Annotated in this window: 54 protein-coding genes, 1 tRNA gene and 1 pseudogene (1 of these 56 only partly in view); 26 read left to right on the top strand and 30 right to left on the bottom strand. The window is 65.9% G+C overall.

Annotated elements, in window-relative coordinates; all coding sequences use genetic code 11:
* Positions 1-52 carry the start of an aminotransferase gene (locus tag HNQ73_RS07045; protein ID WP_183333650.1) on the bottom strand. Its footprint begins 1091 nt before the window's first position, so only the first 52 of its 1143 coding nucleotides appear in the window; the start codon lies at positions 50-52; the stop codon falls past the left edge of the window.
* A 313-nt stretch (positions 53-365) separates the two neighbouring features.
* On the opposite strand from HNQ73_RS07045, the gene HNQ73_RS07040 reads away from it, so the two are divergent.
* Both HNQ73_RS07040 and HNQ73_RS07035 read left to right on the top strand, forming a co-directional pair.
* Positions 366-1490 (top strand): efflux RND transporter periplasmic adaptor subunit, encoded by a 1125-nt coding sequence (locus HNQ73_RS07040; RefSeq protein WP_244649990.1) that lies wholly within the window; start codon positions 366-368, stop codon positions 1488-1490.
* Between the two features lie 56 nt (positions 1491-1546).
* Entirely contained in the window at positions 1547-4699 is a 3153-nt protein-coding gene (locus HNQ73_RS07035) for an efflux RND transporter permease subunit (protein ID WP_183333648.1), read from the top strand.
* Between the two features lie 25 nt (positions 4700-4724).
* On the opposite strand, the gene HNQ73_RS07030 is transcribed toward HNQ73_RS07035, so the two are convergent.
* Positions 4725-5849: an anhydro-N-acetylmuramic acid kinase gene (locus HNQ73_RS07030; RefSeq protein ID WP_183333646.1), complete on the bottom strand. Its 1125-nt coding sequence runs from the start codon at positions 5847-5849 to the stop codon at positions 4725-4727.
* Between the two features lie 129 nt (positions 5850-5978).
* Positions 5979-7073 carry an ATP-dependent DNA helicase gene (locus HNQ73_RS07025; RefSeq protein WP_183333644.1) on the bottom strand — a complete coding sequence of 365 codons (1095 nt, stop codon included), beginning with the start codon at positions 7071-7073 and terminating at the stop codon, positions 5979-5981.
* A 112-nt stretch (positions 7074-7185) separates the two neighbouring features.
* Here HNQ73_RS07025 and mepA point away from each other — a divergent pair, with 112 nt between their 5' ends.
* Entirely contained in the window at positions 7186-8112 is a 927-nt protein-coding gene (mepA, locus tag HNQ73_RS07020; RefSeq protein WP_183333642.1) for a penicillin-insensitive murein endopeptidase, read from the top strand.
* Between the two features lie 3 nt (positions 8113-8115).
* On the opposite strand, the gene HNQ73_RS07015 is transcribed toward mepA, so the two are convergent.
* The 3 genes from HNQ73_RS07015 to HNQ73_RS07005 all read right to left on the bottom strand — a co-directional run bounded on the left by HNQ73_RS07015 (position 8116) and on the right by HNQ73_RS07005 (position 10047).
* The gene (locus HNQ73_RS07015) at positions 8116-8865 is read right to left on the bottom strand and encodes a sulfite exporter TauE/SafE family protein (RefSeq protein WP_183333640.1); all 750 of its coding nucleotides are present in this window, start codon (positions 8863-8865) and stop codon (positions 8116-8118) included.
* 114 nt (positions 8866-8979) lie between these two features.
* Positions 8980-9633, bottom strand: coding sequence for a peptide-methionine (S)-S-oxide reductase MsrA (gene msrA, locus HNQ73_RS07010; RefSeq protein ID WP_183333638.1), 654 nt, complete (start codon positions 9631-9633; stop codon positions 8980-8982).
* A 93-nt stretch (positions 9634-9726) separates the two neighbouring features.
* A complete protein-coding gene (locus tag HNQ73_RS07005) occupies positions 9727-10047 on the bottom strand; it encodes a hypothetical protein (RefSeq protein ID WP_183333636.1) in 321 nt (106 codons plus the stop codon).
* A gap of 254 nt (positions 10048-10301) precedes the next feature.
* Between HNQ73_RS07005 and HNQ73_RS07000 the strand changes: the two genes are divergently transcribed.
* Positions 10302-10391 (top strand) — tRNA-Ser (locus HNQ73_RS07000).
* A gap of 272 nt (positions 10392-10663) precedes the next feature.
* Here HNQ73_RS07000 and HNQ73_RS06995 read toward each other — a convergent pair.
* The 8 genes from HNQ73_RS06995 to HNQ73_RS06960 all read right to left on the bottom strand — a co-directional run bounded on the left by HNQ73_RS06995 (position 10664) and on the right by HNQ73_RS06960 (position 20237).
* On the bottom strand, positions 10664-13249 hold the full coding sequence (locus HNQ73_RS06995) for a DEAD/DEAH box helicase (RefSeq protein ID WP_183333634.1): 2586 nt from the start codon (positions 13247-13249) through the stop codon (positions 10664-10666).
* A gap of 3 nt (positions 13250-13252) precedes the next feature.
* Positions 13253-13591, bottom strand: a complete 339-nt coding sequence (locus HNQ73_RS06990; protein ID WP_183333632.1) for a hypothetical protein — start codon at positions 13589-13591, stop codon at positions 13253-13255.
* The gene (locus HNQ73_RS06985) at positions 13591-14001 is read right to left on the bottom strand and encodes a hypothetical protein (RefSeq protein WP_183333630.1); all 411 of its coding nucleotides are present in this window, start codon (positions 13999-14001) and stop codon (positions 13591-13593) included. Before HNQ73_RS06985 ends, HNQ73_RS06990 begins: the two co-directional genes overlap by 1 nt.
* A gap of 164 nt (positions 14002-14165) precedes the next feature.
* Entirely contained in the window at positions 14166-14669 is a 504-nt protein-coding gene (locus tag HNQ73_RS06980) for a DUF411 domain-containing protein (RefSeq protein WP_444542146.1), read from the bottom strand.
* A gap of 78 nt (positions 14670-14747) precedes the next feature.
* The gene (locus tag HNQ73_RS06975) at positions 14748-17135 is read right to left on the bottom strand and encodes a heavy metal translocating P-type ATPase (protein WP_183334279.1); all 2388 of its coding nucleotides are present in this window, start codon (positions 17133-17135) and stop codon (positions 14748-14750) included.
* Positions 17136-17241: 106 nt separating this feature from the next.
* On the bottom strand, positions 17242-18096 hold the full coding sequence (locus tag HNQ73_RS06970; RefSeq protein ID WP_338077622.1) for a cation diffusion facilitator family transporter: 855 nt from the start codon (positions 18094-18096) through the stop codon (positions 17242-17244).
* A gap of 176 nt (positions 18097-18272) precedes the next feature.
* Entirely contained in the window at positions 18273-19781 is a 1509-nt protein-coding gene (locus HNQ73_RS06965) for a multicopper oxidase family protein (RefSeq protein WP_183333628.1), read from the bottom strand.
* A 75-nt stretch (positions 19782-19856) separates the two neighbouring features.
* A complete protein-coding gene (locus HNQ73_RS06960; protein ID WP_210305027.1) occupies positions 19857-20237 on the bottom strand; it encodes a hypothetical protein in 381 nt (126 codons plus the stop codon).
* A 151-nt stretch (positions 20238-20388) separates the two neighbouring features.
* On the opposite strand from HNQ73_RS06960, the gene HNQ73_RS06955 reads away from it, so the two are divergent.
* A complete protein-coding gene (locus HNQ73_RS06955; protein ID WP_163464899.1) occupies positions 20389-20790 on the top strand; it encodes a c-type cytochrome in 402 nt (133 codons plus the stop codon).
* Positions 20791-21522: 732 nt separating this feature from the next.
* Entirely contained in the window at positions 21523-22302 is a 780-nt protein-coding gene (locus HNQ73_RS17925; RefSeq protein WP_244649994.1) for an ATP-grasp domain-containing protein, read from the top strand.
* A gap of 434 nt (positions 22303-22736) precedes the next feature.
* On the opposite strand, the gene HNQ73_RS06945 is transcribed toward HNQ73_RS17925, so the two are convergent.
* Entirely contained in the window at positions 22737-23204 is a 468-nt protein-coding gene (locus HNQ73_RS06945; RefSeq protein WP_173935117.1) for a very short patch repair endonuclease, read from the bottom strand.
* Between the two features lie 67 nt (positions 23205-23271).
* Here HNQ73_RS06945 and HNQ73_RS06940 point away from each other — a divergent pair, with 67 nt between their 5' ends.
* The gene (locus tag HNQ73_RS06940) at positions 23272-24912 is read left to right on the top strand and encodes a DNA cytosine methyltransferase (RefSeq protein WP_183333619.1); all 1641 of its coding nucleotides are present in this window, start codon (positions 23272-23274) and stop codon (positions 24910-24912) included.
* 293 nt (positions 24913-25205) lie between these two features.
* Here the strand turns inward: HNQ73_RS06940 and HNQ73_RS18270 are convergent.
* The 15 genes and pseudogenes from HNQ73_RS18270 to HNQ73_RS06865 all read right to left on the bottom strand — a co-directional run.
* Positions 25206-25910: pseudogene (locus tag HNQ73_RS18270) on the bottom strand (DUF6339 family protein); the annotation flags it as partial.
* Positions 25907-26815, bottom strand: coding sequence for a hypothetical protein (locus HNQ73_RS06930; RefSeq protein WP_183333617.1), 909 nt, complete (start codon positions 26813-26815; stop codon positions 25907-25909). The gene HNQ73_RS06930 and the pseudogene HNQ73_RS18270, both read right to left, overlap by 4 nt.
* The gene (locus tag HNQ73_RS06925) at positions 26812-28665 is read right to left on the bottom strand and encodes a hypothetical protein (RefSeq protein WP_183333615.1); all 1854 of its coding nucleotides are present in this window, start codon (positions 28663-28665) and stop codon (positions 26812-26814) included. Before HNQ73_RS06925 ends, HNQ73_RS06930 begins: the two co-directional genes overlap by 4 nt.
* Positions 28662-29675 (bottom strand): PD-(D/E)XK motif protein, encoded by a 1014-nt coding sequence (locus HNQ73_RS06920; RefSeq protein WP_183333613.1) that lies wholly within the window; start codon positions 29673-29675, stop codon positions 28662-28664. The genes HNQ73_RS06925 and HNQ73_RS06920 overlap by 4 nt, the downstream gene beginning before the upstream one ends.
* Positions 29668-32301, bottom strand: a complete 2634-nt coding sequence (locus HNQ73_RS18145; RefSeq protein ID WP_173935121.1) for a Z1 domain-containing protein — start codon at positions 32299-32301, stop codon at positions 29668-29670. The genes HNQ73_RS06920 and HNQ73_RS18145 overlap by 8 nt, the downstream gene beginning before the upstream one ends.
* A 113-nt stretch (positions 32302-32414) precedes the next feature.
* Positions 32415-32795, bottom strand: a complete 381-nt coding sequence (locus HNQ73_RS06910; protein ID WP_173935122.1) for a hypothetical protein — start codon at positions 32793-32795, stop codon at positions 32415-32417.
* The gene (locus HNQ73_RS06905; RefSeq protein ID WP_173935123.1) at positions 32792-34102 is read right to left on the bottom strand and encodes a recombinase family protein; all 1311 of its coding nucleotides are present in this window, start codon (positions 34100-34102) and stop codon (positions 32792-32794) included. Before HNQ73_RS06905 ends, HNQ73_RS06910 begins: the two co-directional genes overlap by 4 nt.
* The gene (locus HNQ73_RS06900; protein ID WP_183333611.1) at positions 34099-34554 is read right to left on the bottom strand and encodes a DUF2924 domain-containing protein; all 456 of its coding nucleotides are present in this window, start codon (positions 34552-34554) and stop codon (positions 34099-34101) included. Before HNQ73_RS06900 ends, HNQ73_RS06905 begins: the two co-directional genes overlap by 4 nt.
* 196 nt (positions 34555-34750) lie before the next feature.
* Positions 34751-36433 (bottom strand): DEAD/DEAH box helicase, encoded by a 1683-nt coding sequence (locus tag HNQ73_RS06895; protein WP_183333609.1) that lies wholly within the window; start codon positions 36431-36433, stop codon positions 34751-34753.
* A gap of 11 nt (positions 36434-36444) precedes the next feature.
* Positions 36445-37062, bottom strand: coding sequence for a hypothetical protein (locus HNQ73_RS06890; RefSeq protein ID WP_183333606.1), 618 nt, complete (start codon positions 37060-37062; stop codon positions 36445-36447).
* 3 nt (positions 37063-37065) lie between these two features.
* Positions 37066-37962: an ATP-binding protein gene (locus tag HNQ73_RS06885; protein WP_183333604.1), complete on the bottom strand. Its 897-nt coding sequence runs from the start codon at positions 37960-37962 to the stop codon at positions 37066-37068.
* Positions 37959-38249: a hypothetical protein gene (locus tag HNQ73_RS06880; protein WP_173935126.1), complete on the bottom strand. Its 291-nt coding sequence runs from the start codon at positions 38247-38249 to the stop codon at positions 37959-37961. The genes HNQ73_RS06885 and HNQ73_RS06880 overlap by 4 nt, the downstream gene beginning before the upstream one ends.
* A gap of 153 nt (positions 38250-38402) precedes the next feature.
* Positions 38403-39008: a helix-turn-helix domain-containing protein gene (locus HNQ73_RS06875; RefSeq protein ID WP_183333602.1), complete on the bottom strand. Its 606-nt coding sequence runs from the start codon at positions 39006-39008 to the stop codon at positions 38403-38405.
* A gap of 159 nt (positions 39009-39167) precedes the next feature.
* Positions 39168-40271 (bottom strand): hypothetical protein, encoded by a 1104-nt coding sequence (locus HNQ73_RS06870; protein ID WP_183333600.1) that lies wholly within the window; start codon positions 40269-40271, stop codon positions 39168-39170.
* Positions 40240-41499, bottom strand: coding sequence for a hypothetical protein (locus HNQ73_RS06865; RefSeq protein ID WP_183333598.1), 1260 nt, complete (start codon positions 41497-41499; stop codon positions 40240-40242). The genes HNQ73_RS06870 and HNQ73_RS06865 overlap by 32 nt, the downstream gene beginning before the upstream one ends.
* Before the next feature lie 173 nt (positions 41500-41672).
* Between HNQ73_RS06865 and HNQ73_RS06860 the strand changes: the two genes are divergently transcribed.
* The 19 genes from HNQ73_RS06860 (at position 41673) to HNQ73_RS06770 (ending at position 56112) form a co-directional block, all read left to right on the top strand.
* Complete coding sequence (locus HNQ73_RS06860; protein WP_173935132.1) at positions 41673-41879, top strand: DUF6511 domain-containing protein; 207 nt, start codon at positions 41673-41675, stop codon at positions 41877-41879.
* Positions 41879-42625 carry a PD-(D/E)XK nuclease family protein gene (locus HNQ73_RS06855; protein ID WP_173935133.1) on the top strand — a complete coding sequence of 249 codons (747 nt, stop codon included), beginning with the start codon at positions 41879-41881 and terminating at the stop codon, positions 42623-42625. Before HNQ73_RS06860 ends, HNQ73_RS06855 begins: the two co-directional genes overlap by 1 nt.
* 50 nt (positions 42626-42675) lie before the next feature.
* The gene (locus tag HNQ73_RS06850) at positions 42676-44994 is read left to right on the top strand and encodes a phage/plasmid primase, P4 family (protein WP_210305026.1); all 2319 of its coding nucleotides are present in this window, start codon (positions 42676-42678) and stop codon (positions 44992-44994) included.
* Between the two features lie 154 nt (positions 44995-45148).
* Positions 45149-45607 (top strand): hypothetical protein, encoded by a 459-nt coding sequence (locus HNQ73_RS06845; RefSeq protein ID WP_173935256.1) that lies wholly within the window; start codon positions 45149-45151, stop codon positions 45605-45607.
* Complete coding sequence (locus HNQ73_RS06840) at positions 45604-45804, top strand: hypothetical protein (RefSeq protein WP_173935134.1); 201 nt, start codon at positions 45604-45606, stop codon at positions 45802-45804. The genes HNQ73_RS06845 and HNQ73_RS06840 overlap by 4 nt, the downstream gene beginning before the upstream one ends.
* Entirely contained in the window at positions 45797-46177 is a 381-nt protein-coding gene (locus HNQ73_RS06835) for a DUF6362 family protein (protein WP_173935135.1), read from the top strand. Before HNQ73_RS06840 ends, HNQ73_RS06835 begins: the two co-directional genes overlap by 8 nt.
* Before the next feature lie 51 nt (positions 46178-46228).
* Positions 46229-46690 carry an HNH endonuclease gene (locus HNQ73_RS06830; RefSeq protein WP_244649996.1) on the top strand — a complete coding sequence of 154 codons (462 nt, stop codon included), beginning with the start codon at positions 46229-46231 and terminating at the stop codon, positions 46688-46690.
* Positions 46691-46827: 137 nt separating this feature from the next.
* Positions 46828-48219 (top strand): site-specific DNA-methyltransferase, encoded by a 1392-nt coding sequence (locus HNQ73_RS06825; protein ID WP_183333596.1) that lies wholly within the window; start codon positions 46828-46830, stop codon positions 48217-48219.
* Positions 48216-48446: a DUF7220 family protein gene (locus HNQ73_RS06820; protein ID WP_100651844.1), complete on the top strand. Its 231-nt coding sequence runs from the start codon at positions 48216-48218 to the stop codon at positions 48444-48446. The genes HNQ73_RS06825 and HNQ73_RS06820 overlap by 4 nt, the downstream gene beginning before the upstream one ends.
* 18 nt (positions 48447-48464) lie before the next feature.
* Positions 48465-48935, top strand: a complete 471-nt coding sequence (locus tag HNQ73_RS06815) for a phage terminase small subunit P27 family (protein ID WP_035029118.1) — start codon at positions 48465-48467, stop codon at positions 48933-48935.
* Positions 48919-50712, top strand: coding sequence for a terminase large subunit (locus HNQ73_RS06810; RefSeq protein WP_183333594.1), 1794 nt, complete (start codon positions 48919-48921; stop codon positions 50710-50712). The genes HNQ73_RS06815 and HNQ73_RS06810 overlap by 17 nt, the downstream gene beginning before the upstream one ends.
* Before the next feature lie 20 nt (positions 50713-50732).
* Positions 50733-52031, top strand: a complete 1299-nt coding sequence (locus HNQ73_RS06805) for a phage portal protein (RefSeq protein WP_244649997.1) — start codon at positions 50733-50735, stop codon at positions 52029-52031.
* Complete coding sequence (locus HNQ73_RS06800; protein WP_156953508.1) at positions 52028-52180, top strand: hypothetical protein; 153 nt, start codon at positions 52028-52030, stop codon at positions 52178-52180. The genes HNQ73_RS06805 and HNQ73_RS06800 overlap by 4 nt, the downstream gene beginning before the upstream one ends.
* The gene (locus tag HNQ73_RS06795; protein ID WP_183333593.1) at positions 52180-53049 is read left to right on the top strand and encodes a head maturation protease, ClpP-related; all 870 of its coding nucleotides are present in this window, start codon (positions 52180-52182) and stop codon (positions 53047-53049) included. Before HNQ73_RS06800 ends, HNQ73_RS06795 begins: the two co-directional genes overlap by 1 nt.
* Positions 53050-53059: 10 nt before the next feature.
* On the top strand, positions 53060-54334 hold the full coding sequence (locus tag HNQ73_RS06790; protein WP_183333591.1) for a phage major capsid protein: 1275 nt from the start codon (positions 53060-53062) through the stop codon (positions 54332-54334).
* A gap of 67 nt (positions 54335-54401) precedes the next feature.
* The gene (locus tag HNQ73_RS06785; RefSeq protein WP_035029109.1) at positions 54402-54788 is read left to right on the top strand and encodes a hypothetical protein; all 387 of its coding nucleotides are present in this window, start codon (positions 54402-54404) and stop codon (positions 54786-54788) included.
* 77 nt (positions 54789-54865) lie between these two features.
* Complete coding sequence (locus HNQ73_RS06780; protein WP_035029107.1) at positions 54866-55435, top strand: head-tail connector protein; 570 nt, start codon at positions 54866-54868, stop codon at positions 55433-55435.
* Positions 55435-55782, top strand: coding sequence for a phage head closure protein (locus tag HNQ73_RS06775; RefSeq protein WP_035029104.1), 348 nt, complete (start codon positions 55435-55437; stop codon positions 55780-55782). Before HNQ73_RS06780 ends, HNQ73_RS06775 begins: the two co-directional genes overlap by 1 nt.
* Positions 55783-55824: 42 nt before the next feature.
* Positions 55825-56112 carry a DUF6127 family protein gene (locus tag HNQ73_RS06770; protein WP_183333589.1) on the top strand — a complete coding sequence of 96 codons (288 nt, stop codon included), beginning with the start codon at positions 55825-55827 and terminating at the stop codon, positions 56110-56112.
* The last annotated feature ends 74 nt before the right edge of the window (positions 56113-56186 follow it).

Below are 56186 nucleotides of genomic sequence, written 5' to 3'. Positions count from 1 at the left end.
GCGACATCACCTCGAAGACCGTCGTCGGCAATCCTGCCAGCACTGAATTCATCGTTCGTCCTCGTGATAGGCGGCGGCACCCAGCCCGTTGTGCGCGCCGAGGTATGCCACAGCTCGCCGGGGCGCGTCATTGCCCGAAAGCAGAGCGTCCACCGCCGCTCCCCGGCGCCGCGGGACTCATGATGTGCGCTAGCGCACTTCGCGATCGGACGGTCTGTGTCGTGCACAGTGACGGAAATTGACATTCATCAGTCATCATCTACCGTGGCCTCTGCCAGTCCGGGGGCGTGGCACGTGGTCCGCTCTCGGTGCCCCCCGATCCACGGGTTCCGCCCCCGGCCGGCACCCCATGGAGCCCAGGACCGATGCAGCAGCCCTCGTTGGAGCCGGCCGCCGTCCGCCCCTTCCGCCCGTTGGCGCTCGTCGCCGCAGCCGCCTGCCTTGCCCTTGGCCTGGCGGGCTGCACAGACAGCGCGGCAGAGCAGGAGGCGAAGCCGGACCGGCCAGTGCTCGTCACCAAGGTGCATTTCGAGGACATCGTTCCCGAGCGGACATTCGTCGCGACCATCAGGCCGCGGGTCGAGAGCGACATCGGCTTCCGGGTCGGCGGCAAGGTCGCCCGCCGGCTGGTGCAGGTGGGCGACAAGGTCACGCCGGGCACGCCGCTCGCCGAACTCGACGCGACGGACCTGCGCCTGCAGGCCGAACAGGCCGAGGCCGAGCTCCACGCGGCCCGCACGGCGCTCGCCCAGGCCGAGGCCGAGGAAAAGCGCAGCACCGAGCTTCGCCGCCGCGGCTGGGCCTCCGAAGCCGCCTTCGACCGGCAGAAGGCCGCCGCTGCCGAGGCCCGCTCGCGCCTTGCCCGCGCTGAGCGTTCGGTGGAGCTGACCCGCAACAACCTCTCCTACGCCACCCTGACCGCCGACACGGACGGTGTCGTCACCGCCACCCTGGTCGAGCCCGGCCAGGTGGTCGCCGCAGGCCAGACCGCCATCCGCGTCGCTCGGCTCGGCGAGAAGGAGGCGATCGTCGCCGTGCCGGAGACGCTGCTGGCGCGCGTGCGCCAGGGCGAGGCGACCGTAACCCTCTGGTCCGACCCCGACCGGCGCTATGCGGCCCGCCTGCGCGAGCTCTCCCCGGCGGCGGACCCGACAACCCGCACCTATCTCGCCCGCTTCAGCATGCCCGACGCCGGCGACGAGGTGGCGTTCGGCATGAGCGCGACGCTCACCGTCAGGGGCGGCACCGGCGAGAAGGCTGCCCGCCTGCCGCTGTCGGCGCTGTTCAACCAGGGCTCTGGCCCCGCGCTGTGGGTGGTGGACCGCGAGACGGGTTCCGTCGCCCTCAAGCCGGTGACCGTCGCCCGCTACGACGCGCGCGAGGTGCTGGTCACGGGCGGCGTCGAGGAAGGCGACGAGGTCGTGGCGCTCGGCGTGCAGAAACTCGACCCGGCGCAGAAGGTCCGCGTCGTCGAGGCCCTCGCCTACTGAAACTGCCCGACAGCCGAAGATCCGATCCGGAGAGCTTTCCGCCAAAGGTCGCCACCATGCAGCGCTTCAACCTTTCGCACTGGGCGGTGACCCATCAGGCGCTGGTGCTCTTCTTCATCATCGTGCTCGCCGTCGGCGGCACGATCTCCTACCTGCGCCTCGGCCGTGCGGAGGACCCGTCCTTCACCATCAAGGTCGCCGTCGTCACCGCCATGTGGCCGGGCGCGACCGCCACCGAGATGCAGGCCCAGGTGGCCGACCGCATCGAGAAGAAGCTGCAGGAGCTGCCCTACTTCGACAAGGTGCAGACCTACACCAAGCCGTCGTTCACGGCGATGCAGGTGAGCTTCCGTGACAACACGCCGGCGCGCGAGGTGCCCGAGCTCTTCTACCAGCTGCGCAAGAAGCTGGGCGACCTGAGAAGCGAGCTGCCGGACGACCTCATCGGCCCCAACGTCAACGACGAGTACGGCGACGTCGATTCGGTGCTCTACATGATCACCGGCGACGGACTCGACTACGCGCAGATGAAACGCGTCGCCGAGGCGATGCGCCAGCACCTGCTCAAGGTGCCCAACGTCACCAAGGTCAATCTCTACGGCGTGCAGGACGAGAAGATCTTCGTCGAGTTCAGCCACGCCCGCCTCGCGACGCTCGGCCTGTCGCCGCAGGCGATCTTCGATTCGCTGCAGAAGCAGAACGCGGTGACGCCGGCCGGCACGGTCGAGACCAGCGCCCAGCGCATCCCCCTGCGCGTCACCGGCGCGCTCGACGGTGCCCGCGCCGTGGCCGAGACGCCGGTGGAGGCAAACGGCCGCACCTTCCGCCTCGGCGACATCGCCCAGGTGACGCGCGGCTTCGAAGACCCGTCCGACTATCTCGTGCGCCAGCGCGGCAAGCCGGCTCTCGGCGTCGGCGTCGTCATGGCCAAGGGCGGCAACATCCTCAAGCTCGGCGAGGACCTCGAGGAGGCGATGGCGCGCTTCACCGCCTCCCTGCCGCAGGGCATCGACATCGAGCGCATCGCCGACCAGCCGCATGTGGTCCAGGGCGCCGTCGGTGAGTTCATCAAGGTCTTCGCCGAAGCGCTCGGCATCGTGCTTCTCGTCAGCTTCATCTCGCTGGGCTGGCGGACGGGCATTGTCGTCGCGCTGTCAGTGCCGCTGGTGCTCGCCGTCGTCTTCATCGTGATGTACGCAATCGGGCTCGACCTGCACCGCATCACGCTCGGCGCCCTCATCATCGCCCTCGGCCTGCTCGTCGACGACGCGATCATCGCCATCGAGATGATGGTGGTGAAGATGGAGCAGGGCTGGGACCGCGTGAAGGCAGCCTCCTTCGCCTGGACCTCGACCGCCTTCCCCATGCTCACCGGCACGCTGGTGACGGCGGCCGGCTTCCTGCCGATCGGCTTCGCCAACTCGGCGGTCGGCGAATATGCGGGCGGCATCTTCTGGGTCGTCGCCATCGCGCTCGTGGCGTCGTGGTTTGTCGCCGTGATCTTCACGCCCTATCTCGGCCTGAAGCTGCTGCCGGACTTCGCAGCCAAGATGGCGCAGAAGCACGGTCACAGCATCCACGACGACCCCAACGCCATCTACCATACGCCGCTCTACGAACGGTTCCGGGCTGTCGTGCGCTTCTGCGTGCGCTGGCGGGGGCTCACCATCATCGCGACCGTCCTCATCTTCGTGGCCTCCATCATCGGCTTCGGGCGCGTGCAGCAGCAGTTCTTCCCGCTCTCAGAGCGGCCGGAACTCTTCTTCCAGATGCGCCTGCCCGAGGGCACGGCCATCGGCGTCACCGAAGCGACGGCGAAGGAGGCCGAAAAGCTGCTCGAGGGCGACGACGATGTGGCGACCTACACAACCTACATCGGCCAGGGCTCGCCGCGCTTCTGGCTCGGCCTCAACCCGCAGCTGCCGAACGAGGCCTTTGCCGAGATCGTCATCGTGGCCAAGGGCGTGGAGGCGCGCGAGCGCATCAAGGCTCGCATCGAGAAGGCCGTTGCGGAAGGCGCGCTGTCGCAGGCACGCGTGCGTGTGGACCGTTTCAACTTCGGCCCGCCCGTCGGCTTCCCAGTCCAGTTCCGCATCGTGGGGCCCGATCCGGACACCGTGCGCCGCATCGCCTACGAGGTGCGCGACGTGATGCGTGCCAACCCCAACGTTATCGATCCGCACCTCGACTGGAACGAGAAGACGCCCTCGATCTCGCTCTCCGTCGACCAAGAGCGCGCCCGCGCGCTTGGCCTCAACGTGGCCGACATCGCCCAGGCGCTGCAGACGCTCATCTCCGGCGTGCCGGTGACGGTCGTGCGCGACGGCACCGAGCGCGTCCAGGTGGTGGCCCGCGCCGTAGCCAGCGAGCGCCTGGACCTCGCCCGCCTGCCCGACCTCACCATCACCAGCCGCGGCGGCATCGCCGTGCCGCTCGCCCAGGTGGCGCGCATCGACTACGGCCACGAGGAACCCATCCTGTGGCGGCGCAACCGCGACATGGCGATCACCGCCCGGGCAGACATCGTCGACGGCGTGCAGGCGCCCGACGTGACCAACCAGATCTGGCCGGCCCTGAAGGAGATCCGCGACAGGCTCGAGCCCGGCTACCGCATCGAGATCGGCGGCGCCATCGAGGAATCGCAGAAGGGCAACGCCTCAATCTTCGCGCTCTTCCCGATCATGGTGATCGTCATGCTGACGATCCTCATGATCCAGCTGCAGAGCTTCTCGCGCCTCATTCTCGTCTTCCTGACGGCGCCACTTGGCATCATCGGCGCCTCGCTTGCCCTCAACGTCTTCGATCGGCCCTTCGGCTTCGTCGCGCTGCTCGGCCTCATCGCGCTTGCCGGCATGATCATGCGCAACACGGTCATTCTCGTGGACCAGATCGAGGCCGACGTCGCGAGCGGCCTGACGCGGCGCGAGGCCATCGTGGAAGCGACGGTGCGCCGGGCGCGGCCAGTGATCCTGACGGCGCTGGCGGCGATCCTCGCCATGATCCCGCTGTCGCGCTCCGCCTTCTGGGGGCCGATGGCCATCACCATCATGGGCGGGCTGTTCGTTGCCACCTTCCTCACCCTGCTCTTCCTGCCCGCGCTCTATGCCCTGTGGTTCCGCAAGCGCCTCGACGAGCGCGGCAGCAGCGAGGAGAAGCCACCGGCCGCGGAGGCACAAGGCACGCTGCCGCTGCCTGTCGCGGCGGAATAGCGGACGGGCGATCCGGGGAAGCGTCCTACGGCTCGGCCACCCGCCCGCCCGTCATCGGCTGCGGCACGCCCGTCGTCGTGGGGAAGCTGATCGGCAGGCCCCGCAGGCGCCGCACGGCCAGGAAGGCGAAACACTCCGCCTCCACGGCGTCGCCGCGCCATCCTGCCTCTTCCGCCATCACGGTCACGACGCGCGCCCGCTCCGTGATGGCCGCGACGAGAGCCGGGTTCCGCCGCCCGCCGCCGCAGAGCACGAGCCTGTCCGGTCGCCGCGGCAGCAGATCGAGCCCGCACCCGACGGCAGCGGCAGTGAAAGCGGTCAGCGTCGCCGCCCCGTCCTCCAGCGTCAGGCCGTCCGCCATCGCGGCCGTGAAATCGTAGCGGTCGAGCGACTTCGGATAGGGTGCAGCAAGATAGGGATGCGCGAGAAGCCGCGCGAGCCGCGTCTCGTCCACCCGGCCGCGCTGCGCCGCGGCGCCGTCCACGTCCATCTCGCCGGCGCCGTGCTGCTTCATCCAGTCGTTGAGCGGGCCGTTGGCCGGGCCGGTGTCGAAGGCGACAAGTGCGTCACCGCCGCCCCACCAGGTAACGTTCGCCACCCCGCCAAGGTTGAGCACGGCTGCCTCCGGGCCGAGCCCGCCGCGCCTGAGCAGGGCGGCGTGATAGCTCGCCGCCAGCGGCGCGCCCTGCCCGCCGGCACGCACATCGGCCGTGCGGAAGTCGAAGACCACGGGCACGCCGAGCATGCGCGCCATCAGCGCGCCGTCGCCGAGCTGGCGGGTGTCGCCCAGCCGTCCCGGCTGCGGCGCCCGGTGCAGCACGGTCTGGCCATGGAAGCCGACGGCCGCCACCTCCGCCGCAGAAAGGCCGTGGCGGGCCATGAAGGCCTTCACCGCCTCGGCCTGCGCGCGGGTGAGCGCCACCTCCGCCTCGGCCATGATCGCCGGCTCCGGGCCGGTGAAGTTCCATGCGCGCGCCGCTTCCACCGCCTGCGGCAGCAGGGCGCGCACCGCCTCGGGATAGGGCGCGAGCTCACAGGGGCCGAGCGCATCGATGCGCTCGCCATCGGTGCGCACCGCGGCGATGTCGATCTGCCCGTCGAGGGCGGTCCCCGTCATCAGGCCGATGGCCCAGACCGGCTTCGCGTCCATTCTCGCCCCTTCCCTGCTCGGCTTGCGTCGGCGGCCGTGCGCGGCCCGCCGGATCCTGCTTTTGCCCTGCCCGGCGCCGTCCTGTCCATGCCGCCGCCCTGCCGGCGCTGAGACCGGCGCCGCGAATGCTCACATCACCAGGGTCAGGCGTTTGGCCGCACGGGTGATGCCGGTGTAGAGCCAGCGGCTGCGATGTTCGCGGAAGGCGAAGGATTCGTCGAAGAGCACGACCTCTTCCCACTGGGAGCCCTGCGCCTTGTGGACGGTGAGCGCATAGCCGTAGGTGAACTCGTCGAACTCGCGCCGCATCTGCGGCGTCAGCTCCTCCTCCCGCCCGTCGAAGAACTCCTGCGGCACCGAGACCTTGACGACGTGGCGCGCGTCCTCCTCGGACTGCACGCGCATCGTCACCACCTTCTTTTTCGAACGCGAGGTGGCAAATTCCTTGACGAGCCAGGTGCCGCCGTTGAGCAGGCCCTTCTGCTTGTTGTTGCGCAGGCAGACCAGTTTCTCGCCAGCCGCCGGCATCGCGTCCCGGAACCCCATGAGGTTGCGGATGCGATTGTTGTAGGCCCGGCGCGTGCGGTTGAGGCCGACGAGTACCTGGTCGGCGCGCATGACGGTCTCGGCATCGATGTCGCGCTTGCCGATGATGCGGCTCTCGCCATAGGTGCCGTGCGGCAGACTCTCGCCCTCGCGCACGGCCATCGACATGCGGATGATGGGGTTGTCGCGCGCCTGCCGGTGCACCTCCGTCAGCATCACGTCGGGCTCTGCGTCGGTGAAGAAGCCCCCGCCCTTGACAGGCGGCAGCTGCGCCGGGTCCCCCAGCACCAGCACCGGCGTGCCGAAGGACAGAAGATCCCGGCCGAGTTCCTCGTCCACCATCGAGCACTCGTCGATGACGATGAGCGCGGCCTTCGCCGCGGGGCTTTCCCGGTTGAGGACGAAGGTCGGGCTTTCGCCCTCGCTCTCTCGTGCGCGGTAGATGAGACTGTGCAGGGTCGCGGCGCCGGGGCAGCCCTTGGCCCGCAGCACAGAGGCTGCCTTGCCCGTGAAGGCGCCGAAGATCACGTCCCCGTCCACGCCCTCGGCCAGGTGGCGGGCCAGCGTCGTCTTGCCCGTGCCGGCATAGCCGAACAGGCGGAAGACCTGGGTGTCCCTGCGGCGCAGCCAGGCGGCGACGGCGGCGAGCGCGTCGTCCTGTTGCGGCGACCAAGCCATGGCAGCATCCTTCCTTCCGTCGGCGTCAGCCCGGGCCGCGGCGCATGGCCGCCGCATTCCGGGCTTTTCTGGTCATACTGGATCGTGCTGATTCGCAACCGGGACGTGACCCATGCGCCCTGCCCGCCTGCCGTTGCTGCTTCTCCTTTCCGCCCTCGCGCTGGCAGCCGCGCCCCTTGCGTCCGCCCGGGCGCAGGAGAATGCCCGCGAGGAGGCGGCGCGCCGCGCAGCCGCCCTGAAGTCCCTGCCGCAGAACGCCGCCAAGCGCTTCTTCGGCACGCAGACGACCCCAGCCCCGTTGCCCGCCCGTGCCATCGGCTTCTATTCGCGCGGCTGCCTGGCCGGGGCTCGGGCGCTGCCCATCGACGGCGAGACCTGGCAGGTGATGCGCACCTCGCGCAACCGCAACTGGGGCCATCCGGCGCTCATTGCCTTCCTCGAGCATTTCGCGTCCCGCGTGCCGCAGATCAACGGCTGGCCGGGCCTGCTCGTCGGCGACATCTCGCAGCCGCGCGGCGGGCCGATGCTGACCGGGCACGCCTCCCACCAGATCGGCCTCGATGCCGACGTGTGGCTGACGCCGATGCCGTCGCGCCGCCTCTCCCTCGCCGAGAGGGAGGAGATCCCCGCCACCAATGTCGTCGCCCGCGACTGGAACGACATCGACCCCGCCGTCTGGACAAAGGCGCACACGGCGCTCATCCGCGCCGTGGCGAAGGAGCCGGCGGTGGAACGCGTCTTCGTCAACCCCGCCATCAAGAAGGCCCTCTGCCGGGAGGCGGGGCAGGACCGGGCCTGGCTCTCCCGTGTCAGGCCGACCTACGGCCACAACTACCACTTCCACATCCGCCTCGCCTGTCCGCGCGGCGAGAAGGACTGTCGCCCGCAGACGCCGCCGCCGAAGGGCGACGGCTGCGGCAAGGAGCTCGACTGGTGGTTCTCCGACGAGGCCCGCAACCCGAAGCCGACGCCTCCCGCCCCGCCGCTGACGCTGGACGACCTGCCGGCCGCCTGCCGCACGGTCCTGGTGGCGCGATGAGGCTCAGAAGATCGAAAAGGCAGCGGCCAGTTCCCGCAGCGCCAGCAGCGAGATGATGATCCCGACCGCGACCATCAGCGGCTCCGGCCGGACGCGCTTGACGAGATAGCCTGCCAGCGGCGCCGCCAGCACGCCGCCGGCGATGAGGCCGGCCACGCTCCAGAGGTGCGCGCCGCCGAGCTGGCCGAAGAACGTCGCCGAAACGGCCCCCGTGACGAAGAACTCCGAGGTGTTGACGGAGCCGATGACCTTGCGCGGCGCATGGCCGGAGCCGATCAGCGTCGAGGTGACCATCGGCCCCCATCCGCCGCCGCCGATGGCGTCAAGGAAGCCGCCGACCAGGCCAAGCGGCGCAGCACCCGCAGGCGACACGTCAGTGCCCCGCGCCGAGCGCGCGACGCGCAGCAGGATGAGCCCGCCCATGACGAGAAGATAGGCGGCGACGAAGGGCCGGATGGCGCTGCCATCCACGTTGGACAGGACGAAGGCGCCGAGGCTGCCACCCGCCGCCCCCGCGAGCGCAAGCCGTACGAGCAGGCGCCGGTCGACATTGCCGTGCGCCAGGTGCGACATGCCGGAGACGGCCGTGGTCGCCAGCTCCGCGGTATGTGCCGCCGCGCTCGCATGGGCCGGCGGCAGGCCCAGGGCCAGCAGCGCCGATGTCGAGATGAGACCGAAAGCCATGCCGAGCGCTCCGTCGACCAGCTGGGCGCAGAAGCCGACGAGCGCAAGAAGAACGAAATCCGAGACCATGTCCCCCCGCTGCTGCCCGGCGCGGCCGTCGCCCGCCGCGCCGGCAGCACCTTACCGCAGGCGCCCATGGGCTCAACAATCCGTTAAAATACGAATACTGCGTACGGTTCCGTCTTATGCGCCGACAGCAAGCCCCGTCGGGCAGGACACGCCGGTGCCACCCAGACCACAATAGCCGCCCGGATTCTTGGCGAGATACTGCTGGTGGTAATCCTCGGCGTAGTAGAAGGGCGGCGCGTCGAGGATCTCGGTGGTGATGGGGCCGTAGCCGCGGGCGGCAAGCGCCTTGCCATAGGCCTCGCGCGAGGCGAGCGCAGCCGCCTTCTGGGCCTCGCTCGTCACATAGATGCCGGAGCGATACTGCGTGCCGATGTCATTGCCCTGGCGCATGCCCTGGGTGGGGTCGTGGCTCTCCCAGAAGACCTTGAGCAGGCTCTCGAAGGAGATGGCGGCCGGGTCGTAGACGACGAGCACCACCTCGTTGTGGCCCGTCAGGCCGCTGCACACCTCCTCATAGGTCGGGTTCGGCGTCTCGCCGCCGGCATAACCGACTGCCGTCACGTACACGCCCGGCAGCGTCCAGAAGGCCCGCTCCGCGCCCCAGAAGCAGCCGAGACCGAACAGCACCTGCTCGGTGCCCGGCGGAAACGGGCCCTTCAGCGGCCGCCCGCTGACGAAATGGCGCTCGGCCGTCGGCAGCGGCGTCGCGCGCCCCGGCAGGGCCTCGCCCGGCGCCGGCATGGTCAGGCGCTTCGTGAAACCGAACATGCGGCATCTCCCTCGCGAAACAGGCACCGCATCATGTAGGAATGCGCCGGCACCGTCACGAGGCCGCAGGCCCTCAACCTTTCGTGACGGGCCTCAGCGGTCGGTCGCAAAGCCGATGGGCTCCGGCTTGCGCCGGCCGATCCACATGGCGAGGACGCCGATGACGAGCGCCACAACCCAGGTGGGTGCCGTGAAAAGCGTGAGCAGCACCGGATCCCACAGGAAGGGATGGATATGGCGCGCCACCGCCGGCTCGATGAGCGGGAAGCTCTGCGGCAACAGCGCGAAGAGCGTCGCCCCGAGCGGCGTGAAATCGAAATGCCCGTTGGCAATGCCGCGCGTGCTGTCGATGACGAATGACACGAAGCCGGCGACGATCACCAGAAAGCCGATAACCCGCAGGACAAACCGCATCTTCCACCCGTGAACACGTGAACAAGGCCGCCGCGGCGCGTCACCGCGCCTTGCGGGAGGCCGGCGACAGACCGGCCAGGCCGGTCGGGACCGCCCGCCTGCCTCCATCTATCCACGGGCGCGCCGCTGCGTGCAATCAAATCGAAGGGATCGGTGAATTGCCGCCGGAACGCCTTGCACTCGCCGCCCGACGGGCTATATAACCCGGCCGAACCGAACGTGTCCGCCCGCCCGCCGGCGGACACAGCGGGCCCGGAGAGGTGGCCGAGTGGTTGAAGGCGCACGCCTGGAACGCGTGTATACGGGAAACCGTATCGAGGGTTCGAATCCCTCTCTCTCCGCCACCTGCCCCCGCGAAATCGTTCTCCCGATCCGGCTGCGGCCGAATTTTTGCGTTGTTTTCGAGGGTTATGCGGGAGGGGCTGTTCACCGCCTTCGGGCGCGAGCATGCGAATTCGTTCTCTTGTGCCCCGTATTCTCCGGACCTGTTAACCGCGTCATTGCGGTTAACAGGCGTAATTGGTTGATTGCAAAAGGAACTTTTGGGGCAACTTCGCGACGCGTTTGCGGAATCCGTCCGCACGGGCGACCGGAACCCGCCTCGAATCTTCGCAGTTCACAAGTGATAGTCTTGGGCAAGGGTACTGTCATAAAGGTTCTTGATTGATATCGCCGACTCGATCGCGGCGCGGACAGAGGGTTCCTTGATATCCAAAACGCGATATTGCTCGCCGACCTTGGCGATCGCGTCGATCCGGCGGAAAACGTGACCGTGCTTTTCCGCGTAGGCCGCCAGTCCTCTCAGCTTGGGAATGGCATCGCCGAACTGCGTTCCGTGAGGATCGACAATGTCCGCCGCAATTGACCCGTCCGGCAGACGCGCAAAAATGATGAAGTCTGGCCGAACGATCTTGATTTCTCCGTCGTTCTCGTATGTGACGCCCAGTGAATCCTGACTGGCACGAGATGGGTTGCGGTACCACCCAACGACATCCGGTCGTTTCAGTTCTGCCTTGATCACGTCGGCTTCCCAGGAATTGAAGTCTTCCGGAAACAGCCCGTCAGTCGCGCACATCAGGTGGCGTTCGTATCGTGGTAGAGGTGTTTCGGTCCCGTCGGCCTCTCGAATGGTCGTGGGTTGCATCCAGGACTTCGGTTCGGCCAGATCGACGTCCAGCGGATGAGCGCTCATTTCCCTAAGCTGGCGATAGACTTCCTGTCGCTCATCGGAAAGTCCCCTGATTTCGACCCGGAATCTGGTCAGCCAGTCGTTGGCCAGTTTTTCGGCCTCGTCTTCGAGATAGGTCTTCACTCCCGGCACCATTCCGATGGCCGCGATGGTGACACGTGCCTCGATCAGTGCCGCTTCCAAGTCGGCCGGATCACCCTCGGATTTCGCCAGGGCCTCACAATATGTCGTCGCAAGATCCGGGCTGAGTACACGTCCTGCCCGACGGAATGCGTCATCAATGACGGCGAAGTCAGCGGCCTCGATGAAATCGTCGAAGGACATTTCGCCGGCATCAAGATCGACACCAACGGCGATGCCCTCGACCGTAAGCACGGCCTTGCGCGCTTTCGCGATCTCTTCCTTGTAGCGCTCCCTAGCGGCATTCAGCACCTTGTGCATCTCGGCGTGAGCCTTCTTGCCGGCGCCGGGCAAAAGCCCATCCGCTGCCAATTCGTGCGCCAGGGCGGTGAGGCGCTTGACCGGCTTGGCGTGTTTCTTCGGCAAGGCCTGCGAGGGAAGCGAGGTCAGCTTGTCCCAGACTTCCTTGGGGATGGCCGGATTCGGTTTCAACTCTTCGGGATTGACGAGCACGCGGCGGCCGGGCAGCTCCTCGCCCCCGTCGCCGCCCGACATGAGCGCCTTGGCGACTTCTGTCACCGACTTCTTGTCGAAGAGCGGCAACATGCAGTCGACGGCATTGAGCCTTTCGTTGCCCGCGATGCGCCGCGCAAGGGGTGTCCGGACCATCCGGCCGAGCAGCTGGGTAATATGCGTCCTGTCGCGCGCCGGGCGGAACGACACCATCACCTCTGCCCGTGGGCAATCCCAGCCCGTGCTGATCGCATCCTTGGCGATCAGCACCCGCACCCAGGTGGATTCCTGCACGCGTTCCGGCGAGATGTAGGGAATGGAATGGCGGCCAAAGGTCTGGGTGGTGTGGTCGCCGAACACATGCGCCACGGCATCGTCGGGCAGATCCGACCAGTGTTCGTAGATCGTATCGAGCGCGCGCCCGATCTCGTCGGGGTCGGGCGTATTCGGCACCTGGAGAACCATGAGCGGCACGACAGGATCGGCATCGCCCTGTTCCGCCGCATAGGCCTCCCAGGCAGCCGTGATCTCCTTCAACTTGTCAGTTCCGCGCCGCACCAGCACCGTGTCGAACTGGCCGACCTCGTTTGGCACGTCGAGGATGATCGTATCCTTCAACAGGCCCGATGCCTGCACCTTGGCCGAATCCACCACCACGTTGGGAAGGGTCGCGCGGTCGGTCATGTCGGCCATGGCCGCGTTGAACCGCTCGACCGTCGCCGAAATCCCCAGCACCACGGGGATGCCGGGCACCGAGCCCGAGCCGTTGATCAGGCGCCTGACGATGGTCGGTTTCTCGCCGCCATTCGCGCCGCGCATGCCTCGATGCGCCTCGTCAAGAACGAGGTAGAGCGTCAGATCAGGGTCTTCGATGGTGTTCTGGATCGTGTCCCAGATCGTGAAGGCCCGCGCATCCGGCATCAGGGGCACGCCGCCTTCGGTCTCTACCCCGGCATCGTCGGGGTCATGCCCGCGCACCAGAAGGCTCGTCTTGCTCAGCTTCTGGGTGTTGAGGAAATAGACCTTCCCCGGCTCCAGCTTCTCGCGCTGAAAGGTGTTCTGGACGATCACCAGGTCCGACAGGTTCAGCCGGTCGGAGGCCTCGCGCAGGCGGAAATGGGACTGCGCATTCAGCGAGGGGTCGTCGCTGAACCAGATCACCACGGCGCCGGGGTCGGCCTCGAAATCGAAATTGTCGTCGCCGTGAAACAGCGCCTCGAACACGGCCGCGGCCATCACGGTCTTGCCGGCGCCGGTGGTCGCGGTCAGCGAAAAGGCGGTCTTGCGCCCCCGTTCGCGCCAGAACATCGCCGCGTCCTTGAGGTTTTCCAGCACATCGCGGACAGCGTCTTCCTGGTAATCCTTGAGCGTGAACTTCATGCCTCAGCGCCCCATCGAAAAGCGGAAATTGGAAAGATAGGCCTCGTAGAGCCGGATCGGCTCGACTTCCGCCGGCAGGCGCCGCGCCACGGATTGAAAGCGCCGGTCGTCATCGGTGACGACATAGGCGATCTTCAACCCTTGCGTCCCCTCGACCGCGGCACAGAATTCGGCCGCGCGGTCGAGATCGGTGAGCAGGCCATAGGTATCGGCCACCGCCCAGCCCTGTTCGGGCAGCGTGTCGATGCGCCGGCCACGGGCGCCCGCGCGCAGCCACAGCAGGGGCGCGATGCGCCGGAGCGGCCGGAGACATCTCTCGTTCTCGCGGCGATCCCTGCGCATCACGCAGCGATGAGACGTGGCGGCTTCAGGATGCCTTCCGGTGATCGGTCGTGCGGATCGGGGCGCACAACCGTGAAAACCTCACCGCTCACGGGCGGGCCGACCGTCGGCGGCGCGACGAGAACCGCGGCGGCCAGACAGGTCTGGCAGCAATCCGCAAGATTTGGGCTGCCGTCCGCATTCGCGCAGCCTGCCGATTGATCGGCGCCATGGTCGTCCGCCATGTGATGATTGGCGCAGTGGCTTGCCGTGCCGGCGGCCTGTTGCTGGTGGATGGCGTGTCCGCCGGGGCCGGCATGTACCGGGACCTGCAGAACCAGGGCGCCGATGGCAAACAGCAGGATGTAGACCGCAAACTGGCGCAATCGACAGCATTTCGCCCCGAAGGCAGCTCGCGCCCGCCCGGTCATGCGCCACCTTCCTTCCCGGCGGCACGCCGGGTCCGTGCGATGTCACGTTCACGTCGCGCGCCACCCGACGCCGCGAGACAGCCCCGCTGACGGAGGCAAGCCGCCTCGGCGAAGTGCTGTTTCGGATCATTCGCAAGCCGGGCGGTCATGTCGTCAGCCCCGTGTCAGATTTCCCGCGGACCGAGGAATCGCCCGAAGCTCCGGGTGGTCGGGCCGAACAGGAACGCTTCATAGGGCTCGGGATCGACGCCTGGAAAATCCATGCCGGGCGAGCCGGCGGGCATTCCAGGAACGGCTAGCCCTGTCGCGTCAGGCCGCTCGGCCAGAAGGCGACGGATCGCCGCGGCAGGCACATGGCCCTCGACCACATAGCCGCCCACCTCGGCGGTGTGGCACGATGCCAGTTCGACCGGCACGCCGAGCCGCTGCTTGAGGCTGTCCATGTCGGTGGTTTCCACCACCCGCACCGGGAAGCCTGCGGCCTCGATATGCGCGACCCAGCTATCGCAGCAGCCGCAGGACGGATCCTTTGTGACGCTCACCAGAGGCAGCGCTTCAGCATGCCCCCGGCCGATTGTAGACAGCAGCAGGGGAAGTGCGCCGGCAGCGGCCAGAATGGCGCGCCGGCTGATGCGGTGATCGTTTCTCATCGTCAAACCTCGCTTCATGGATTCATTGTCTCCCCGTCACGGTCCATGTGCGGCGCACAATGAGGTGAGCAGCGAATCGAAGGCCTGGCACCGACATCACAGCTTCACCTTCCGCAAACGCGCGGCATTGGCGATGACACTGACCGAGGACAGCGCCATGGCGGCGGCGGCGATGATCGGCGACAGCAGGATGCCGAAGAACGGGTAGAGCACCCCGGCCGCGACAGGCACGCCGAGCGCGTTGTAGATGAAGGCGAAGAACAGGTTCTGGCGGATGTTGCCCATGACCGCTTCCGACAGCCGGCGGGCGCGGACGATGCCGGTGAGATCGCCCTTGAGCAGTGTGACGCCCGCGCTTTCCATCGCCACGTCGGTGCCGGTGCCCATCGCGATGCCAACGTCCGCAGCGGCCAGCGCCGGCGCGTCGTTCACCCCGTCGCCGGCCATCGCCACCACCTCGCCCGCAGCCTTGTGCCGCTGCACGACCGCGCTCTTCTGATCGGGCAGAACCTCGGCCTCGACCTCGTCGATGCCGAGCTGGCGCGCGACCGCCTTGGCCGTCGTCCAGTTGTCGCCGGTCAGCATGACCACGCGGATGCCTTGCTCCTTGAGGGCGGCCAGCGCCTCGGGCGTCGAGGGCTTGACCGGATCGGCGATAGCGAAGATGGCAGCGACGCGGCCATCCACCCCCATGAAGATCGCGGTTGCGCCGTCCTCGCGCAGCCGGTCGGCCTCATCGGCCAGCGGCGCGACATCGACGCCCTGCTCGGCGAGGAACTTGGCATTGCCAAGGGGAATGCGCATGCCTTCGACCACCCCCAGCGCGCCCTTTCCGGTCGGCGAGTCGAAATCCGCGACCGGCGCCATCGCGATCCCGCGTTCCTCGGCGGCGCGCACGATGGCGAGAGCCAGCGGATGCTCGCTCGCCCGCTCGACGCTGGCGGCAAGCCGCAGCGCCTCGTCCTCGGTGAAACCCGCGGCCGGAACAATGGCGGTGACGGCGGGCCGGCCCTCGGTCAGCGTGCCGGTCTTGTCGACGATGATGGTGTCGACTTTCTCCATGTGCTCCAGCGCCTCGGCGTTCTTGATCAGCACGCCGGCCTGCGCCCCACGCCCGACGCCGACCATGATCGACATCGGCGTCGCCAGCCCCAGCGCGCAGGGACAGGCGATGATGAGAACCGAAACCGCCGCGATGAGACCGAAAGAGAAGCGCGGCTCCGGACCCCAGATCGACCAGGCGATGAAGGCAAGCACCGCGACCACGATCACCGCCGGCACGAACCAGCCCGACACTTGGTCGGCGAGGCGCTGGATCGGCGCGCGGCTGCGCTGCGCCTCGGCGACAAGCTGGACGATCTGCGACAACATGGTGTCGCGGCCAACTTTCCGCGCCTCGATCACCAGCGCGCCGGACTGGTTCATGGTGCCGCCGATAGCCTTGGCACCAACCTCCTTGGTCACCGGCATCGACTCGCCCGTCACCATCGATTCATCGACGGCGCTGCGGCCCTCGATCACCTCGCCATCGACCGGCACCTTCTCGCCGGGCCGCACCCGTAGGCGGTCGCCGACATGGACGCTGTCGAGCTGTACCTCCTCCTCGGTCCCGTCGTCACGAATGATCCGCGCGGTCTTGGGCGCGAGGTCGAGCAGCGCGCGGATCGCGCCGCTGGTGCTCTCTCTCGCACGCAGTTCCAGAACCTGGCCGAGTAGGACAAGGACGGTGATGACCGCCGCCGCCTCGAAATAGACCGCCACCGACCCGTCATGCTGCCGGAACTGGTCAGGAAAGATGCCGGGCGCGAGCGTCGCCAACATGCTGTAGATCCAGGCAGCTCCGGTGCCCATCGCGATCAGCGTGAACATGTTGAGGCTGCGGTTGACGAGCGATTGCCAGCCACGCTGGAAGAATGGCCAACCGGCCCACAGCACCACAGGCGTCGCCAGCAGCATCTGGATCCAGTTCGAGGTCCGCTGGCTGATGAGGTGGTCCAGACCAAGAAGATGGCCGCCCATCTCCAGCACGAACACCGGCAGCGTCAGCACCAGGCCGATCCAGAACCGGCGCGTCATGTCGATCAGTTCCTCGTTCGGCCCGGCCTCCAGGCTGACCAGCACCGGCTCCAGCGCCATGCCGCAGATCGGGCAGGAGCCGGGGCCGACCTGCCGGATCTCGGGATGCATCGGGCAGGTGTAGATCGTCCCCTCGGGCACCGGCTCGGCCCGTTCCGTCGCGGCGGCAGGGTCGAGATAGCGTTCCAGGTCGGCCAGGAACTTCTCCCGGCACCCGGCCGAGCAGAAGTAATAGGGCCGACCCGCGTGCTCGGCCTTGTGCGCGGTCTTGTGGGGATCGACCATCATGCCGCAGACCGGGTCCTTGACCTTGTGGGCACTGTCCGCTGCGACAGCCGCGTGCCCCTGCTCATGGCCGTGGGCCGCATGATCGTGGTGCTGATGATCGTGTTCAGTATTGTTGGTCATTTTTACGCCTCCTCGGCGTCTCGCCCTCGGCCTTGCGTTCGCCGTTCTGCGCTTTCCAATCGCTAGACGGTCAAGAGGTGACTGGAAGCTGGAAAAGTATCGCCGTTTAGTGATTCCCATGGAAATTTCGAACGTTGGTCTGTTCTGGCGCGGCATGTGACCGCATGATGTCAATGTCGGCTGCAGTCTCCTCGCCATCGAGGCAGTATTCCTCCACCTGCAACGTCGAGAAGTAGATGTTGAATCGCTCGCGCAGGAGATGGTTCGCCTGCCGCAGCACCCGCTCGCCGTCTTTCCAGTTGCGAACGCAGATGTGGCTCGAGAAGACATTGCGCCCGGATGTCAGGCTCCAGGCATGGACGTGATGCACATCCGTCACCCCCTCCAATTGCCGGATGGCCGTGATTGCGGCCTCCAGATCCAGGTCTTCCGGCGTGCCCTGAAGCAGGATGTGCAATGCCTCACGCAGAATGCCCCAGGAAGCCCAGAGCAGGACGAGCCCGAAGGCCATGCCAAGCAGGGGATCAATGGCGAGGAAGCCCGTAAATCGGATCACCAGCGCCGAGATGATGATGAGGAAGCTTCCGACGAAGGTCTGGAGGATGTGCCAGTAGGCGCCGCGCATGTTCAGGTTGCCTTTCTGGCGTTCGTACAGCAGCCAGAGCGCGACAAGCTCGGTGGCGATCCCGCCGGCAGCGGCAAACAGCATCGGTGTCGTGGCCAGTTCGATCGGCTCCATGAGACGCATCGCGCCCATCCACAGCACGAAAAGAGCCATCGCGACGAGAAACAGGCCGTTGAAAAGGGCGCCGAGGATCTCAGCCCGGACATAACCGAAGGTACGTGCCGGGCTGGATTTCCGTTCAGTCAAGCGAAGCGCGACCAGTGCGATGAGCACGCCGCCCACGGCAGAGAAGGTGTGGAAGGCATCGGAGATGACAGCGACGGAGCCCGTCCAGATGCCGATTCCCAGCTCGACTACAAAGTAAAGGCCGGTGAGCCACAGCCCGAGATGACAAGCGCCTTGCGATCGCCGCCCGGGGGCATGTGACCGGCATGGCCGCCGTGAGACATCGACATGAGTCCGCCTCCTTGTTGCTGAGGGAGAACGCCGGCATCCGACGTCCTCTGCCTGGCCTATGCGCTGACCGCGAATTCGGTCATCATGCCGGTCTCAAGATGCGGCATGTGGTGGCAATGCAGCATCCAGCGCGCGGCCTCGCCGGCGTCGAGCGCGATATCGACCATCGACATCGGCGGCACATATACCGTGTCGCGCAGCGCGCCCCGGACTGCACGTCCGTTCAGTCCGACGACCTGGAACACATGCCCGTGCAAATGCATCGGGTGGCCCATCATCGACATGTTGTGGAAGGACAGCACGACCCGCTCGCCGCTGCGTGCGGCAAGCGCGCGATGCTGGCCCCAGACGGCACCGTTGATCGTCCACACATAGGGCTGCATCGAACCGCCCAGCATCACAATGTGGCTGCGGTCCACCGGCCGATCCGGCAAGGTGTCGACGGCGGTCAGTCGCGACTCCTGCGCAAGGTCGGTGTCGAAGGCGGGTGCTTCGCTTTCCGCCACGCCATCAATGCGCCGGATTTCGGCGCCCTGCGTGGCAAGAATCAGGCCGGTGCGCTCGCGCGCGCCCTCTCGCAGCGCGAGGATCGGCCAAGCGCCGCCCTCCTGCGGCAGGTCGATCTCGAGATCGAGTCGCTGGCCCATGGCCAAGCCGAACCGCGTGCCGGGGACGGGCTGAACGGCATGGCCATCGACCGCGACGAGCCGGGCCTGCGCTTCGCCAGTCTCGATCCAGAACACCGTTGCCGCGGCGGCGTTGATCACCCGCAGGCGGATGCGCCCGCCGCGCTCGACCTGCACCACCTCGGGATCCGAAAGCGTGCGGTCGTTGGCGAGATAGGCGTCCCAGTCGTAATCGTTGAGGTCCATCGCCATGCCGTCCATGGCGCCCATTCCCGTCATGCCACCCATGGCGCCGTGATCCATGCCACCCATCGGCATGTTCCCCATCGCGCCGTGGTCCATGGCCGCCATGCCGCCCATGACCGCGCCGTGGCCGCCTCCATGACCGCCGGCGGTCCCGTGGCCGCCAAGGATCTCGGCCATCACCTCCTCGGGTGCCTTGAACGAGAAATCATGCAGGAACAGCACCACCTCCTGCCGGTCGGCGGCGACATCCTCGGCGCTGCGCACGATCAGCGGTGCTGCCAGAAGCCGCATCTCGTGCAGCGGCACATGCGCATGCATCCAGTAGGTGCCGGGCAGCGGCGCAAAGTCATAAGCGCGCGTCTCGCCGGGTGCGAGCATAGGCAAGGGTATGTCGGGCACGCCATCCTGTGCGTTGGGCGGGATCTGGCCGTGCCAGTGGATCAGCGTTTCAACATCGAGATCGTTGCGCAGATCCACCCGGAACCGCGCGCCGGGGTCGAGCGTCAAGCCCTGTCCGGCCGGGCCGGCAAGGCCCCAAACGGTGGCGGCGCGACCGTCGATGTCCAGCACCCGGCTGGCGGCGTGCAAGGGCAGCGGGGCGATGCCCTGCGCTGACGCGATTCGGGGCAGATGCGCAGAGGCCAGCATGGCTGCGCCAGCGGCAAGAAAGCCGCGTCGTGAAAGGGTATTCATGGTCGTCTCCTCGGGACAGCTCGTCCCGTTCATCAAAACCGACAGGACGCCGCGGGCCTCGGCCCGGACGCGCGATCAGAGGAGACGGTGCTTGGGAGGTCGTTCGTTCAGTCCAGGTGCCCGACCGGCAAGCACTGCACCGGTGGGCAGGTCATGGCTGGCAGGCGCGTAATCGCTGCCAGAGCTGTCGCTCGGGGAGGTCAGGAAGACCGAAAGACCGGCGCAAAGCAGCTCACAGCTTCCGGTGTCGATCGATCCGCAGTGCTGTTCGCCATCACAGGAATGTTCGCTGCCGGCCGCAACCTGCATCATCTCGCCGACATGCACCGAGTGATCCGGCTCTGCGCTCAAGCGCGCCGCATGAGCGGAGGTCACCGTCGTCATGACGGCGATCGCGAGTACGGCAAGCATAGTGACGAGGCGCGAGAACATGCCGGAAAGATAGGCGCTGGTCACGGGAATGTCAATTACCTCCGGCGTCGCGCCTCTGGCAGAAATTCATCCTCGGCATGTAGCCAATAGAAATTCCTCGCCACCAATCATGCAACTCATGCGAAAAGAACTCCGTAATATCTTGTGGCCCGGGTTGCTCGTCGGAGGCCTGGTCATGGCGGTCTTCGCTGGTAGGCACTATGCCCAGACCGCATCCAACGCCGCGTCATCTGCAGAAGTCATCGAACAGGGCCGGCAGATCTATGCGGACCAATGTGCGTCCTGCCACGGTGCGCAGCTCGAGGGGCAGCCGGACTGGAAGACGCCCCTTCCGTCCGGGCGTCTCCCTGCGCCACCACACGATGCCGACGGCCACACGTGGCACCATCCCGATGACATCCTGTTCCGGATCGTCAAGGAGGGCACGGCCGCCATCGTCGGGGGCGGCTATAAGAGCGACATGCCGGGCTTTGCCGTCCTCAGCGACGCAGAGATCCAGGCTGCGCTCGCCTATATCAAGAGCACCTGGCCGGAGCGCGAGCGGACCTACCAGGAGAATGTGTCGCAAGCACGCTGAGCGCTGATGGCACCTTCGGCATGGAGCTTCGCTGCAGGCCGGAGCTGCCCGTGCGACCGGCTGCTCAGTTTTCCGAGGCCCACCCGGTGACAGTTGTGGCTGCCGGACAGAAGCGGCATATTTGGATCAACCCGATGGCGACACCTTTGGGAGCGATGTTCGTGGGATTATTCATGGATTACTTGGCCTTTGAAGCGCGCCCGATCATGGCGCAGCGTCGGGTTTCCCCTCAATGAACAATCCCGGCTCCAGTTCATCGAAGCGGGTTCAAGACCGCACGGAGCGGCTCAACAAGAACTGCTTCTGCGTTACACTGGACCTTCCATCGCTGCGCGAGGCGCTGGAGCAGGAGGCAGGTGAGCCGGCGTTCTTCGAGACGTTCATCGGCCCCAAGACCCACCTGTTCTCGCACGTGCCGGTGTTCCTTTCGGCCACCACCGTCAATGAGATGCGCGCGATCGCAGTGGCTGTGGAGACCACCGCCCAACTCGAGGCATACAAGACCGCGGTCCTCTCCTGGGCGCCGGAAATCGCGTGGGGGGATCACGGCCCGCTCGGGGCATTGATGGGCTACGACTTTCATCTCGGCGAAGACGGCCCCCGGTTGATCGAAATCAACACCAACGTCGGCGGCGCGTTTCTCAATGCCTTTCTTGCACGAGCGCAGCGCGCGTGCTGCGCCGAAATGGATATCCCCCGGCGCTGCCATCGTTCGAGGACGCGGCGTTTCGCATGTTCCAGAACGAATGGATTCGGCAGCGGGGAACGGGCACGCCGCAACGCATCGCCATCATCGATGACAATCCGCCGGAACAGTACCTTTATCCCGAGTTCGTGCTCGCGCGGCAAGTTTTGGCGGCACGAGGGGTAGACGCGGTCATCGCCGACGCCGATCACCTTAGCTACGACGATGGTCAGCTCAGCGTCGACGGAAAGACGATCGATCTCGTTTACAACCGGGTCACCGATTTCGCCTTTGATCAGCCCGAGCACAAGGCATTGCAGGAATCCTACCGTGATGGCGCGGTTGTCGTAACGCCGAATCCGCACAACCACGCGCTCCTTGCCGACAAGCGCAAGCGCAACCTTTCGCTTCTTTCGAATTCCGCGACACTTGAGGCATGGGGGGTCGACCCGGGGATTCGGGCCGGGCTTGCTGCCGTTCCACGCACCGTTTTGGTCAATCCCGACAACGCTGATGCACTTTGGAAATCCCGCAAGGACCTGTTCTTCAAGCCGACAGGAGGACATGGTGGCAAGGCGGTATATCGTGGCGACAAGCTGACGAGAGTCTGGGCGGAGATCGCGGGAGGCGGATACGTTGCCCAGACGCTGGTCCGCCCCAGCGAGCGCATGATCAAGATCGACGAAATACCCCAGGCGCGCAAAATGGACGTGCGACTGTATACCTACGACGGGCAGGTGCTTTTGGTCGCAGCGCGCCTCTATCAAGGCCAGACCACGAACTTCAGGACGCCAGGGGGTGGGTTCGCCCCGGTGTTCGTGATCTAGAGCCAGAGCTGTCGAAGAAGTTGGCGTCGTCGGCCCTGAAATTTGTTCCTTAAAGATCAAATGCTTACGGGTGGAGAAGGTTCGACGTCAGACCCATCCCCTCCGCCACTTGCCCCCGCGAAAGCGTTCTCCCCATCTGGCTCCGGCCGGATTTTCTCGTTGTTTTCGAGGGTTATGCGCGATGGGCTGAGCACTGGCCCCCGGTTCAGGAGGCCCGGAAGCGGTCTCTACGGGGCGATATTCTCCGGACCTGTTGACTGGACGTGCAAAGGTTCAGTTCATGCAAGATGTTGAAATATCATCGTTTCGGTCGATGCAAGGCTGTTGACTTCGACGACGGGGGCTGCCCGTCGAGATGGAACGGAGATCGAACCTTCGCCGATGAAGCGATGCGATCGGAGGATCAGGCAGGGTTGCTTTCAGCACTCCTCCAGTCATTCCGTGTCGCGAATGTCGCCTTCGCCGATCTCGATACTGGGCGCGCCAGTTGCCAGCCATGAGACCAGCGCAGCGCAGGTCGCCGTGACCTGGTTCGGCTTTCGCAACGCGCATTCCCATATCGTTGCCACGCGCCACCCATCTGCCACCAGCGCATCGCATGTCGCACGATCACGCCTGACATTCGCGGCGAACTTCTCTGCCCAGAACTCGGGGCGGGTCGCGGGCGTGGTCGCATAGCGGCAGCCTTCGTGACGGTGCCAGAAGCAGCCATGCACGAAGATGACGGCCCGGTGCTTCGCGAGGATCATATCCGGCCGACCGGGCACACCCTTTCCATGCAGCCGATACCGGAAGCCGCGCGCGTGCAAGGCGCGCCTCAGCACCATTTCCGGCTTCGTGTCCTTGCCCCGTATCCCGGACATCATCCGCGAGCGGGTCTGCCTGTCGACGATATCTGCCATTTGCCTCCTGGCCTCTGCGTCCGGACCTGGTATACAGCCTGAAACCCGAATTCGAGAGGCCCCTGATTTGCCAGCCACTTTCGGCATCGTCGATCTGTTTGCCGGCCCGGGCGGGCTGGGCGAGGGATTTGCGTCCTTCGATTTCGGCGGCCACGCGCCGTTCCGGATCGGCATCTCGGTCGAGAAGGAGGCCTCGGCGCATCGCACGCTGACCTTGCGCGCCTTCCTGCGGGCATATCAGGCGCGTCACGGGGTGTTGCCGCAGGCCTTCATCGACTTCCACGCCGGGCTGATCCCCGAGCCCGACTGGAGCGCGGTGGATGCGGCGGCCTGGCGGCATGCGACGGCGGAGGCGCAATGCCTCGAACTCGGGACGGAACCGGCTGCCGCCGCCATCGATCATGCCATCGGTATGCTGCGCCGGGAGTTCGACGACACCATCCTGATCGGCGGCCCTCCCTGCCAGGCCTATTCGCTTGTCGGGCGCGCGCGGGCAAAGGGGAAGGTCGGATACGTCCCCGAGGAGGACGAGCGGCATTACCTCTTCCGCGAGTACATCCGCGTGCTCGACCGCCTGCGCCCCGCCGCCTTCGTCATGGAGAACGTCAAGGGCATGCTGTCCTCGACGGTCGAGAGCCGCCTTGTCTTCGAGATGCTGATGGAGGACCTCGCCTCGCTCGGCACCGGGCGGCGGCATCACTACGAGATGCGGGCGATCCGGGTGGCGGACGGCAGCGCCAGCCTGCAGGAAGCCGCGCAGCCTTCGGATTTCATCGTCCGCGCCGAGGAATGGGGGGTGCCGCAGCGGCGTCACCGGGTGATCATCGTTGGCATCCGTTCAGATCTGGCGGACAGGGCTACCGGGACGAGTGTACCGGTTTCCGGGGTGACACGGACTGTCGATGACGCCATCGGCATGATGCCGGAACTGCGCAGCGGCCTGAGCCGCGGTCGCGATGACCCGGCGAGCTGGCAACGAGAGGTCGTCGAGGCCGCCCGGTTGCTGGCAGGCATCCACCGGGGCAAGGAAGACGGGCCGCTGCGCGACGTCTTCTCCGCCGTTGCAAGGGGCCTGCAGAACGGGCTGCCGGCACCCCGCCAGTCGGCACGTCTCCCAGAGGGCTACGGCACATCGAACGACGAACTCCTCGCCTGGCTGGAGCGCCCTGCGTTGCGTGGCATAGCCCAGCACGAGACACGCGGGCACATGCCCTCGGACCTCGGGCGCTATCTGTTCGCTGCCGTCTTCGGTGCGGTGCGCGGTTACAGCCCGAAGGCTTCCGATTTTCCGATGTTGCTCAGTCCCGACCACCGCAACTGGCACAGCGGCGTCTTCAACGACCGCTTCCGGGTCCAGCTCGCCGGCGAGCCATCGACCACGGTCACGAGCCACATCTCGAAGGACGGCCACTACTTCATCCACCCCGATCCCATGCAGTGCCGCAGCCTGACCGTGCGCGAGGCGGCGCGCCTGCAGACCTTCCCGGATGACTACCTGTTCCTCGGCAACCGGACGCAGCAGTATGTGCAGGTCGGGAACGCCGTGCCGCCCTACCTCGCCCGCCAGATCGCCCAGCTTCTCTTGCGCGGCCTTTCCGGGCCACCGTCTTGCGAACCGCCGGGGACCGAAGCCTCTGCCATGGCAGCTCGCAGGCAAGAGATTTCGTCGGCCAAGACGCCCGCGCCCGAGAGTTTGCCGAGGAGATAGTCGAGTGCGTTACGTTCGCCCCGGTCAAGATGAGCGTGGCCTTCCTGAAGGGTTTCGAGCGCGGATTGCGACTTCGGTGAAAGCCAACCGCGCTTCCCGGCTTCCTGCCTCACTTTCCGGGCAGCATCCGCCACGCTCGAACCTGGCATCGAGCGCTTGTCCTCGAGTGCCTCAACCTGCTTGTCGTCTTCTGATCGCCTGCTAGGTGCAGCGTCGGGGCCGTCCAGGACCCCCAATGTTCCGCCTCGAGTGGTGGCGGACTGATCGGGCACGCCGAAGACTCCGTCGAGAAAACTGGCGAGGTCGCCCGGCGGCAGGTCCGCAAGGGACCTGATCTCGTTGCGGACCCGGATGCGGAGGATCGCGCGACGCATGATGTCCTCCATGGCCCCCTTGCCATGATGGCGCGCAGCGCGGAGCCAGGCCTCTGCGACCGCAAGGGCAAGAACGTGATCGCCCCCGATGCTCGGTCGCTCGGTAATCTGCACGAGGGCATCTTCGGTCAGCGCATCGAGCAATCCCCAGCGCTCGGGATGCCCAGGCCCCCGGTCGAGTGCACGGCCACGCATCCAGAGCCTTTGGAAGGTATTGCGCACACCTCCGGCATAGCGCTCTGTCGAGTTGCCGAAGCGCCAGTAGGTGATGTCCGGGGCCATGACAGCGGCAACAAAAGCCCAGACATCATCCCGGAGGGCCTCGCCGGTAGTGAAGAGGTCGGATCGAGCAAGCCAGGCGGCGGCCTCGGCATCAAAGCCGGCATGGGACTGCCGGGCGCCCTGCTGTCCAAACCCATGTTTCCGGGCAATTGCGACGAGCTCTTGCCGCACGGATGCGAGGGATCCTGCAGGGACGGGTGCGCCGCCCGTCGCTGCAAAGCGTACCTGATCAGGAAGGTCATCGGAGCGAAAGCCGGCCCAAGCTGATGGTCCATGCTCGAGAAACCTGCGAACGATGACGTCGCAGGCAGGTCCGGGCAGTCTTGGAAGCAGAAACGTCATTCCGGAACTCCCGGCTCTGCGAGCGCAAGCATGGTTGAGCGGAAGACGCCCGGACGGCTTTCGAGTACGGAACGGATGAAGGAAGCGTCCTTGCCTGGCCACGCCTTGCGCAGCCACGTTGCGGCCTGAGCACCGAGCGACCCTGGCTCCGCCGCATCCATCATCGTCTCGGCTTCGGGGTCGGCAAGAAACCGCTCGCAGATCTGACACATGACATCGCCAAGAAGGAACTGGATCGTGACCGGGTCCTCGTCCTCGATCCGCTGAAGGGTCTCGGCGGACTTCGCGTTGAGGTAAAGACGAACCGCTCCGTGGAAATCGCGCGTCCACTCCCCCGGCGACCAATGCAGGTGCCACGGCGCAGCACCCGCTATTCCGCCAGCGAGCATCTGCGCGAGGTCCACCGTCTCGATCGGGAAGCGTGGCTCCTCGCCCTCGAGCCTGACCCGAATATTCTCCGACCAGAGCCGGTCACCGGGATGGACGGGCGACAGCGCCGAGGCCTCTGCGGGGGCATTCGCCAGAAGGAACTCCGTCTGCAGGTCGAGGACCATCGAAAGCCGGCGGCCCTCGATGGTCTGCTCGAACTCCCAGGAGGTGTCCCCCGAACGAAGTTCCCGACGCGTGCGGGAAAGGACCTGGCGGGGTAGCCTGCCCTGACCCGTCCCGATCCTCACCGAGGCCGCCGCGGCGAGATGATCGGCCGGGATGCCGAGGTCGGACGCTGCCAGTTCGAGATTCAGTCGCAGCGTCCTTCGAACTCGGAGGTCGCTGGCGCTGTCCCAGTGAGGAAGGAACTCGCCCGCGGCGGACCATTCGGCACCGTCCAGAGAAATCTCCCATGCGGAGGCTTCCACGGCCGAATCGGAAAGCGTGAGGAACGGAAACGCAACCCGACGCTTCATGTTCCGGCCTCCGGAATGACGTCAGCATCGGCCGTCACCGCGCAATCTTCCGGCACACGGACACGGATCTCGAACCGTCCTTCCCGGCCGCCAAGGTCGATGGTGTCGCCAACGGCTTCCGCATTTCCGTCCAGCCACCTTACCGACAGGACGTCAGGCCTGCCGACGGTGTCGTCGACTGATCCAAGCGTCGTGCCTTCCACTGCCACGGAGGCCGAAGCAATCAGCTTCGCACCACTTCGCAGCGCGTCCTGCGTCACCTCGGTGAGGAAGACGGCAATCCGTCCGGCATCGCCAGCCTCGAGGCGCTGAAACACGGGACGACTTGCCCGCGCCCTCGAGGGTCGCCCGCCTCCCGAACCTCCCGAACTGCGACGCCGCCCTGCGCCGTCGCCCCCGACGTTCTCGAGCACAGCCCCAAGGCGCCCGGCAAGGCGGGCAAGCGGTGGGCCGGATCCGTCCCCCGGCCTGCGCGAGATCGGCTCCATGCCCATTCCGGAAGCGATTTCCTTCAGGCGCTTCAGCGCGATGTTGACGTAACGCTTCTCGTTGCCTTTCGGCAGGTTGTCGGGAACCCAGTCGTCATGGGCCGGCGGCTCGGCATCCGCAAAGGCCTGCTCTACCTCATCCTCGTCGCTGGCGATGAACACGCCTGCCCATTCCAGCCGCGCGTCGGGGTGTGGGTTGCCCTCGAGATACTTCACGACGAGCTCGACAGGCCGCATCAGTGCGATGTGGTGCATCTGCTCCGGGACAAGCCGGACGTCCTCATCCGCAGTCAGGTAGCGTCTCGGCGACCGCGGGCCCTTCTCGATCGCGAGCGTGCCGAGGAACTTCTGTGGCCTCTGGGACTCGATCCGCCGAACATCGTTCCCCTTGCGGGCCCGCGCCGCGCTCATCGCCTTGCACAACAGATCGAACGGGGCGAAGTCTTCAGGCGTCGGAACGGGTATTTCCCGATCCTCCACCATCACCCTGCAAGCAAACCGGTGCATGGCGGGAGCGTTGCGCATGATCCGCGGCCAGAAGTTCCAGAGCAGTGTCTCGATGATCCGGTTTCCGGTTGCCGTCAGATCGCCCTCGTCGGTCTGGAACCCGAGGATCATGATCGTGGTCCCCGATCGGCCGGGGCCGCGTGCCGGCAGACCGATATGACCGGCAAGAGCCGAGGCGGCAGCACCCGTTGCCGGATCGGCGATCCCGTCCGCCGGATCCCTGACGCCCCACCAGTGACGGCCCGTGAAGCGCCTCCTCATCCCGTTTTCCGGCTTCTCGAATGAGCGGCCGACATGACATGCCATCAGGCGCCGCCCCTCCGGACCGGCTCCGTCGGGCAGCGTATCGACGATGATCGTGCTGCACGCGCTGGCGCGATACAGGGCGACCTTGCCGAAGCCGTAGGTACCGCCCCCCTGTTCGGTGTCCCGAGCTGTGCCGATATTGCGAAGGAAGTCGATGAAGTTGGTCTGTCGGGTTCCTACAGGGATCCGGTCCGATCGTGTCGGGCCGCCAAGGCCGACAGTGCCGAAGTCGCAGATCTCGAGAACGACAGCCCTCTCGGCCTCGAGGAAGGCTGAAATCGTTGCGGACGACCCGGGTTCCTCGGGTATCTCGGCAAGGATGAAGCTGCGAAGGCCGTCGCGCTGGGTGTCCGAGAGAGTCCGCAGCCTGATCAGGATCTCGGGCCCGACGCCCGGTCGCGCGGCGTCGGCAATATTCTGGACCGCTTCCCGGATGACCGTCTGCAACGGATCAAGGGTTGGCGCACCGAGCAGACGGCGAAAGTTCTCGCCGATGTTTCCGGTCGAACCGTAGGGCTCGGAATGGAGTTCGAGCGGGCGCAACGTCATCCAGACAGCTCCCTTAGGAGCGAGGCGAATTCCTCCGGCGGGCATTCTGCGTCAGAGGCATGACCGAGATCGATTCGGTAGGTCGCATCGACGATGCCTGCTGGGATCGCTCCCCCGACAAAGCTCGAAGGCGCTATCCGGGGAAAACCCGGGCCGACATGATAGAGGCGCTCTGCCTCCGCCCTGAACGCAAAACGGTTCCATGCGGCGTCATGTACGTCCGTGCATCCGACCGCCGCGAACATCGCCCGCAGTCCCGCGGGGTCATCGGCCCGCAGCAACGCCCTGTCTCCAAGCGAAGCCACTGTGAGAAGCCCGCCCTCGACCGCTTCGAGGACCAGATGCGCAAGGTACAGAGACCCGCCCGCAGGCGGTTCCAGCTGATCGATCCCGTTTATGGTGACCTCGCGAACCCCTGCGCCGAGCGATGCCTTGACCTCGAGCGAGGTGTCTCCGGCCCGGAAGTCGTGCCGATCTCCGGCCGGTCCGCGCCAGCAGCGCCAGGCCGAGGGCGAAATGTCGAGCAGCCGGTTCAACACGACCAGCTCCGCCACGAGGCCGACAACCCGCGATCTGTCCAGCTCTCTCCCCACTGGTGGGACGAGAAGTTCGCGGAAGTCATCGAGCGCACCAGCCACTGCCGCGACCCCGTCCTTCCGGTCGGCCAGCCGGCGGACGATGTCATCCACGACCTCGCCGAACACGGCTTCGAGATCCGGCGACATGCAGATGACATCGAGAAACCGGATCGCGCGTTGCCCATGCGTGAGGGTTGTCAAGCTGATCTTCAAGGCACTGCCCGTCGCGAGAGCATCGATCTTCTCGCCCGCGGCAAGCGGCACCAGCAGCCGCGCCTCCCCGCCGGGGCCAACGGCAAGCCGGACGGGCCCCGTCTTCGTCATTGCGTCAAGAGGCAACGAGGGGATGCCGAGACCATCTCCGTCGATGTGCTCTGCCCGAAGGACATTCCAGCGTCCCTGCGGCGGGCTCTCCTGCTCGGGTCTAGACACCTGCCGCCTCCGTCTGCGCGGCCTCCTCTGCCTCGATCTCGGCAACTTCCTCGGCCGACAGCAGCTGCAGCTCCACCGAGACGAAGTTCCCGCCCTCCGTGACCGAGCCAGGGAAGACCATCCCGATACCGAGCACGTCATGCACGGCATCGAGCGGAACTCTCAACTGGCTCTCGCGCTCGGGGCGCGAGTCCCGCGCGATGGGATAAAGCAGGAGCAGCGGAACCTGTCCCAACGCGTCCAACCTCGCCGCCTTCAGTTCCTCCCAGCTTCCGTTGCCTCCGACAGCGTCAGCACAGTCGAAAACCACATCGCGTCTCGACATGAGTGCCTTGATGTCCGCGATCCCGTTCGTGTCCTTCAACCTCGCGCGGTTGACCGTCCTGACGGAACCGATCGTACCGAGAGGAGCATCGGAATCGCGACCGCGGCCGGACTCGACGATACCGATGTTCCATGATGAAAGGCGCGGATCCGGCCCGTCGATGAACGGCACCAGCATGGCAGGCAGCAGGTCCGCCTGGGAGGACTCGACCGAATAGGCCTCGAGGAATCTGCGGACCGACGACCTCGGCACGTTGCGCCAGAGCTTGCGATCCCCTGCGTCCCGATCGCGCAGTCCAAGCGCCTCGATACGGCTGACAAGTTCGCTGCCTGCAGCCCAGTTCCTTTCGAGCAGTCCGGCGTCGGTGTGAGCAAAACGGAACGTCTGGCGATGGGTTCCCCAATAGCTGACAGCACAGCGCCTCGCGGCGCGCATCTTGTTTGCCGCCGTGATCGCCATGCCGGGAATTGCCCTGATCCGGACCGCCAGGTCCATCGGCGTGAGGTCGCGGAGCCGATACTGCTCGATGTCTTCCCTGATTTCCTGTTCGACGGAGGCAAGCGCCCTGAATCGCAGCTTGAGATCGCTCGGCATCCAGATCCGTGGAAGATCCTCGTAGCCGGGCCGATAGCCGAACCAGCGTCCCATCTGGAGGAGCGTGTCGTACTGGTTTGCCGTTCGCAGGAAGTAACTGACCATGAGGCCTTCGAGGGTCAGCCCCCGGGCAAGGATGGAGCCGCCGACCACGATGTAGGTCTTCGGCCCGCCGGAATAATCGATCCTGTCGTCGCTTGCGCCGTTCTCGACCGGGAACTCGATGCCGTCGAGCACCTCCGGCAGATACCGGAAGACATCTTCCAGTGTGACCGGCTTCGCATCAGTCAGGTCGTCCGGCAGTCGTCCCTGTTCCTCGTCCCAGACCCGACCGAGCCGGGATCCGATGTCCGATGCCGGATCGACAAGATCCTTGCGGTGCACGTCGACCCAGCCCTCGATCAGCGCTGCAACCCGCTCGTGCGCGCGAACGTAGGCTGATGTGTGCACCAGCATCGTCATGTGCTGGTCCCCATGTCCGCGGGCGCGCCGTGCGGCGCAGCACGCGAGGAAGTAGAGGATGGCGGCCTCGAGACTCGGCGTCATGGCAGGCTGGAAGGCGTCACGCTCCTTCCTGCTGCGCGGCTGCAGTCCCGCCTCGTCCTCATCCGGCACGTCGCGGATCATGTCGAGCCCTTCCTCGTCGGGCCGCACGTCCTCCGGGTCGACCGGTGTCTTCCCGAACAGACGCTCGGTGCCGAAGTACCTATCCGGTTTCGGCAGTGCCGTGATGAAGTCCCGTGGATAGAGGTCGTCGAGCTCCTGGCCGTCGACACGATAGGGGTTGATCAGCACATTCGCAAAGGGCGTGGCAGTGTAGCCAACATAGGTAACAGCCGGGAGAAGGCCGAGAAGTTCCCGGATGCGATGGTTGATGGCCGTCATGTCGAGCTCGCCCCGTGCCGAGTTCACGCTCGCCTGGTCGCATTCGTCGTCGATGACCAGGACCCGGAGCTGCTGCAACACGGCCGGCAATGTCTCCCGGATGGCCTTGCGCAATTCTCCGAGGGGCGAAACGTTCTTCTTGATGACGGCCAGCTGCGCCTTGTCGGAATGGGAGAGGAAACCACCCTGAGGCGGTGCGCGGAAATCCCTGTCCACTTCGTTCGACGTGAGCACCTGCCAGTTAAGCGGATTGCGCCGCACCAGGTCGGAATACAACCTGATCTGGGTCTGATGGCGCAGCTTGTTCGTCAGACCGGCGAGGACAATCACGGTGTCGTAGCCGGCGTCGAGTGCCTTGGCGATCACGGCCGTCATGTTGGCCGTCTTTCCTGACTGGACGTGGCCCACGACCAGTCCGCGGCAGGAGAACTGGCTCCTCGCCGGATCCCGCGGGTTCTCGAGAAGCGAGACCACCTCGTTCGAGGCGTCATCGATGCCGCGCACGTCGTCCTCGTGCCACTTCTTCTCGTTGAGAAGGAAGGACTTTACGGCAGGCCAGTGCAGGTCCGTCGGTCTCGGACCAAAGTACCATTGCGGTCGCTTCCTGATCACCGAGTGGCTGTGGAGAACCTCGATCTGTTCGAACTCTCGGGCAACATTCGCGGTCGCCTCGTCGATTTCAGCAGACAGATGAGCCGCAAGCCCGGGGGAGAGGAGGTCGAGTTCTGCGCGAACGGCAGCAACCGCGCTTTCGAGATTGCCATGCCGAGGCAGCGCCTGGCGAATGCGTTCAACCAATCCATCAACCTGAGGCCCCGGCACAATGCCCTCCCGACTGCAACGCTGGCAATGTCCAGAAGAACTGGATCAAGCCCAAACAATCACGCGATGAATTCGGGATCAAGTCGAGGATTGGACTGGAAGTGCCGAAAATGTCAGAAAGACTCCCGCTGCCCCTCCCACTCCTTCGGGAACCCGTCCATCAGCCGGGCCAAGGTCACATCCGGTCCCTGCCTTCCCTCCAGGATCGCCTCGACGATGTCCGGCGCGAGCAAGGTCAGCCGCAGAACGCGCGTCATGTAGGATGGCGCGATCCCCTCGCGCTCGGCGAGCTCCGCGATGGTCGCGAACTCGCCCGACTCGAGCATCCGCTTCCAGCGGAAGGCGCGGGCCAGTGCCTTGACCAGGGCGTCGTCGGGGCGGCGGGGCGCGGATGCGCCGTCGGGGAGTGCGATTGCCTTCCGCCCGCCGCGCTTCACGATGCGGAACGGGACGTGTAGTATCACCGTGTCGGGGATGAGAGTCTCGCCGGTCATGCAGCCGCTCCCATGTTTCCGGCCATCATCTCGCACGCAAGGTTGTCGAGGCCGTCGATGCGCAGCCGGAGGTTCAGCCCGTCCGTGCCGATGTCCACGCGCTCGACCAGCAGCGCCACAATGCGCGCCTGCTCGGCGGGGAAGAGTTCCTCCCATAGCGCGTCGAGCTGCTGCAGGGCCGCGCGGGCGTCGGCCTCGGAGATGTCGTCGGCGTGGGCCCGCGCCGCCTTCCACGTCCCCACAATGATCTCGGGCTGGCGGAGCACGGCGCGCAGCTGGTCGATGACTGCTGCCTCGATCTCCCCCGCAGGCACGCGACCGATGGGGCACGACCCGGCGCCGTGCTTCAGCACCGTCTGGCTCACATAGTAACGGTAGAGCTTGCCGCCCTTGCGCGTGTGGGTCGGCGAGAACGCGGCGCCATCGGGACCGAACAGCAGCCCCTTCAACAGCGCGGGCGTGTCGGCGCGGGTGCGGGCGGCGCGCTTGCGGGGGCTCTCCTGCAGGATGGTGTGGACGCGATCCCACGTCGCGCGGTCGATGATCGCCGCGTGCTCGCCGGGATAGCTTTCGCCCTTGTGGACAGCCTCGCCGATATAGGCGCGGTTCGACAGCATCCGGTAAAGATACTTCTTGTCGATCCGGTTGCCGCGCGGCGTCCGAATGCCGCGCGTCGCCACCTCGCGGGCCAGCACCGTGCAGGACCCGATCTCGAGGAAGCGGGCGAAGATCCAGCGGACGTGCGCCGCGGCGTCCTCGTCGACCACCAGCTTCCTATTCTCGACGCGGTAGCCGTAAGGCGGCACGCCACCCATCCACATGCCCTTCTTGCGGCTGGCGGCGACCTTGTCGCGGATCCGCTCGGCCGTGACCTCCCGCTCGAACTGGGCGAAGGACAGCAGGATGTTCAGCGTCAACCGGCCCATCGACGTGGTGGTGTTGAACGACTGGGTGACGGACACGAAGGTCACGTCGTTGCGGTCGAAGACCTCCACCAGCTTGGCGAAATCGGCGAGCGAGCGGCTGAGGCGGTCGATCTTGTAGACCACGACCACGTCGACCAGCCCGTCCTCGATGTCGTCCAGCAGCCGCTTCAATCCGGGCCGTTCCAGCGTGCCGCCGGAGACGCCGCCGTCGTCATACTGATCGCGGACCAGCACCCAGCCCTCGGAGCGCTGGCTGGCGATGTACGCCTCGCAGGCCTCGCGCTGGGCGTGAAGGCTGTTGAACTCCTGCTCCAGCCCTTCCTCGGACGACTTGCGGGTGTAGATCGCGCACCGCAGCTTGCGGACAGCAGGCTTCGTCATCTCCGTGCCCTGTGATTCCTGAGCCCGAAGAACACCCAGCCGTTCCAGCGCGTGCCGGTGATGGCGCGGGCGATGGCCGAGAGCGACTTGTAGGGCCGACCCTGCCATTCGAAGCCGTCGGCGGTGACGGTGACGATCTGCTCGACGCCCTGCCACTCGCGCAGCAGCCGCGTGCCGGTGATCGGGCGGTCGCGATCTGCGCGCAGGCTCCGCTTCGCACGGTCGCCGCCATCCAGTTCCTCGCCGAGCCGCTCCAGCCGCCGGATCGTTTCGGGCTTCAACCCGCCATAGGCGAGCTCCTGGATTCGGTAGGCCAGCCGGCTTTCCAGGTAGCGGCGGTTGAACGGCGGCGGCTCGCTGTCGAACAGGTCGCGCCACTGCGCCTTCAGCTCCGGCGTCGTCGCGGTCTTCAGCGCGGCCAGGCGCGCGGGGATGGGATCGTGCGGATTCATGCGGTCCTCCGGTCGGTTGAACCTGCACTACCGCTCCGGTCGAGCGAGTTGTGTAGCGGAAATTCTCCCTTCTTCGCAGAGAGTTGCCCGTTCTCCCGTATCCGCAGCCTGACCAACCCTGCCGCCAGCAGTCGACAGAGTTCCGCGCGGCGTTCGACCGGAGTCATCAGTTCGGGCGACAGGGGATTGGGGTGTTTCATGCGGCGGCACGACCCGTGTCGCGGAGCACCGCCGCGCGGATTGCGGCGCGGTTCCAGCGGAAGTTGAGGTGGCAGTTGGCGGCATATTTCGAAAGCCCGAAATCCATGCCGCTGGTATCGAAGCCTGCGCGCTGCAGCAGTTCGATCTGGCGCATGGTGGCGGGATCGTTAAGCCAGCGTTTGCTCTTGGCGGCGGCGCTGGAGGTCTCGGTCATGCGCAGGAAATCGTCAGCCGCCGCCAGCGCCTGCACCCGCGTGCCGACCGCAAGGGGGCGGATCGCCTGGCCCTTGGGCCGGCCGAGCGCGTGCCAAAGCGTACCGTCGTGGAATACGCCAGCCCAGCCCTGGAAGCCGCTGGCCATCAGCGCTTGGCCGTCGCCATGCAGCGCTACCCAGAAGAACGGAGAGCGATCCAGAAGATCGATCTCGGTCATCTCGAAGGCGGTCAGCAGGCGTTTCTCGCCGATCTCGCGGGTGAAGACGTAGCCGCAGAGATCGCAGATGGAGGCACCGAGCGGCAGTTCGGCCTCGCAGGACGGGCAGGTCTTCCACGGGCGCTCGCCAGGCGGGGTCTCGTCCTCGTCGAGATCGATCTCCTGCTCTAGCGTGCCATGGCGAAGTGCCGCGCCCGCAAAATCCAGCACGATGCAGTCGGTCTTGACGATGCCGGGGAAGCGTTCGGGATCCACCCGGCGCAAGCCACGTCCGACCGCCTGAATGAAGGTGCCCTTGTGCAGCATGGGGCGCAGGATGCCGATGCAGCCCACGGGCTGGCTGTCGAAGCCTTCGGTCAGCACCATGCAGTTGGTGAGAACCTGAACCTCGCCCCGGTCGAAGCGGGCGATGAGCTTCGCGCGCGCCCGCGCCGGCATGTCCCCCGCGATCGTCTCGGCCGAAACGCCCGCAGCCCGAAACGCGTCGGCCACGGCTAAGGCATGGTCCACGGTCGCGCAGAAGAAGATCGTGCGCCGGTCGGCGGCCTTGTCCATCCAGTGCTCGACCACGGCCTCGTTGAGCACAGCGCGATTGAGCACCTTGTCCGCCTGGCGCATGTCGAAATCGCCGGCGGTGCTGTCGATGCCGGAGAGTTCATTCTCGATCCCGAGGTCGATGGTGAAGGTCCGGGGCGGGACCAGCAGGCCACGCGCGATGAGCGTGCCGATCCGCAGGTGATAGCCGACATTGCTGAAGGTCTTGCGCAGGCTGCGGCCATCGCCGCGGCCGGGCGTGGCGGAGAGGCCCAAGAGCTTCAGGCCAGGACTGACCTCGCGCGCATGGGCCAGGATCGCCTGGTAGCTCGCGGCGGCCGCGCGGTGGCATTCGTCGATCACCAGATGGCTCAGTTTCGGCATGGATGCGCGGCGGTGTTCCCGGGCGAGCGTCTGCACGCTGCCGAAGATCACCGGGCCGTCCCAGCAATCCTGTTCTGCCTTCACCACCGAGGTGCCGAGGCCCGAGATCTGTCCGATCGCCGACCGGTTCTGCTCGATGAGTTCGTCGGTGTGCTGCAGCACGAGCACCTTGGCATCGCGATCCCGTTCCGCCTGTTCGCCGACATAGAAGCCGGCGATGGCGGTCTTGCCGGCTCCGGTCGGCAGCACGAGCATGGTATTGCCGTGCTCGGCCGAGCGGTCATGGGCGGCGTCGACCGCGGCCCGCTGATAGTCGCGAGGGATCATGGCGGCCTCCCTCAGCGCGCCCAGAAGGGTGCGCCGCCGGCAGAAGGCGCCTGATGCGTGGACTGCGCCGGGGGCGTTTGCGGCGGCGCCGACACCGCCTTGCCGGCCGAGGGCGCCGCCCCCATCACGGCGGCATATTGCGCGTGTTCGGGGCCGATCGCCGCCTTGATCACGTTGCGACCGGCATCGTCGGGGTTGTTGCGGTCCTTCTCGACGCCGACCTTGGCCACGAAATCGAGCCCGTTGAGATCGCCGAGGCTGCGGATCATCCGGGCCGTGCGTGCCACCTCTGATTGGTCGCTGGCCTTGATGCCGCGCGCCGATTCCAGAATGCCGCGAATGAGGGCGCGGCCACGGTTGGCATAGGTGTCCTCGCCGCGCTCGTTGACGCTTTTTCCCTTGAATCCGATGCGGGTGTAGATGCGCCGCCGGGCATGGGGGCCTTCCAGCACCACGGCTTCGGTGTTGAGGTAGAGGGCGGAACTGGTGCGGCTCTGGGAGAGCCAGCCCTCGGGGCCGGTGCCGCCGGGGCGAATGCTCAGCGTCACCTTGACGAGGGTGTTTGCCGGAATGAGGTCGAATGCGGCGTCCTGGGTCTCGGCGCCGTTGAAATCCATGCTGTCCGCCATGGGTCAGGCTCCTTTCGTCATGGGATTGGTCTGGGCCGGCTGCTGCGGTAGATCGAAGTCGAGATCGGCGCTCGCCTGCGCGCCGGAACCCGCGCGGATCTTCGCCATCAGGCGGCCGAGATGGGCCTGCTCGATCATCGAGAGCCGGCCGCTGCGGTCCTTCGCCGGAAAGCCGAAATCGTTGATCGTGGTGCAGACGAAGGCCCGGAAGGGCGCGCCTTCCTGGGGGCGGATTTCCGCGAGGGTGATGACCTCGTCGACGATGCCGGGCAACTCAAGGCCGGTCTTCGAGCCCTCGATCTGCATCGCGAAATACGGCTTGCCGAAATCGTCGATCTTCCGGTCGAGCAGACCCACGAGCCAGATGTTCTTTCGCGGCGTGTGCTGCAAATGCGTGAGCCAGCCGATCATTTCCTGGCCCAAAAGCCCGTAGGCGCCCCGCAGGTCGAGCTTGCCGCTGCGATCCGACTGCGCCTGCGGCTGCCCCTTGCACCACTGCATGCAGATGCGCGAGGCGACGGAGATCGAGTCGACGAAGATCGTGTCGTATTTGTCGAGCAGGGACGGATCGCCGAAGGCGGCGCAGACGCGGTCGTAGTCGCGCTGGCTGTAAGGTTGATCCTCGCGCATCGCCGGGTTGGGACCGCCGATCCAGCAGGCGAGGTCGCGGGCGCGCTCCCAGTCGCGGACCCGGATTTCGTCGCCGGGCCAGCCCTGAACGGCCAGTTCGCCGGCCTCGAGATTGACGAACAGGGTGCGCTCGGGATCGAGCGTCCAGAGCTGGCTGGTCTTGCCGATGCCGGAAATGCCGGTCAGCACCCCCTTGATGCCGCGCGTCTCGCGCAGGCGTTCGTCGGCGGTGATGATCTTCAGCGGGGCGGGTTGGAAGGGCGCGCTCATTTGCGCGCCTCCAGATCGCGGACGGCGGATGCGACGGCGTTGTCGCTGCCTTTCGCACCCTGACGCCGCGCCATGCGCAGCATGTCCTCCAGCGCCATGATGGTCTGGCCAAGGCTGCGGCGCTCTTCCTCGAGCGCGACGAGGGCAAAGGCGATGTCGTCGACGCTTGCGCGGTCCACCGGGCGTGTGCGCGCGGCGCGATCCGCCAGCGGCGGGATGGCGATGGTATCGGGAAGTGGCGCCAACCAGGTCGACTGCCGGAGTTTTTCGAGGGGGGATTTGAACATCTGCTGCTCCTTTTCGTCTTGCCCAGGGCTCGTCCGTAAGGTGTCGGCTGCCGGGCCCGACGCCGCCCTGGAGCTCGCGGTCGGGGTGTTTCCCTGAGGGTCTTTCATTCCCCCGAAGGCCCGGCATGAATTGGCTTGAGTGCTTGCCCTCACTTACCGGCGCGGGGCCGCAACTGTCGGGACAGCCTCGAAATACCCGTCGAGGCCCATCTCGGTGGCGATCTCGCGGATCCTGCCCAGACGCTCGTAGATCGTGCTCCGGTGAACGCCGAGCGCGCGTGCTGCCTCCGAGATGCTGAGCTGGCTGACGGCCAACGCGACCTGCCGCGTCGCCGGGCAGAGCGCGGCCAAGAGCCTGCCGACATCGCCGCGCAGGCCGGGACCGTGGGCGAGCGAAAACGCGTCGACGGGATCGAGTGCGGCGGCCTCGGGCAGCACGTCCGAGAGGGTCAGGCCCCCGTCGTCATCGCTGACCGGCGCGTCGATGCAGAGCATGGCCCGTTCGGCGTGCATGGCCATGGTGCTGCTCGCAAGCGTCGCCACGCGATTGGCGACGATGCGATCTGCGAAGGTGTCGAAGGAGGATTTCGCCGGATCGAAGTTCCGTGCGCGCCGGATCAGATCGAGGCGCAGTTCCTGCTCGATGTCCTCGGCATCGAGCCCCGGCACGGCGCCCGAGCGCGCCAGGCGCGCTGCGCGGATGCGGATATTGCGGGAAATGCGGGTGGTGGGATCGGTAAGCTGTTGAAGCTGCTCCATGGTTTTCGCCTTCGTCCAGGTGGACGGGCACGCGGCCCGAGTACCCGGCTCCGGCGAAATTTCGCTGGGACGGCGGTTGGAGCAGCTTCGGCACGAAGAAAAATCGCCGAGGAGCCTTGCTCCCCGGCGGTTTCACAACCCAGATTTTTTCGAGATTTTTCAGCGGCGCCCGGCGAAATTTCGTTGGCGCTGACCCTGGCGGCCCTGTTCGAGATCATCCGCGCGGACAACGAAGCGGGTGACATAGTTACCCTCGTCGGTCGGGATGGGCTCGTCGGCAATCCCGAAGCTGTCGCGCAGCGCCTTGGACAGGGCCTGCTTCTGTTTCTGGTGCTTCGAGGTTTCCGTTGGATTGCCCCTGTGCACCGCAAGCCGGCCGCCACTCAGCGCGAACGCCTTGAGATAGGTCCACACGGCCTTCGGCTTGCCGTTCTTTGCGTTCTTCATGCCGAGTTGATCGGGCTCGAAACGTCGTGTCTCGCCCCGGAAGGTGACATTCAGAACCTCGTTGGCGATGAAGCGCATGGTGATGTCTTCCCAGCGCGCATCGGGCGGAAGCGGCCAGGCCAGCCCCTGTGCCGAGTCCTCCGCGTCGCGCCCAACCGCGTCACGCAGTGGCGCGAACATCTCGGTTGCCGGACGGGCTGGCGCGAACACCCCATCATCCACGATCAAGATGTCCGCGAGCGCCATGCGCGTCACGCCGGCCCGGTCGAGGGCCGTGATCAAGGCATCGGGCAGCGATACGGACGTGGGGGTGAGAAGCAGCCGTGGACCGGGGGTATCGAGCACTTCAGCGAAAGGGCGAGGATCGGCGTCGGCCGAAGGGCCGGGGAGTGCGAGAAATACCGGGAACCCGCGGCCGGCGTAGATGTCGTGGGTTCCGATGCGGGTGACCGGTCCGGTCGTGCCGCGCCCCGGCTGATGCGGTGAAACTCCAAGCGCCCGGGCGATGCGCTTCGCCAGGTCGGTGCGATCCACGCGCAGAATGGCGATGTCGTCTGCATCGAGGTCGAGATGGGCACAGGCCCTGGGCCGGTCGCCGCAGACCGCGCGGATCGAGCCGTCGGCATGGTGAATGACACGGCGCGGACAGCCCGCGCCGCCGGGCGAAGGACAGGGCAGTTCCCGTACCCGGCCTGCCTGTTTCAGCAGATGTTCGACACTTGCGAATTCGTTCCCGATGGTCGCCGTCCATTCCCATCGGCTGGCGGCGGCGTCCGAAAAATCGTCAAGCGCTTTCCAGAACCTCGAAATCCGCATCCTCGTCCGCCTCGCCTGGAACCCGCCAGAAGCCGCGCGCCCGCAGCCAGGCCTCGATGAGATGTTCGTCCTCCTGCCGCTCGTAGCGGGCGATGTTGGCTGGGCGGATGGTCACGGAACGCTCGCGTTTCGAGCCTTCGAAGGCGAAGCGGAAGGTCGCGTGCGTGAACTGCCCACCGTTCAGACGCCTTTCCCAGTTCTCGCCGAACGCCTTGAACAGGTTCTCGGACTTGCGGATTTCAAGCTCCGAGACCTTGCCCGGCCACCGGCGGCCGAATTCCACCAGACGCACCCCGGCGATACCATCGATGTCGTCGTGGACGAGCGCCTCGGGGCCGTGTTCGAGAAGCGGTGCGAGCGTATAACGCTCCGCCAGGTCGAAATAGGCGTCGCTGCCGAACAAGAGCTCGCCGAAGGTCTTGAGGTAGAGTTCACGCTCGCCCTTGGTGGAGGCATTGACGCCCATCTCGTCGGTGGCGCTGTCGTAGATCAGCACGTCGTGCTGTTGCGGGCGATAGAAGGCGTGGCTGCCTTCACCCTCGTCCTCGTGCTTGCCCTCGCGCCGCATGGAGCTGCCGTGCCGGACGAGGATCCAGATCTTTTCGTCGCGGGGAAAGACGAAGATGCGGCTGTTTCGCCCCCGGCGCTTCTTCTCGAACCAGTCGTCCATCCGATCCTGGATGGTTTTCGCTACCTCATCCGAAATTTTGGGCAAGTCCTTCTTTGCCTTCGCCAAGCGCGAGCCCGCGAAATACATGAAGTTCGAGCGCTTGAAGGCCACGGTTTCCGCGTGCTGGCGTTGCAGGAGCATCGGGTTTGCGAGCCAGATCTGGACGGAAACATCGGCCGCGGTCGGTTCGTGCTCTGCGTCGATCGCGATTCCTGCCGCCTCGGCCTGTTCGAGCAATTCCTCCATGCTCTCGTGGCTGGCGGTCTCATGCACGTAATAGAGCGCATCGACCATCGCGTCGGGGACGTTCTCGTCGGGGTTCATCAGGATGGCGGCGATGTCCTCGAGCGGCAGTTCGTCGACGGGCGCGGCGGCAAGATCAAGGCCCCGACCAACGAAATAACCGTTCCACCTGGAGAGGAAGGTCTTCAGGCGGTCCGGGGAAATTTGCTTCAGGCGATCGGGATTGGTGAAAATTCTTGGATTGAATGAAGGCATCAGAATCGCTCCGGCCAAGCTGCTCGTGAGGCGAAAATAGATGCGCGCCGTGCTCGCCACAAGATTGTGTTCATGAAACGTTCCATCCCGCCGATCCGACAGGCCGAGAGCCGCGCCGGTATGTGAGGACAGGCAGCTGGAGCATTCCCCATGATCGCAATTCTCGATCGCGCCCGGCGCGGTTCCATCACCACGTTTCTCATCCGTCTCGCGCGCATCGCGGGAGGCGTTTCATGATCGATCCGGACGCGCGCGAGCGGCAAGCGCTTCACGCCGCCATGAAATTCATGGGCGAGCTGATGGCCGAGATCGGCTGGGCGACCCGTTTCAACGAACTCTCGGCCGAGCAGGCCCGGGCGCTCGCCGAAGCCGCCATCGACGGATTTCAGGAGGCCATGGCCACCTCGGCACCGAAGTCCGACACGGAGATTCCCTTCTGATGGCGGCGCTTCTGGACTTCAACCATCGGGAGAAGAAACCCGGTTTCGCGGACGTGGTGAACGCTCTCATCGATACCGCCCTGACAGCCGAGAACGCCGAGCGACCTGCGCGCGACTATCTCGGGGGCAGCCGGCTGGGCGATGCCTGCCAGCGACGGCTGCAATACGAATATCTCAAGGTGCCGAAGGACGACGGCGCGGAATTTACCGGGCGCTCCTTGCGCATCTTCGCGCTTGGTCATGTGCTCGAGGAGCTCGCGATCGGCTGGCTGCGCAAGGCCGGCTTCGATCTCAGAACGCGCAACCGCCATGGCGAACAGTTCGGGTTTTCCGCCGCTGGCGGTCGCCTGCAGGGGCATGCGGATGGCGTCATCGTGGCCGCGCCAGACGGCATGGCGGTTCCGGCGCTCTGGGAGTGCAAGTCGGCCAATGCGAAGAACTGGCGCGACATCGCCAGGCGCGGCGTGGTCAAGGCCAAGCCGATCTATGCGGCGCAGATCGCGCTCTATCAGGCCTATCTCGGGCTCACCGATGCGCCGGCGCTCTTCACCGCGATCAACAAGGACAGCTGCGAGATCTGGCACGAGCTGGTCCCGTTCGATGCCGAACGCGCGCAGTCCGCCAGCGACAAGGCGGTGCGGATCCTGCGCGCCTGCGACGCGGGCGAACTCTTGCCCCGGCACACGGAGGATCCCGAGCATTTCGAATGCCGCTTCTGTGCCTGGAAGGAGAGGTGCTGGGCATGACGGACGCGCCAATGTGCAGCCCCGACACGACGCTCGCTCCGGATCGCGACATGATCGCGACCTACGCAAGCGTGGTGTTCGGCTATTGCGAGCATCTGGTGCCGGTGCGGGCGCTGGCCGAGAAGGGGGCGACGGACGCGCCTCCGCACACGCCGTTTCTGCCCGCCGACGACAGGCTCGCCGAGATGCTTGCGCGCCAGGCGAGCTGGGCGGCGAACGCGGACATGGCGCTTTTCGTCGTGCCAGGCACGGTCGAGAATCCTGGCGATGCCCGCGCCGAGCACATCCTGCAGACGCAGGTCTTGCTGGTCGATCTCGACCATGGCGACATCGCGGCGAAACGCGCCCATCTCGAACGCCATGTTGGGCGACCCACTCTGGTCGTGGCCTCGGGCGGTGTGACGGCGGAGGGTCAGCGCAAGCTGCACCTCTACTGGCGCCTGACCGAGCCGGCGGAAGGCGAAGACGTCGCCCGCGTGTGCCGGCTGCGCCAGACGATTGCCGCGAAGGTCGGCGGCGATCCGGCCTTCAAATCCGCCCATCAGCCGATCCGCGTCGCGGGCAGCATCCACGCGAAAGGCGGCAGCCGACGGCTCGTCGAGATCGTCGATCACGCCGAGATCGATCACGACCTTGGCGAACTCACCGAGGCAATCCTGGCGATGCCGCCGATGGAGGGGCTCTCGGATGACGCGCTCGATTTCAACGGCGCCGGTCGCGGAGGCGACTCGGTCCCGGAACTGTTCGGGCGTCCGGTTCGCGAAGGCGGCGTCGACGGCACGACCCGCTTCGATGCGCTTTCGCGCGTCATCGGCTACTGGATCCGACGCTGCCGCGAAGGGCACGTCACGCCGGGCGAGGCCTGGGACGAGATCAAGAGCTACAACCTCGCCCGCATCGATCCGCCCTGGCCAGAGGACAGGCTGAAAAAGGAAGCCGAGCGTCTCTGGCAGCGCGATCTCGAGCGCAATGGGGCCTTCGACGACGAACTTTCCGAGGGCGCCGATGGCGGTGGCGGAGACAATAACGGCCCGACACCCGTGCGTTTCAGCGAGGACGCGCTGGCGGCGCGCTTTGCAGAAAGGCACGCGGATCGCTGGCGCTACGTGGCCGGATGGGGACAGTGGCTCACCTGGACCGGGGTGGTCTGGCGGCGCGAGGACACGCTGCAGGCCTTCGATCTCGCGCGCCAGGTCTGCCGCGAGGCGGCGGTCCGCGCACCGTCTGCGCGTGTTCGCACCAAGCTGTCCACGGCCGCAACTGTGGCCGCTGTCGAGCGGCTCGCCCGCAGCGATCGCAGGCATGCCAGCACGACCGAGATCTGGGACCGCGACCCCTGGCTTCTGAACACCGGCGATGGCGTGATCGACCTTCGCACAGGCGCGCAGTCCGCCCACGATCCGCAGCTCTTCATGACCAAGGTCGCGGGCGCGGCCTCGAAGGGCGCCTGTCCGACATGGGAGGCGTTCCTTGACACGGTCACGGGCGGCGATGTCGAGCTGCAGGCCTATCTGCGCCGAATGGCCGGTTACTGCCTGACCGGTGTGACCACCGAACACGCGCTGTTCTTCCTCTACGGCACCGGCGCCAACGGCAAATCGGTCTTTGCCAACACGCTGACCGCGATCATGGGCGATTACGCGACTGTCGCGGCCATGGACATGTTCATGGCCACCCATGGCGACCGCCATCCGACCGACATGGCGGGCTTGCGCGGCGCGCGGATCGTGACCTCCATCGAGACCGAACAGGGAAGTCGCTGGGCCGAAAGCAAGCTGAAGGCCCTCACCGGCGGCGACAAGATCACCGCCCGCTTCATACGGCAGGACTTCTTCGAGTTCATCCCGCAGTTCAAGCTTCTGATCGTCGGCAACCACAAGCCGTCCATTCGCAACGTGGACGAGGCAATGAAGCGACGGCTGCACATGGTGCCCTTCACGGTCACCATCCCGCCGGCCAAACGCGACCGCCGCCTGTCCGACAGGCTTCTGGCCGAGCGTGACGGCATCCTCGCTTGGGCGCTCCGGGGCTGCCTGGAGTGGCAGGAGACCGGACTGCGCCCGCCCGAGGCCGTGATGGCGGCGACCGAGGATTACTTCGAGGCAGAAGACGCGCTCGGGCGGTGGCTGGAGGAGTGCTGCGATGTCGGCAGCTCATCGTTCGAGTCCGGATCGACCGAGCTTTTCAACAGCTGGAAGAGCTGGGCGGAGGCGAACGGAGAATACGCCGGCTCGATGAAGCGCTTCTCGGAGACCCTGAGCGCCCGCGGCTTCGAAAAATTCAAGACCAGCACGGTGCGCGGGTTTCGCGGGATCGCCGTGAGGGACAACAAGACCGACCTTTTCGAGGGGGACTACAATGACCAGTAAAACAAGGGAAATGGCGGATGTGGCGGGTTATGACCATATAACCGTCACGCGTGCGCACACGCGCGCCCGTGAGATGTTAACCGAACAACCCGCCACATCCGCCACAACCGCCACCGAAGCGCGGGCCACGAACGGAGACGTACTCCCCGACACGGTGCTTGCGCTCGATCTCGGAACCACGACCGGCTGGGCACTGCGCGGCCATGACGGTCTGATCACCAGCGGCACCGTCTGCTTCAAACCCCGGCGATTTGATGGTGGCGGCATGCGGTATTTGCGCTTCACCAACTGGCTGACCGAGATCGACCGGATCTCGGGGCCGATCTCGGCGATCTGGTTCGAGGAGGTCCGCCGCCACGCCGGCACCGACGCGAGCCACATCTACGGCGGGCTCATGGCCACGCTGACCGCATGGGCTGAACTGCGGGGTGTGCCCTACGAGGGCGTCCCGATCGGCACGATCAAGCGGCACGTCGCCGCCAAGGGCAACGCCGACAAGGCTGCCGTCATGGCCGCCGTTCGCGCCCGCGGCTTCTCGCCCGCGGACGACAATGAAGCCGACGCCATCGCCATCCTCCTCTGGGCGATCGAGACGAACGGGGGTGTCGCATGAGGTGGCATCCTAAAGGCTACGGCGGCGAACGCCGGGATCCCGAGCAGGTCAAGCGCGAGGGCTGGCAGGAACAGGGTGTCCTCGCGGTCTCTGCCGATGATGACCGCCTGACATGGCCCGAGCGCGAACTGGTCCGGCAGTTGTGCGAGAAGCTCTACGGCCCGCGCCCCACGGAAGTGGAGGCACGCCATGGCTGACCGCATCTGGACCGCCGACTGCGTCGCCGATCATTTCGAGGAGGCATTTCGCACCCTGCGCAAGCTGCCGCCGGTGAAGGTGCAGGGCTATTTCAACACCTGGCCGGAGATCGTGCGGACGAGTCGCGAGATTGCCTTCATGGAACCCGAGCCGATGCATATCCGGCCGTCGGCCGCCGCCATCACGCGGCTCGAGCAGACGTTCGACTGGGTGCTCTGGATCGAGGAGGCGGAGCGCAAGCTGGTCTGGTCGCGTGCGGCCCGCGTGCCTTGGAAGGTGATCAGCCATGAGCATGGCTGCGATCGCACTACGGCGTGGCGACGCTGGCAGCTCGCCCTCACCAAGATTGCGGCGCGGCTCAATGCGCAGTGACTCCAATGTGTTGCAACACTTTTCCATGCAACAGATGGGGGCAAATCAGATATGTTTCTGGCTATGCTCGGGAGAGGCGCGCCCGCGACGGATCGCCCCCCCCTCGCGGGCGTTGTCGTTTCCGGTGTCGTCGCTATTGCCATCGTCACCATCATCGAGACCAGCATCATGCCCGTCCGCCCTCCGATCCATCGCCCGGTTGGCCGGCGCGAGAAGCGCGAGCGCGATCGTGATTACGCAAGCAGGCGCAATCCGGTGGCACGTGCGCTCTACCGCTCGAAGCGCTGGCGAACGGAACGCGCATCCTTCCTGCACGATCATCCGCTGTGCGTGGAATGCGCGCGCCATGATCTGATCCGACCGGCCAGCGTCGTCGACCATATCGATCCGCATGGCGGTGATGAGACGGTGTTCTGGGACCGCAGCCGCTGGCAGGCGCTGTGCGCATCGTGCCACGGCCGGAAGACGGCCGGCAGCGACGGTGGCTTCGGCAATGTGTGCCGCCGCTCGTGAGCCCAAGCCCTCCCCCGGGGAGGTCAAATCTCTGGAGAGTTCGCTCCCAGGACCGCGCGCCACCAACAGCGCATCCGCGGCCAAAATGGCAATGGGGGGGTGCGCAACCAGGATGTTGATTTCATTGGATACAGACAATGGCAGTCGCTGAAACCGCGCACATCGGCGCCGACGACCACGCACGCCAGCTTTCGGTCGAATACCGGCCGCTCGACAGCCTGGTGCCCTATGCGCGCAATGCCCGCACGCATTCGGATGCGCAGGTGGCCGAGATCGCCGGGTCGATCCGCGCCTTCGGCTTCACCAACCCGGTGCTGATTGCCGAGGATGGCACGCTGATTGCCGGTCATGGCCGCGTGCTGGCGGCGCGCAAGCTCGGTATGGAGACGGTGCCGACGATCGTGCTGGCGGGACTGTCGGAGACGCAGCGCCGGGCGCTGGTGCTCGCCGACAACCGCATTGCCATGAATGCCGGCTGGGACGAGGAGCTGCTGGCGCTCGAGCTCTCCGACCTGCAGGAGGCCGGCTTTGACCTTGGCCTCACCGGCTTCGGCGACGACGAGTTGCAGAACCTGCTTTACGGCAGCCATGACGAACAGGATGGGCTGACCGAGGACGACGCCATTCCGCAGGTGCCGGCAACGCCTGTCACACGGCGCGGCGATCTGTGGCTGCTGGGTGATCACCGGCTGCTGTGCGGTGATAGCACCTCGCCGGAAGATGTTGGTCGCCTGATGAACGGCGAACGGGCGGCGCTGTTTGCCACCGGTCCGCCCTACCTGGTCGATTATGACGGAACCAACCATCCGACAAAGAAAACCGCCTCGGCGCGGGCGAAGAAAATCGCCAACAAGGACTGGGGCGACGATTATATCGAGCAGCCGCACTGGGATGATTCTGCCCAAGGACCGCAGTTCTACGAGGCCTTCTGCAAGGTGGCGATCGAGCATGCCATTGCCGAGGATGTGGCATGGTATTGCTGGCACGCCTCGCGCCGCCAGCGCATGCTGGAAACGGTCTGGGATCAGTTCGATGTGCTGCATCACCAGCAGATCATCTGGGCCAAATCGCGCCCGGTGCTGACGCGCTCGGTGATGCTGTGGGCGCATGAGCCGTGCCTGTTCGGATGGCGTCGCGGCAAGAAGCCCCGCATCAACCGCGAGGGGTTCGAGAGCTGGCCGACCACGGTGTGGAACATCCCATCCTCGGAGATCGAAACCCGCGAGCATCCGACTTCGAAGCCGGTGCGCGTGTTCACGCTGCCGATGCAGCTGCACACAAGACCGGGCGACATCTGCTACGAGCCGTTCTCCGGTTCGGGCTCACAGCTGATCGCCGGCGAGAAGACCGGCCGCCGCGTCTATGGCCTCGAACTGTCGGAGGCCTTCTGCGATGTGGTCGTCAAGCGCTGGCAGGCATTCACCGGCAAGGCGGCCAGGCTCGATGGCGACGGCCGCCGTTTTGATGAGATCGCGGCCGATCGAGTGCCTGATGCCGGGACCGCGACCGGGGATGCGGCAGCGGCATGAAGCAATCCCGCACCATGTCTCTGGTGGAGTCGCTGGCCAACGTCGCCGTCGGTTACGGCGTAGCGGTGATCACGCAGATGCTGGTGTTCCCGCTGTTCGGGTTGTCCACCACGCTGGCCGACAACATGGCCATGGGCGCGATCTTCACCGTGGTGTCGATCGCGCGCAGTTTTACATTGCGGCGGGTGTTCGAAGCGGTGCGCATTCGTAGTGACGGCACAGGATAAATGTATGGAGAAGCCACCATGGCGGGACGCAAGCCGCTGCCGACGCATCTGAAGCTGGTGAAGGGCACGGCCCGTCCGCATCGCCTGAACAAGGCCGAGCCGAAGCCGGTGGTGGCGACGCCCGAACCGCCTGACCATCTCGACGATGCTGCGAAGGCGAAGTTCACCGAGATGGCCGAGCTGCTGGCCGGCCACGGCGTCATGACCGAATTGGATACGCACGCACTCGCCCGCTACGTCGTGATCTGGCGGCGCTGGCTGGAGGCGGAGCAGGAAGTGAAGCGCCGTGGCCCTGTGGTGAAAACGTCGAATGACAACATCATCCAGAACCCGTTCCTGGCTGTGGCCAACAAGTGCCTGGCGCAGATGGCGCAGATCGAGAGCGAATTCGGACTGACGCCGTCCAGCCGCTCGCGCATCCGTATGGCGGAACCCGCCGAGACGAGCGATCCGTTCGAGGAGTTCCTGAACCGTGGCCGCAAAGCCTAGTTCCCGTGCTTCGCGCCCACTGGACGGGAGCGGCAGGAAAGCACCACCCTGTCCGGTTACAGCCTATGCCCGTGCGGTGGTTGGCGGCCGGATCGTCGCCGGCCGGCTCGTGCGTCTGGCCTGCGAGCGGCACCTCGCGGACCTGAAGGTGGGGGTAAAACGCGGCCTGGTCTGGGATGGCGCTGCGGCACGTCATGCGATCGACTTCTTCGGCCATCTGCGCCACTCGACCGGCGAATGGGCGGGCGAGCCCTTCGTGCTTCAGGGCTGGCAGCAGTTCGTCGTCGGCTCGCTTTATGGCTGGAAGCGCAAGGACGGTTTGCGCCGGTTTCGCACCGCCTATGTCGAAGTAGCAAGGAAGAACGGCAAGTCGGTGCTTCTGGCCGGCACGGCGCTTTATGCCCTGATCGCCGATGGTGAACCGGGTGCGCATGTCTATTCGGCGGCAACGACGCGCGATCAGGCCAGGATCGTCTTTGGCGAGGCCGAGCGCATGGTGGCAGCGAGTTCGGCGCTGCAATCGAGGATCACACGCACGGTGAACAATCTGGCCGTGCTGCCGACCTCGTCCTGGTTCAGGCCGCTGTCGGCGGACGCCAGCAAGATGGACGGGCTGAACATCCATTTTGCGGCCGTCGATGAAGTGCACGAACATCCGGGACCGGAGATCATCCAGAAGCTGAACACCGCCACCGGTGCGCGGCGCCAGCCGCTGATCTTCGAGATCACGACGGCCGGCTATGATCGCCATTCGGTCTGCCGCCAGCATCACGAGTTCTCGGTGAAGGCGCTGGAAGGCACGGTGCCGACGGAATCGTCGGACAGCTGGTTTGCCTATATCGCCACCATCGATGAGGGCGACGACTGGACCGACGAAAAGGTCTGGGTGAAGGCCAATCCGAGCCTTGGCGTGACGGTGAAGCTGGATGACCTGAAGCGGCAGATCGACGAGGCCAGGGAAATGCCGGCGCAGCAGAATGCGATCCGCCGGCTGCGCCTGAACGAATGGACCGAGCAGGTCACCCGCTGGCTCGACATGAGCGTGTGGGAGGAAGGCGGACTGCCAGCTGCCACCGACTGGCGCATCGTCAAACACGAGCTGGAGGAACTGGAAGGCAAGCTGCTGGGGCGTGAATGCTATGGCGGGCTCGATCTTGCCCGCGTCAACGATCTGTCGGCCTTCGTGCTGGTCTTCCCGCCGACACTGGATGAGGCGCTTGGAAAGCTTGCCGACAAATGGATCGTCACCTGCCGCTTCTGGATTCCCGAGGACGACATAGTCCGCCGTGTGCGGCGCGACCGCGTGCCCTATGACGTCTGGCGCGATCAGGGATTTTTGACCGCGACACCCGGCAATGCCACCGACTTTGCCTTCATCGAGGCCGAGATACTGGAGCTGTCCTCACGCCATGATCTGCGGGAGCTGTCCTATGATCGCACCTTTGCCGGCGAGATCGTCCAGCATCTGCAGGATGAAGGCTTGAACCTGGTGCAGTTCGGACAAGGGTTTTTGTCCATGGCGGCACCCACGGCGGAGCTGGAGCGGCTTTCGGTGTCACGCTCGCTCTGGCATGGCGGCCATCCCGTGCTGCGATGGAACGCCTCCAATGTTGCCGTGCGCCATGATCCGGCCGGCAACATCAAGCCGGACAAGGAACGCTCCAGAGAGCGCATCGACGGCATTGTCGCCATCTGCAACGCGCTCGGGCGGGCGCTGGCCCGCGACGTCAATGCCGGCCGCTCGGTCTATGAGACCCGCGGCATCCTGTTGCTGTAAAGAGCTGACGAAAGAACCCAATGGCATTCTGGTCGAACTGGTTCGGCGGCGCAAAACCGCCGGCCGCATCTCCGCGCGCGTCGTTCCAGGATGCGGGTGGCGGGATCGTGATCACCACGGCGCAGCAGCTGGAAGAGGCGCTGCGCTCGGGAACGGTGACCGCCTCGGGGGCTGCGGTGACGCCCGACAGCGCCATGCGGGTGGCGGCCGTCTATGCCTGTGTGCGCATCATCTCGGGTGCTGTGGCGACATTGCCGCTGCACATCAAGCGCCGGGTGGATGAGCGCACCCGCGAAGACGCCTCCGACACGCCGATCTGGACGGTGCTGCGACGACGGCCGAACCGCTGGCAGACGCCGTCGCAGTTCCGCCGCATGCTGCAGGCGCATCTGCTTTTGCGCGGCAATGCCTACGCCATGATCGTTCGCTCGCGCGGACTGGTGCAGGAACTGATCCCGCTGCATCCCGACCGGGTCGAGGTCAGGCAGACGGACGATCTGGCGCTGGAATACATCTACACCCGCCAGGACGGACGGCGCATCCGGCTCCGCCAGGATGAGGTGTTCCATCTGGTCGGGCTGACGCTGGATGGCGTGCATGGCGTGTCGGCGATTGCCTACGCCCGCGAGACCATCGGGCTGTCGCTGGCCATGGAAGACCATGGTGCAACCACCTTCCGTAATGGCGCCCGCGTCAGCGGCGTATTGAAACATCCGAACAAGCTCGGGCCCGAGGCGGTCGCCAATCTCAAGGCCGGGCTCGAAGAGTTCCGCTCCGGCGGCGAGCAGGAGGGAAAGAACCTGATCCTCGAAGAGGGCATGGACTATGCCCGCATCGCCATGACGGCCGAGGATGCGCAATGGATCGAGAGCCGCAAGTTCAGCCGCACCGACATTGCCATGTTCTTCGGCGTGCCGCCGCACATGATCGGCGATACGGAAAAGTCGACCAGCTGGGGCACGGGTATCGAGCAGCAATCGATCGGCTTCGTCGCCTGGACGCTCGAGGACCATCTGACCATGTGGGAAGAGGCGATCAACCGCGACCTGATCGGCGCGGAAGACGATCTCTACGCGCGCTTCAACCGGGCGGCGCTGGTCAAGGGCGACATCAAGGCGCGCTGGGAGGCTTACGTCAAAGGCCTGCAATGGGGCGTCTACAGCCCGAATGAAATCCGCGCGCTCGAAGACCAGAACCCGCGCGACGGCGGCGACGTCTTCTATCCGCCGTCGAACACGGCGGGCGAACCAGCTGGTGGCATGAGTGCAGACGGAGACGCCGACGCTGACCATTTTGAACCAAAGGAGAACGAACCATGAGCCTTCTTGGTGCGCTGAAACTGGCCTCGACGCTGATCGTCATGGCGGTTGTCGGGCTGGCCGCCATCAGCCCTGCTTTCGACTTCGGCATCTTCATCGGTGGCGTCACGCTCGGCGGATACCTGTTCCAGCTTCTGGAGAACCTCTGATGAGCCTACGCCAGCTGCCCGAGGCGCCCACAATGGCTCGCCCACAGAACTACCAGTGGGATGCGCCGAGCGACGTGCTGGCGAAATGGGCAGAGCACTCTTTTGCCGCTGCGCCCGGTGCCGACGCCGACGCCACCATCTCCATCTTCGACGTCATCGGCGAGGATGGCTGGACAGGCGGCGGCGTCACGGCAAAGCGCATCTCGGCGGCGCTCCGTTCGATCGGCAATCGCGACGTCATCGTGCGCATCAACTCGCCCGGCGGCGACATGTTCGAGGGCATCGCCATCTACAATTTACTGCGTACGCACCCGGCAAAGGTGACCGTCGAGGTGCTGGGCTGGGCAGCGTCGGCCGCGTCCATCATCGCCATGGCCGGCGATGTGATCCGCATGGGGCTCGGCTCCTTCATGATGGTGCACAATGCCTGGGGTCTGGTCATCGGCAACCGCCATGACCTGCGCGAGGCCGCCAGCCTGTTCGAGCAGTTCGATGCGGCACTTGCCGACATCTACGAGGCCCGCACCGGCATCGATCGCGTCGGCATCGAACGGCTGATGGATGCCGAGACCTTCATGACGGCAGCGCAGGCCGTCGAATATGGCTTTGCCGATGCCGTCGACGATGGCGTTGCAGCGCCTTCCGGCGATGCCAAAAGCACAGACCGGCGGTTGATGGCACGCCGGCAAACCGAGGCCGCGCTCGCGAAGGCCGGCTTCACCCGCACCATGCGCTCCGAGATGCTCTCGGAGTTGATCGGCTCGGCCACGCGTGATGCAGGCCAGCCTTCCGCCGCGCGCGATGCAGGCGACAATCCCGAACTGAATGCCGCCGCCCTGCAGCGGCTGATCGACACCATCAGATCATAGGAGACCTGAGATGGGTATCGAGCTCACCCCGCGTGCGCGCGGGATCGTCGGCGTGCGCGCCGATTCCGGCAATGCCACCAAAATCCTGGCCGAACTGCAGAAGACCTTCGAGGACTTCAAGGTCGAGCGCGACAAGGAACTCGCCGACATCCGGGCCGGCATGGCCGATGTGGTCCAGACCGAAAAGGTCGACCGCATCAATGCCGAGATCACCGCCCTGCAAAAGGCCCTCGACGAGACCAATGCCGCGCTGGCAGCGCTCAAGGTCGGCGGGGTGGGTGGCCCGGCTGACCCCGACAAGGCCGAACATGCCCAGGCCTTCGACCGCTTCTTCCGCCGCGGCGTCGATGCCGGCCTGCGTGATCTCGAGGTCAAGGCCAAGCTGACCACCCAGTCCGATCCTGACGGCGGCTATCTGGTGCCGGAAGAGACCGAGGCCGGGATCGACCGGGTGCTCGGCACCGTCTCCACCATCCGCTCGCTCGCCCGCACCATCTCGATCTCGACCAGTACCTACAAGAAGCTGGTCAATATGGGCGGGGCGACGTCGGGCTGGGTTGGCGAGGAACAGGATCGTCCTGGCACGGCCACGCCGACCTTGCGTGAGATCGCCATCAATACCGGCGAGATCTACGCTATGCCCGGCGCCACGCAGACCTCGCTCGACGATGCGCGCATCGATCTTGCCGCATGGCTGGCCGACGAAGTGGCGATCGAGTTCGCCGAGCAGGAGGGGGCTGCCTTTGCCCATGGCGACGGCATCAACAAGCCGCGCGGCATCCTTGCCTATGACACGGTGGCCAATGCCTCCCATGCCTGGGGCAAGATCGGCTTCGTCGCTTCAGGCAAGGCTGACGGCTTTGTTGCGGCGACCGCCTCGGCCAATCCTGCCGATTGCCTGATCGACCTCTACTATGCCCTGAAATCCGGCTACCGGAACGGGGCCTCCTGGCTGATGTCGGATGCGACCATGAACACGGTGCGCAAGTTCAAGGACGCCGAGGGCGCCTATGTCTGGGCGCCACCCTCCGGCCCTGCACAGGTGGCCACCATCCTCGGCAAGCCTGTCCACACCGACGACAATATGCCGGCGGTGGCGGCCAATGCCTTTCCCGTCGCCTTCGGCGACTTCGGCCGCGCCTATCTGATCGTCGACCGCATCGGCATCCGCGTCCTGCGCGATCCCTACACCGCCAAGCCGAACGTGCTGTTCTACACCACCAAGCGGGTCGGCGGCGGCGTGGTCAACTTCGAGGCGCTCAAGCTGCTGAAGGTCAGCACCTGATCCACATGACGGGCGGCTCCGGCTGCCCGTCTCCTCATCATTCCCATTCATCGAAAGGACATCTGTCATGAAGGACGGTATCTCCGGCCTCAGCCTGGTTGCGTCTCTGGTTCCGGCCGTGGTCACGGCCACCACCAAGGGCAGCCATGCCGATCTGCAGGGCTACAACGCGGCAACGCTGATCATCACCACCGGGGCGATTGCCGGCGACGGCCTCTTCGTCGTCGCCATCCAGGAGAGCGACACGACCACGGATGGCGATTTTGCCGATGTGGCGGCCGGCGATCTGCTCGGCTCTTTGCCGACTGCGCTTGAGGCCAGCACGGTCTATAAGCAGGGCTACAAGGGCACGAAGCGCTACATCCGCGCCGTCATCACCAAGACCTCCGGCACATCGATCGCTGCCGGCGCCGTCTTTGCGCTTGGCCATCCCCACGACGCGCCGGTCGCCTGATCGGTCAGAGCGGCCAGACAGTCGGCAGCGCCGAGATTCTGGCCGCCCCCCGTTCATCAACCTGTTGGAAGACAGCCATGCTCGCTCCCGTCCGCACGGTTGCGCCCGCGACCATGCCGGTGTCGCTCAGCGAAGCCAAGGCCCATCTGCGTGTTGATCATGATGACCAGGACGATCTGATCACCGCTCAGATCAAGGCGGCGACGGCATATCTCGACGGCTGGTCCGGCATTCTCGGGCGGGCGCTGATTACCCAAACCTGGCGACAGGAGTTTGGCCGCTTTGCCGATCACCTGCCATTGCCGCTGGCGCCGGTGACCGCGATCGACAGCGTCAGCTACTTCGACGGCGACAATGTGCAGCAGACATTGGACACCGGCGTCTACGATCTGTTTGCCGACGCGCGCGGTGCCTATGTCACCCGGCGGTCAGGCCAATCCTGGCCGGCTACCTTCCGTCGCGCGGATGCCGTCTCGATCATCTTCACCGCCGGCTATGGCGCGGCGGCCGGCGTGCCGGAGCCCATCCGCCAGGCCATCCTGCTCATCGTCCAGCGCCTGTTCGATGGTGCAGACACCAGCATCGATGTTGCCATTGACCGCACCGTCCATGCCCTGATCGCACCCTATCGCAGAAGCCCGATCTGATGGCCAGGATCACCGCCAATGCCCTGCGCGACCGCGTCCGCCTCGAAAAGCGCGAGGAGATCGATGATGGCTATGGCGGCACCTATGGCCAGTGGGTGCCACAGTTCGAGCGTGACGCCTGCATCCTGCCCTCCAAGGGCGGCGAAACCGTCATCGCGTCGCGCCTGCAGGAAGTGCAGCCGGCGCTGATCATCGTACGTTACGATGCCGAGACCGCAACCATCACCGCCGCCTGGCGGCTGATCGAGACCCGTTCCGGCACCGTCTACAACATCCGTACCTCCGCCGACATGGAGCGGCGCGGCCGCTTCATCACCATGCTGTGCGAATCGGGGGTGGCGACCTGAGCGCCAAGGGCAAGCCGGAACCAGAGTCTCGGGGAGACCGCCATGACACCATCCAAAGCCGGCGATCACTTCCGTGTGTCCGAGACTGAGCTTGAAGCGCTCCTGGTTCGCGCTTCCGAAACCGGCGCTCGCCGCGCCCTGCAAGAAGTCGGGCTTGAGGGCAAGGATGCCGCAGAAGATATCCGCGACCTGCGCTCGCTGCTGGCCGGATTCAGGCTGGCCAAGCGCACTGCCGTGCAGACGACAGTCCGCATCCTCACCACCGGCATCCTGATCGCGCTGATGGCCGGCTTCGCCATCAAGCTGAAGCTCTTCGGACCGACGCCTTAACCCATCCGCCCGACCCATCAGACCACCGCCCGCCCTCGTCGAGGTGCGGGCTTTTTTTTTTGTGCCTGGAGACC

The organism is Chelatococcus composti (assembly GCF_014201415.1).
GTDB lineage: Bacteria > Pseudomonadota > Alphaproteobacteria > Rhizobiales > Beijerinckiaceae > Chelatococcus_A > Chelatococcus_A composti.
The sequence above is the reverse complement of the archived record's forward strand: the minus strand, read 5'-3'. Positions and strand labels throughout refer to the sequence as shown.

What these genes read in the sequence shown, in the direction of transcription:
- HNQ73_RS07040 (WP_244649990.1), top strand. Translation starts at nt 366, where the DNA reads ATGCAGCAGCCCTCGTTGGAGCCGGCCGCCGTCCGCCCCTTCCGCCCG.
- HNQ73_RS07035 (WP_183333648.1), top strand. Translation starts at nt 1,547, where the DNA reads ATGCAGCGCTTCAACCTTTCGCACTGGGCGGTGACCCATCAGGCGCTG.
- HNQ73_RS07030 (WP_183333646.1), bottom strand. Translation starts at nt 5,849, where the DNA reads ATGGACGCGAAGCCGGTCTGGGCCATCGGCCTGATGACGGGGACCGCC.
- HNQ73_RS07025 (WP_183333644.1), bottom strand. Translation starts at nt 7,073, where the DNA reads ATGGCTTGGTCGCCGCAACAGGACGACGCGCTCGCCGCCGTCGCCGCC.
- mepA (WP_183333642.1), top strand. Translation starts at nt 7,186, where the DNA reads ATGCGCCCTGCCCGCCTGCCGTTGCTGCTTCTCCTTTCCGCCCTCGCG.
- HNQ73_RS07015 (WP_183333640.1), bottom strand. Translation starts at nt 8,865, where the DNA reads ATGGTCTCGGATTTCGTTCTTCTTGCGCTCGTCGGCTTCTGCGCCCAG.
- msrA (WP_183333638.1), bottom strand. Translation starts at nt 9,633, where the DNA reads ATGTTCGGTTTCACGAAGCGCCTGACCATGCCGGCGCCGGGCGAGGCC.
- HNQ73_RS07005 (WP_183333636.1), bottom strand. Translation starts at nt 10,047, where the DNA reads ATGCGGTTTGTCCTGCGGGTTATCGGCTTTCTGGTGATCGTCGCCGGC.
- HNQ73_RS06995 (WP_183333634.1), bottom strand. Translation starts at nt 13,249, where the DNA reads ATGAAGTTCACGCTCAAGGATTACCAGGAAGACGCTGTCCGCGATGTG.
- HNQ73_RS06990 (WP_183333632.1), bottom strand. Translation starts at nt 13,591, where the DNA reads ATGCGCAGGGATCGCCGCGAGAACGAGAGATGTCTCCGGCCGCTCCGG.
- HNQ73_RS06985 (WP_183333630.1), bottom strand. Translation starts at nt 14,001, where the DNA reads ATGACCGGGCGGGCGCGAGCTGCCTTCGGGGCGAAATGCTGTCGATTG.
- HNQ73_RS06980 (WP_444542146.1), bottom strand. Translation starts at nt 14,669, where the DNA reads ATGAAGCGAGGTTTGACGATGAGAAACGATCACCGCATCAGCCGGCGC.
- HNQ73_RS06975 (WP_183334279.1), bottom strand. Translation starts at nt 17,135, where the DNA reads ATGACCAACAATACTGAACACGATCATCAGCACCACGATCATGCGGCC.
- HNQ73_RS06965 (WP_183333628.1), bottom strand. Translation starts at nt 19,781, where the DNA reads ATGAATACCCTTTCACGACGCGGCTTTCTTGCCGCTGGCGCAGCCATG.
- HNQ73_RS06955 (WP_163464899.1), top strand. Translation starts at nt 20,389, where the DNA reads ATGGCGGTCTTCGCTGGTAGGCACTATGCCCAGACCGCATCCAACGCC.
- HNQ73_RS17925 (WP_244649994.1), top strand. Translation starts at nt 21,523, where the DNA reads ATGTTCCAGAACGAATGGATTCGGCAGCGGGGAACGGGCACGCCGCAA.
- HNQ73_RS06945 (WP_173935117.1), bottom strand. Translation starts at nt 23,204, where the DNA reads ATGGCAGATATCGTCGACAGGCAGACCCGCTCGCGGATGATGTCCGGG.
- HNQ73_RS06930 (WP_183333617.1), bottom strand. Translation starts at nt 26,815, where the DNA reads ATGAAGCGTCGGGTTGCGTTTCCGTTCCTCACGCTTTCCGATTCGGCC.
- HNQ73_RS06925 (WP_183333615.1), bottom strand. Translation starts at nt 28,665, where the DNA reads ATGACGTTGCGCCCGCTCGAACTCCATTCCGAGCCCTACGGTTCGACC.
- HNQ73_RS06910 (WP_173935122.1), bottom strand. Translation starts at nt 32,795, where the DNA reads ATGACCGGCGAGACTCTCATCCCCGACACGGTGATACTACACGTCCCG.
- HNQ73_RS06905 (WP_173935123.1), bottom strand. Translation starts at nt 34,102, where the DNA reads ATGACGAAGCCTGCTGTCCGCAAGCTGCGGTGCGCGATCTACACCCGC.
- HNQ73_RS06900 (WP_183333611.1), bottom strand. Translation starts at nt 34,554, where the DNA reads ATGAATCCGCACGATCCCATCCCCGCGCGCCTGGCCGCGCTGAAGACC.
- HNQ73_RS06895 (WP_183333609.1), bottom strand. Translation starts at nt 36,433, where the DNA reads ATGATCCCTCGCGACTATCAGCGGGCCGCGGTCGACGCCGCCCATGAC.
- HNQ73_RS06890 (WP_183333606.1), bottom strand. Translation starts at nt 37,062, where the DNA reads ATGGCGGACAGCATGGATTTCAACGGCGCCGAGACCCAGGACGCCGCA.
- HNQ73_RS06885 (WP_183333604.1), bottom strand. Translation starts at nt 37,962, where the DNA reads ATGAGCGCGCCCTTCCAACCCGCCCCGCTGAAGATCATCACCGCCGAC.
- HNQ73_RS06880 (WP_173935126.1), bottom strand. Translation starts at nt 38,249, where the DNA reads ATGTTCAAATCCCCCCTCGAAAAACTCCGGCAGTCGACCTGGTTGGCG.
- HNQ73_RS06875 (WP_183333602.1), bottom strand. Translation starts at nt 39,008, where the DNA reads ATGGAGCAGCTTCAACAGCTTACCGATCCCACCACCCGCATTTCCCGC.
- HNQ73_RS06870 (WP_183333600.1), bottom strand. Translation starts at nt 40,271, where the DNA reads ATGCGGATTTCGAGGTTCTGGAAAGCGCTTGACGATTTTTCGGACGCC.
- HNQ73_RS06860 (WP_173935132.1), top strand. Translation starts at nt 41,673, where the DNA reads ATGATCGATCCGGACGCGCGCGAGCGGCAAGCGCTTCACGCCGCCATG.
- HNQ73_RS06855 (WP_173935133.1), top strand. Translation starts at nt 41,879, where the DNA reads ATGGCGGCGCTTCTGGACTTCAACCATCGGGAGAAGAAACCCGGTTTC.
- HNQ73_RS06850 (WP_210305026.1), top strand. Translation starts at nt 42,676, where the DNA reads ATGATCGCGACCTACGCAAGCGTGGTGTTCGGCTATTGCGAGCATCTG.
- HNQ73_RS06840 (WP_173935134.1), top strand. Translation starts at nt 45,604, where the DNA reads ATGAGGTGGCATCCTAAAGGCTACGGCGGCGAACGCCGGGATCCCGAG.
- HNQ73_RS06835 (WP_173935135.1), top strand. Translation starts at nt 45,797, where the DNA reads ATGGCTGACCGCATCTGGACCGCCGACTGCGTCGCCGATCATTTCGAG.
- HNQ73_RS06830 (WP_244649996.1), top strand. Translation starts at nt 46,229, where the DNA reads ATGTTTCTGGCTATGCTCGGGAGAGGCGCGCCCGCGACGGATCGCCCC.
- HNQ73_RS06825 (WP_183333596.1), top strand. Translation starts at nt 46,828, where the DNA reads ATGGCAGTCGCTGAAACCGCGCACATCGGCGCCGACGACCACGCACGC.
- HNQ73_RS06820 (WP_100651844.1), top strand. Translation starts at nt 48,216, where the DNA reads ATGAAGCAATCCCGCACCATGTCTCTGGTGGAGTCGCTGGCCAACGTC.
- HNQ73_RS06815 (WP_035029118.1), top strand. Translation starts at nt 48,465, where the DNA reads ATGGCGGGACGCAAGCCGCTGCCGACGCATCTGAAGCTGGTGAAGGGC.
- HNQ73_RS06805 (WP_244649997.1), top strand. Translation starts at nt 50,733, where the DNA reads ATGGCATTCTGGTCGAACTGGTTCGGCGGCGCAAAACCGCCGGCCGCA.
- HNQ73_RS06800 (WP_156953508.1), top strand. Translation starts at nt 52,028, where the DNA reads ATGAGCCTTCTTGGTGCGCTGAAACTGGCCTCGACGCTGATCGTCATG.
- HNQ73_RS06795 (WP_183333593.1), top strand. Translation starts at nt 52,180, where the DNA reads ATGAGCCTACGCCAGCTGCCCGAGGCGCCCACAATGGCTCGCCCACAG.
- HNQ73_RS06790 (WP_183333591.1), top strand. Translation starts at nt 53,060, where the DNA reads ATGGGTATCGAGCTCACCCCGCGTGCGCGCGGGATCGTCGGCGTGCGC.
- HNQ73_RS06785 (WP_035029109.1), top strand. Translation starts at nt 54,402, where the DNA reads ATGAAGGACGGTATCTCCGGCCTCAGCCTGGTTGCGTCTCTGGTTCCG.
- HNQ73_RS06780 (WP_035029107.1), top strand. Translation starts at nt 54,866, where the DNA reads ATGCTCGCTCCCGTCCGCACGGTTGCGCCCGCGACCATGCCGGTGTCG.
- HNQ73_RS06775 (WP_035029104.1), top strand. Translation starts at nt 55,435, where the DNA reads ATGGCCAGGATCACCGCCAATGCCCTGCGCGACCGCGTCCGCCTCGAA.
- HNQ73_RS06770 (WP_183333589.1), top strand. Translation starts at nt 55,825, where the DNA reads ATGACACCATCCAAAGCCGGCGATCACTTCCGTGTGTCCGAGACTGAG.